Here is a 57,671-nt window from a genome sequence, read left to right as displayed (position 1 = left end):
CTCATGTCCAGCACGCTCACCGATCGTGGCGCACGCCTCAACGCCCTCCAGCAAGCCCTCAAGGAACGCATCCTGATCCTCGATGGCGGCATGGGCACCATGATCCAGAGCTACAAGCTGCAGGAGGAGGACTACCGCGGCGCGCGCTTCGCCGACTGGCCCAGCGACGTGAAGGGCAACAACGACCTGCTGCTGCTGAGCCAGCCGCAGGTGATCGCCGAGATCGAGCGCGCCTACCTGGATGCCGGCGCCGACATCCTCGAGACCAACACCTTCAACGCCACCCGCGTATCCCAGGCCGACTACGGCATGGAAGCGCTGGTGTACGAACTGAACGTCGCCGGCGCCCGCGTGGCCCGCCAGGTGGCCGATGCCAAGACCCTGGAAACCCCGGACCGCCCGCGCTTCGTCGCCGGCGTCCTCGGCCCCACCAGCCGCACCTGCTCCATCTCCCCGGACGTGAACAACCCCGGCTACCGCAACGTCACCTTCGACGAGCTGGTGGAGAACTACACCGAGGCGACCCGTGGCCTGATCGAAGGCGGCGCGGACCTGATCCTGATCGAGACCATCTTCGACACCCTCAACGCCAAGGCGGCGATCTTCGCCGTGCAACAGGTGTTCGAGGAGGACGGCGTCGAACTGCCGATCATGATCTCCGGCACCATCACCGACGCCTCCGGCCGCACCCTCTCCGGGCAGACCACCGAAGCGTTCTGGAACTCGGTGCGCCACGCCAGGCCGATCTCCGTGGGCCTGAACTGCGCCCTCGGCGCCAAGGAGCTGCGCCCCTACCTGGCGGAGCTGGCGGCCAAGGCCGAGACCCACGTCTCCGCCCACCCCAACGCCGGCCTGCCCAACGCCTTCGGCGAATACGACGAAACCCCGGCGGAAATGGCCGCCGTGGTGGAAGAGTTCGCCGCCAGCGGCCTGCTGAACATCGTCGGCGGCTGCTGCGGCACCACCCCGCCGCACATCCAGGCCATCGCCGAGGCCGTGGCCAAGCACAAGCCCCGCGCCCTGCCGGACATTCCCAAGGCCTGCCGCCTGTCGGGCCTGGAGCCCTTCACCATCGATCGCAACTCGCTGTTCGTGAACGTCGGCGAGCGCACCAACATCACCGGCAGCGCCAAGTTCGCCCGCCTGATCCGCGAGGAGAACTACACCGAAGCCCTCGAAGTCGCCCTGCAGCAGGTGGAAGCCGGCGCCCAGGTGATCGACATCAACATGGACGAGGGCATGCTCGACTCGAAGGCGGCCATGGTCACCTTCCTCAACCTGATCGCCGGCGAGCCCGATATCTCCCGCGTGCCGATCATGATCGACTCCTCCAAATGGGAGGTGATCGAAGCCGGCCTCAAGTGCATCCAGGGCAAGGGCATCGTCAACTCCATCTCCATGAAGGAAGGCGTCGAGCAGTTCAAGCACCACGCCCGCCTGTGCAAGCGCTACGGTGCCGCCGTGGTGGTGATGGCCTTCGACGAGGTCGGCCAGGCCGACACCGCCGCGCGCAAGAAAGAGATCTGCCAGCGCAGCTACGACATCCTGGTCAACGAGGTGGGCTTCCCGCCGGAAGACATCATCTTCGACCCGAACATCTTCGCCGTCGCCACCGGCATCGAAGAGCACAACAACTACGCCGTCGACTTCATCGAGGCCTGCGCCTACATCCGCGACGAGCTGCCCCATGCACTCTCCTCCGGCGGCGTCTCCAACGTCTCGTTCTCGTTCCGCGGCAACAACCCGGTGCGCGAGGCCATCCACTCGGTCTTCCTCTACCACGCCATCCGCAACGGCCTGACCATGGGCATCGTCAACGCCGGCCAGCTGGAGATCTACGACGAGATCCCCGCCGAGCTGCGCGAGAAGGTCGAGGACGTGGTGCTCAACCGCCACGAAGGCAGCACCGAGGCGCTGCTGGCCATCGCCGAAAACTACCGGGGCGGCGGCGCCGTCAAGGAAGCCGAAGACGAGGAATGGCGCAGCTACCCGGTGACCAAGCGCCTGGAGCACGCCCTGGTCAAGGGCATCACCGCCTTCATCGTCGAAGACACCGAGGAGTGCCGCCAGCAGTGCGCGCGCCCCATCGAAGTCATCGAAGGCCCGCTGATGGCCGGCATGAACGTGGTCGGCGACCTGTTCGGCGCCGGCAAGATGTTCCTGCCCCAGGTGGTCAAGTCCGCCCGCGTGATGAAGCAGGCCGTGGCCCACCTGATCCCCTTCATCGAAGAAGAGAAGGGCGACAAGCCCGAGGCCAAGGGCAAGATCCTCATGGCCACCGTGAAGGGCGACGTGCACGACATCGGCAAGAACATCGTCGGCGTCGTGCTTGGCTGCAACGGCTACGACATCGTCGACCTCGGCGTGATGGTGCCGGCGGAGAAGATCCTCCAGGTCGCCCGCGAGGAGAAGTGCGACATCATCGGCCTCTCCGGGCTGATCACCCCCTCCCTGGACGAGATGGTCCACGTCGCCCGCGAGATGCAGCGCCAGGGCTTCCAGCTGCCGCTGATGATCGGCGGCGCCACCACCTCCAAGGCCCACACAGCGGTGAAGATCGAGCCGCAGTACAGCAACGACGCCGTGGTCTACGTCACCGACGCCTCCCGCGCCGTGGGCGTGGCCACCAGCCTGCTGTCCAAGGAGCTCAAGCCCGAGTTCGTCGAGAAGACCCGCGTCGACTACGCCGAAGTCCGCGAACGCACCGCCAACCGCGCCGCCCGCACCGAGCGCCTGGCCTATGCCGACGCCATCGCCAACAAACCGGCCTTCGACTGGACCGGCTACCGCGCGCCCAAGCCCAGCTTCACCGGCGTGCGCGTGCTGGAAGACATCGACCTGGCGGTGCTGGCCGAGTACATCGACTGGACGCCCTTCTTCATCTCCTGGGACCTGGCCGGCAAGTACCCGCGCATCCTCACCGACGAAGTGGTGGGCGAAGCCGCCACCGCGCTGTTCGCCGACGCCCAGGCCATGCTGAAGTCGCTCATCGAGCAGAAACTGATCAAGGCCCGTGCAGTATTCGGCTTCTGGCCCGCCAGCCAGGTCAACCACGACGACATCGAAGTGCGCGACGAGCAGGGCAAGCCGCTGGCCGTCCTGCACCACCTGCGCCAGCAGACCATCAAGCCCGATGGCAAGCCGAACCTCAGCCTGGCCGACTTCGTCGCACCGAAGGAAAGCGGCGTCACCGACTACGTCGGCGGCTTCATCACCACCGCCGGCATCGGCGCCGAGGAGCTGGCCAAGCAGTACGAAGCCAAGGGCGACGACTACAGCGCCATCATGGTCAAGGCCCTGGCCGACCGCCTGGCCGAAGCCTGCGCCGAATGGCTGCACGAGCGCGTGCGCAAGGAATACTGGGGCTACGCAGCCGATGAGCAGCTGGACAACGAAGCCCTGATCAAGGAGCAGTACAAGGGCATCCGCCCCGCCCCCGGCTACCCGGCCTGCCCAGACCACACCGAGAAAGCCACCCTGTTCCACCTGCTGGACCCGACCGCTGACTTCGGCAAGCCCGGCCAGAGCGGCGTGTTCCTCACCGAGCACTTCGCCATGTTCCCGGCTGCCGCCGTCTCCGGCTGGTACTTCGCCCACCCCGAGGCGCAGTACTTTGCCGTCGGCAAGGTCGAGCGCGACCAGATCGAGCAGTACAGCAAGCGCAAGGGCCAGGAGCAGACGGTCAGCGAGCGCTGGCTGGCGCCCAACCTGGGCTACGACAACTGATCAGCGTCAGGACTCGAAGCAACAACACCCTTACTATCTCGCGCTTCGAGCACGTAAAAGGAACAGGACATGGAAGCCCCTATCGTCAGTATTATTGGTAGCGGCTTTTGCGGCACGGCACTTGCCATTCATTTGCTGCGCAATGCAAAAGCCCCCTTGCACATACAGCTCATCAACAGAACCGGCTGCCTTGCTCGTGGCCTAGCGTACGGAACGCGCTCTGAGAGTCACTTACTCAATGTCCCTGCCGGAAGAATGAGCCTGTTCGACGAGCACCCCGAGGACTTTCTCACGTTCGTCCACTCAGGTTTGCCTGAAGCGAGCGGAGGCGACTTTGTTCCACGCAGCCTATACGGCGACTACCTTGAAGCACGTCTTGCTCAGGCAATCACACGGCGACACCCGAGCGTCTCTTTTGAAGCTCTCAAAGAGCAGGTGGTTGATCTCATACAGCGTGATGCGCATGCAGAGCTTGAACTATCTAATGGCCATCGCATCAAGGCCTCGAAGGCAGTAGTAGCCACCGGGAATTTCCTTCCCGCGGTTCCAGTTGCACTTACCGCCGTTGCCGACAACCCACGCTTCATTCGCGACCCTTGGAAAGTTGGCGCTCTGGATGCAATCCAGCCAGATGAAAGCGTTCTCATGATCGGCACAGGCCTCACCATGTTCGACGTGGCGCTCTCGCTTCAAGATCAGGGCCACAGGGGAATGACGGAAGCGCTTTCACGTCGCGCGTTGCTGCCACAACCCCATCGAGCCAACTTGGACCCACCTTCCCTGCCCGAGCTTCCACGGTCACTAAGCACTCACTCGAGCATTCGAGCATTGCTGACTGACATTAGAAAATTCATAAAAATTTCCCAGCATGATGGTTTCGACTGGCGCGACTCCCTAGCAGCACTACGTCCCGTAACCCCCACGCTATGGCACAACCTAGAAGAAGCAGAACGCCTCCGATTTCTGAGACATCTACGCCCTTACTGGGACGTCCACAGACATAGAGCGGCTCCTGCTATTGCTCAGCGCGTTGAAGAACTTGTTCAAACACAACAGCTTCGAATTCTGGCGGGAAATATTGCCAACGCACGGGCCTTGAACGCAGGGCTGGAAGTAACTATCCGGGCACGCTCCAAGATAAATCTGCTCCCCAGGAAATATGACTACATCATCAATTGCACGGGACCGTGCAGCGATGTGACCAAACTCGAAGAGCCCCTGTTTCAAAATTTATTGGCAAGAGCGGCAATCAAGCGCGATGCAATCGGCCTTGGTTTGGAAAGCACGGCTGAGTACCGGTTGATATCTGAAGCGAATGAACCTCAGGAAAGTCTGTTCTTGCTCAGCCCTATGTTGAAAGCCAGCCATTGGGAGGCGATTGCTGTACCGGAATTACGTGTACATGCATCAAAGCTCGCCAGCATTCTCTTGCAAGACTGACCGGTGCTGCGTGCGATCCACATACAAGAATCCGAAATCACCGATAAGTATTTAGGAGAAAAGTCCAAGCAGGCACCCCTGTTGCATGCTGTGCTGAATCCCCCGCCAGGAGCCATTCCGCTCCCCTTCGAGACCGGGAAACGAGGAGTACCTGCATGTCGCTGCTGCCTGATCGTATTTCCACCCGCCTGACCCTGGGCGCCATCCTCCTGCTGCTGCTGACCGCCCTCGCGGTGTTCGCCGTGATGGTGCTGCGCGGCCAGCCCCGCGTCGTCGCCGAGAGCAACGCCCTGATCGAACAGACCGGCAGTGCCATCGTGCGCCAGCTCGGCCTGCAGCTCACCGGCATCCAGGGGCTGGCGGTGAGCATGGCCCACCTGGCCCAGACCCTGCCCCATGACGAGGCGCTCTACCGCACCACCTACCCGCCGCTGATCGACAACAGCGGCGACGCCGCCATCGCCGGCGGCGGCATCTGGCCGGAACCCAATGCCTTCACCAGCGGCACCGAGCGCCGCAGCTTCTTCTGGGCACGCAACACCAGCGGCGCCCTGGATTACTCCGACGACTACAACAAGCCCGACGGCCCCGGCTACCACAACGACGCCTGGTACACCGGCGCCCGCAGCGCCGCCGGCAATGCCTGCGTCTGGTCAGAGGCCTACCAGGACCCGGTCAGCAAGGTGCCCATGGTCACCTGCAGCGTGCCCTACCAATTGCAGGGCCGCTTCGCCGGCGTCAGCACCATCGACCTGCGCCTGGACGACCTGGCCCGTTTCCTCAAGGAACAGGGCACGGTTACCGGCGGCTACGCCTTCGCCCTGGACCAGGCCGGCAACGTCCTGTTCTTCCCCCTCGGCCAGGACGTGACCATGCAGAAGTTCGACGACCTGGCCAGCCGCGAGGCCTGGCTCGCGCCCTTGCAGGAGGCCCGCCGCAAGGCCGCCGCCGACGGCCACTCCAGCGTGCAGCTGGACGCCGACGCCGTACTCGACACCACCGTCCAGGCCAACCTGTTCCGCATGCCGCAAACCGGCTGGGTGGTCGGGCTGGTCACCCCCCAGGCTCGCGTCACCGGCCTGGCTCGCGCGCTGACCTATGAGCTGCTGGCCTTCCTGCTGCCGGTGCTGGGCCTGCTGCTGCTGTTCGTCTGGCTGGCCGGGCGCAAACTGCTGGAGCAGATCGGCGAGACCACCGCGCAGATCCAGGCCCTCGGCAATGGCCAGTCCGGCCAGGGCGGCGCCCTCAGCGAGCTACGCGACGACGAGATCGGCCAGCTGCGCCAGGCGGTCAACCAGTACGCCGGGCGCCTGCAGGGCATGCTGCAGAGCATCGCCAGCGAATCCCAGCGCCTGCGTGACGAGGCCGGCAGCCTCGGCCGCCTGAGCAGCGCCCTGCTGCAACGGGCCGAGCAGCAGCGCCAGGAGAACACCCAGTTGGCCACCGCCATCACCCAGATGTCCTCCAGCGCCCAGGAAGTGGCACAGAACACCAACGACTGCGCCGACACCGCCCAGCGCTCCCAGAGCGTGGTGCGCCAGGGCCAGGACAAGGTGGCCGCCAACAGCCGCGCCATCCAGGCCCTGGCCGGCGAGATGGCCAGCGCCGCCGCCGTGATCACCCAGCTGGAGCAGGACAGCCAGCAGGTCGGCGCCGTGCTGGACGTGATCAAGGCCATCTCCGAACAGACCAACCTGCTGGCCCTCAACGCCGCCATCGAGGCAGCCCGGGCCGGCGAACAGGGCCGGGGCTTCGCCGTGGTGGCCGACGAGGTGCGCTCCCTGGCCGGCAAGACCCAGAGCTCGGCCAACGAGATCAGCGGCATGATCGCCAACCTCCAGCAGGCCTCGCGCCAGGCGGTGCAGGCCATGCAGGCCGGCGAGGCGCGCACCCGCCACGCCGTGGAGGAAGCCGAAGGCGCCGCCAGCAGCCTGTCGGCCACGGTGCAGAGCTTCGACGACATCTCCCAGCGCGCCCAGCAGATCGCCGTCGCCGCCCAGCAGCAGAGCCACGTCACCCAGGAGATCAACGAACTGGCCGTGCGCATCCACTCCGCCAGCGAAGAGAACGCCCGCGACGCCGTGGACCTCGACGCCCTCGGCCACTCCGTGCAGGACGCCGCCAGCCGCCTGGCCGAGCTGAGCCGCGGTCGCTGAGACTGCGAACGGTGCCCACCGAAGCGAAGCGGGAGCTGCTAGGCTCCCGCTTTCTTCGCCGCCGAGACCCACCATGCCCTTCCCCACAGGCCGCCTTGCAGGCCTCGCCCTGGTCGCCGCCCTGCTCGGCGGCTGTGGCTCCATCCTCGCCCGCAGCCAGGACGTCCACCTGGTGGATGCCGACTACTTCCGCAGCACCCAGGGCGACGTGCAGTTGCTCACCGGCAACCTGGACGAAGGCTCCTTCCCCATGAGCACCGTCTGCTGGATGTCGCTGATCTGCCCGGTCGCCACCGTGGTCTCGGTGCCGGTGGACCTGGTGGTGGATGTCGCCCTGCTGCCCCACGACATCGCCGCCGAGCGCTGAAGCCCCCGGCGCCCCTACTTAAGCGCCCAAGCCGGTGGTAGGATGCGCGCCCCATGCGTATCCACGACCTCGACCAACAGCTCGCCGCCCTTGGCGCCAAGCCCATCCACCGGGATCGGATGCTGCGTGCCTGGCTGCAGGGCAAACCCCTGGACAGCGGCCGCCCTCGCCAGCAGGCCGACGATTTCCTGCCGCTGCGGGTGCGCGAAGCCCTGCCCGCCCTCACCGAAACCCTCGACGGCCTGGTGCGCCTGCGCTCCGAACACCCCGGTGGCGACGGCTCGGCCCGCCTGCTGGTGGGCCTGGGCGACGGGCAGATGGTGGAGAGCGTGCTGCTCCCGCGCGACGGCCTGTGCGTCTCCAGCCAGGTGGGGTGCGCCGTGGGTTGCGTGTTCTGCATGACCGGCAAGAGCGGCCTGCTGCGCCAGGTCTCCAGCCTGGAGATCGTCGCCCAGGTGGTGCTCGCGCGGCGCTACCGCAAGGTCAGGAAGGTGGTGTTCATGGGCATGGGCGAGCCCGCCCACAACCTGGACAACGTACTGGAAGCCATCGACCTGCTCGGCACCCTCGGCGACATCGGCCACAAGAACCTGGTGTTCTCCACCGTCGGTGATCCCCGCGTGTTCGAGCGCCTGCCACACCTGCGGGTCAAGCCTGCCCTCGCCTTGTCACTGCACAGCAGCAAGGCCGAGGTCCGCGAGCAACTGCTGCCGAAGGCCCCGCGCATCACCCCGGACGAACTGGTGGAACTGGGCGAGACCTACGCCCGCCAGGTCGGCTACCCCATCCAGTACCAGTGGACCCTGCTCGAAGGCATCAACGACAGCCTCGAAGAGGCCGAAGGCATCCTGCGCTTGCTCAAGGGCAAGTACGCGGTGATGAACCTGATCCCCTACAACAGCCTGGAAGTCGACGACTACAACCGCCCCAGCGGCGAACGCATCGTCGAGCTGGTGCACTACCTGCACCGCAACGGCGTGCTGACCAAGGTGCGCAACTCCGCCGGCCAGGACGTGGAAGGTGGCTGCGGCCAACTGCGCGCCCGCGCCGTAGAGCGGGTCAACACCCGCCGGCTGCATTCCCCCGCCTCCTGACCCGGCAATTCCATGGAAAGCACCTACGCTTGCAGCAGGAGGTGCCCCATGGACGACCCACAGCAAGACCGCCCACTGACCTTTCGCGAAATGCTCCACAGCGTCGCCGCTGCGGCGTTCGGGGTGCAGAGCGGCAAGAACCGCGCCCGTGATTTCAGCCGGGGCAAGCCCAGCCACTTCATCCTGCTGGGCGTGCTGTTCACCCTGGTGTTCGCGCTGATGCTGTTCGGCGTGGTGAAGCTGGTGCTGCACCTGGCCGGTCTGTAGCCGCCTCAGTCCAGCAGCGGTGCCAGGGAGAAGCGGTAGCCGGAGAACCCGGGATTGCCCCGAGCGCCGAAATCGCGGAAGCGAACCCCGTAGCCCGGCTGGCGGATGTGCGCCAGCAGCCGGCGCGCCTGCTGCACATCCAGCCGGGTGAACAGCCGGGCATGCTGGTCGACGCCACCGTAGCGGGCGAAATCCAGCCCGGCGTCGTAATCCGCCAGCATCACCAGCGCCCAGCCCCCCAGGGTGAAGTGCCCACCCACCAGCACGTCCACGCGCCCGTCGATGCGCGCCTGCAGCACCTCCTGTGAATTGTTCAACGCGGAAACATGCAGGCGCCCGCGCACCAGCGGGCCCAGCGCATCGGCGGCACGCATGGCGCCAAAGGCCATCTCATCGTTGGCGGCCCAGATCAGGCTGACCCGCGGATAACGCGGCAGCAGCTGGCTGGCCTGCTCGAAGGCGCGGCCCCGGTCCCACTCCGCGTACACCAGCTGGCGCAGTCGCACATCCGGGTTGGCGGCCAGTACCCGGCGCAGCCCGGCCTCGCGAAAGCGCGCAGCAGGCGTCTGCTTTACCCCGGAGAACGCCAGCATCTCGATGGTTCCCTGGGGCTGCAGGCGGCGCTGCTGGCGGATCAGCTCCTCGGCCATCAGCGCGCCAGCCTCCTCGTCATTGGGCACCAGGCTGCCGATCCAGTTGCTGTAGCGCTCGCGCGGGCCACCGGTCAGCTCACGCTGCTCATCGGTGAGGGTGCTGTTGACGGTGAACAGGCGAACGCCGCTGCCCTGCCCCAGGCGGAGGATCTCCGGCGCGGCGTATTGCTCGTTGACGAACACCAGGTAGTCGGGGCGCTGGGCTTCCGGCCCCTGCAGGATCGCCCGGGCCTGATCCAGCATGCGCGCCTTGTCGCGCTCGGCGAACTCGATGCGCAGGTCCATCCCCAGGTCATCGGCGGCAGCCAGCATGAAGTCGGCGTAGCTGCGCCAGAACGGCTCGTCGCTGCGACCGGGGTTGAGGAACACGACGGAGGCGGCCTGCGCCAGGCCACAACAGAGCAGGCCCACGCACAGGGCCAGGGAACGCAGGAAGGGCATCAAGGAGAACCTGTTCGTCGAATGCGCCGCAGTATACCCGCGCCACGTCTGCCCTGCCCCGCCGCCTCGCTGGGTCCGTCTACTGGTGGCTCACCCAGAACACCGCCGTGGAGACGACGATCAGGATCAGGCAGAAGATGGCGATGGCGTCCGCGCGGCTGTCCCCGCCCGGGTGCTGAATAGGTTCGTTCATGGCAACCCCTTCTTGTGGTTATGGATGGGCACGCTCCAGCAGTTAAGACCAGCCCCGGCAGGCCCTCAAGGCAGGCCGTCGGGAGGAAAACTTGCGCCAGCCAGCAAACCCTGCGTGCGAGCAGGCGAGCGACCGGCCCGATGTTTTAACATCGGCGCCTCGCATTCCAAGGACAGGCCCTCCCCATGCTGCAGACACTGCTGGAAAAGCTCGGCATCACCGCCCCCACCACCCCCTTCGCCAAGCACGTCGCCGAAAGCCTCGAGGTGCTGGACATCCTGGCGCCGGGCCTGGCCGCCCGTGCCGCCGCCTTCGTTCTCAGCGGGCGGGAGGAACAGGTCCTCGCCGAGCTGTCCCGGCTCAATGGCGAAGAGGCCGCCGTCCTCCTCGACCAGCCCGCCACCCTCGGCTGGTGGTACCCCTCGGGCAACCTGCGCAACGACGCCCAGAAGCACAAGAAGCGCATCAACGCCGCGACCAATGCACGCACCCGCCTCTACGTGATCGGCGCCGAACCCGATGTCGTCGCCCTGGCCCGTTTCGGCAAGGTGCTGGCCGCCGCCTGCCAGGGCGTCAACCTCACGCGCATCGCCCAGGTGCCCGACTGGTTCATCTACCTGGTGGTCGACGCCCTGCACACCACCCGCAAGGACTTCGGCAGCAAGATCAGCAGCGACCTGCGCCAGCACTGGACCCTCGACCTGCTCACGCGCCTGCTGGCGGTGGACGACCTGCCCGGCGACGACGCCCTGCTGCTGGTGCTGGACCGCCGCGACCTCGGCGACTACCACTGGCGCGACCTCAACGCCCTGCTGCGCCTGCCCGACCTGGCCGACCACCTGCTGCAGCACCCCGAGGCCACCCGCGCCCTGCCGGCCCGCCTCTCGGCCAGCGGCAACCTGTCCCTGGTGGGCCTGATCGGCCCCCACCCGCGCCTGGCCGCGGCCTACGCCGACGTCCTCGTGCGCCTCGCGGTGAACAGCGCCAAGACCGTGCGCGCCGCCGCCGGCCCGCACGTGGAGACCCTGCCCCAGGACGTCAAGCTGGAACAGCTCGGCCTCCTGCTGGCGACCGGCAGCAGCAGCGAACGCACCCTGGCCGCCGACCTCCTCGCCCGCAGCGGCGAGGGCGCGCGGGCGATCCTCCAGGCGCGCCTGGCCGAGGAAACCTCCAAGCCCGTGCAGCAGGCCCTGGCCAGCGCCATGGCCCGCCTGGACAGCCAGTCCAGCGCAGAGGAACAGGTGCTGCCGGAGGCCGGCGACTACGAGCGCTGCCCCGACGTGGAACTGGGGGCCGCCACCCTCGACCTGCTGCGCCGCAACCTCACCGAACTGCTGGAGGAGAGCCGTCTCTCCGCCGAGGAAGAGATCCGCAGCAACCTGGAACACAAGCGCAAGTGGGACTGGCAGCAGAAGGCCTACAAGAAGCTCAAGGCCCTGACCGACAAGGACCTGCAGGCCGCCCTCGACTTCCTCAACGGCAAGGGCCGCAAGCTCTCCGACGGCCTCGACGACGTGCTCGCCTACCGTGGCCGCCTGGCCGCCAGCCCCGACGTCAACCTGCTGCACGCCCTGCGGGTGACCCGCCGCCGCTACTTCAACGCCTACCAGCTCATGCAGTGGCTCAAGGGCGACGCCCTGCGCCGTCTCGACCTGCGCACCCTGGCCGACGCCCTGCGCCGCTGCGGCAGCGAAGAGCCTGAGCGTGAGACCGCCGGCCTGTGCTTCGGCTGGAACTCGCCGCTGGCCCAGCTCGACCCCGACCGCGTCTGGCCATTCTTCGCCGAACACCCGCAGTTCCTCGAAGAGGCCTTCGGCCTGCGCCCCAACCATGGCCGCACCGAGTTCGACGTGCCCACCGCCCTCAGCCTGCTGGAGCGCTTCCCGGTGCTGCCGAAACGGCTGATCCCGGTGCTGCTGGAACTGGCCCTGGGCGCCAGCAAGACCAACCGCAGCGAAGCACAGCGCCTGCTGGAAACCCTGCCCGACATCGCCGAGCGCGCCATCGAGGCCCTGGGCTCCAGCAAGCAGGAGATCCGCACCCTCGCCGCCGAATGGCTGCAACGCCTGGGCCGCCCCGAAGCCGTCCCCGCGCTCAAGGCCGCCCTGGCCAAGGAGAAGCGCGAGACCGTGCGCGCCGCCCTGCTCACCGCCTTGGAAGCCCTGGGCGACGACATCAGCGGACACCTCGCCCCCGCCGTACTGCTCGCCGAAGCGCGCAAGGGCCTGCAGGGCAAGGCCCCGGCCAGCCTGGCCTGGCTCGACCTGGACCGGCTGCCCGCCTGCCAGTGGCTGGACGGCAGCGCAGTGGAGCCGGAGATCGTGCGCTGGTGGGTGGTGCTCGCCTGCAAGCTCAAGGAGCCGGCCGGCAACGCCCTGCTCAACCGCTACCTGGAGCTGCTGGCCCCGGCCAGCCGGGCAGCGTTGGGCAAGGCCCTGCTGCTGGGCTTCATCGCCCAGGACACCCGCCACCCGAGCCAGGAGGAGGCCATCGCCCACGCCCAGGCCAACCTCGCCCAGCGCATGCAGAGCTACCAGGCCTGGGCCAAGTGGTCCCCCGAGTACGCCGACATCACCCAGGAGCAGGCCTTCGAGATCCTCAAGCGCGAGCACCTGTCCATCTACCTGGGCAGCGCCATCGCCGACAAGGGCATCCTCGCCCTTACCTGGGCCATGGCCGGCCACGAGCTGGTCAGCCTGCTGCAGGCCTACATGCGCGACCACTACCAGCGCCGCGCCCAGGTCGAGGCCCTGCTCAGCGCCGCCGCCAACAGCAACGACCCGCTGGTGATCCAGCTGCTGCTGGCCGTCGCCCGCCGCCACCGCACCGCCTCGGTCCAGGCCCTGGCCCGCGTACTGGTGGAGCAGATCGCCCAGCGCAACGGCTGGAGTGCCGATGAACTGGCCGACCGCACCATCCCCAGCGCCGGCTTCGACGAACAGGGCGTGCTCAACCTGCAGTACGGCGAGCGCCTGTTCACCGCACGCCTGGACGGTGCCCTCAAGCTGGAACTGCGCAACCCCGACGACAAGGTGGTCAAGGCCCTGCCCGAGCCGCGCAAGAGCGACGACCCGGCGCTGATCAAGGAAGCCAAGACCCAGCTCTCCACCAGCAAGAAGGAGCTCAAGCAGGTCATCGAACTGCAGACCCAGCGCCTCTACGAAGCCATGTGCGCCGAGCGCCTGTGGCCTGCCGGCGAGTGGCGCGAGTACCTGCAGCGCCACCCGGTGGTCACCCACCTGGTGCAGCGCCTGGTCTGGGCCGAAGTGGCCGAGGACGGCGCCCTGCGCCTGTTCCGCCCCACCGAGGACGGCAGCCTGATCGACCTCGACGACGACGAGGTCGAGCTGGACGAAACCCGCCGCGTACGCCTGGCCCACGCCGCCCTGGTGGACGCTGACACCGCCAAGGCCTGGACCGCCCACTTCAAGGACTACAAGGTCAAACCGCTGTTCGCCCAGATGAGCCGCATGCTGCCCGAGCCCACCGCCAGCGAAGCGTCGGAGCAGGACGAAGGCAGCGGCGAACGTATCGCCGACCGCCTCGGCTGGCTCAGCGACACCTTCACCCTGCGCGGCACCCTCACCAAGCTCGGCTACCAGCGCGCCGCCGCCGAGGACGGGGGCTTCTTCGACCACTACTTCAAGGAGTTTTCCAGCCTGGGCCTGCGGGTGTGCATCGGCTTCACCGGCAACTGCCTGCCCGAGGAGAACGTCCCCGCCGCGCTCACCCACCTCAGCTACGAACGCATGGCCCAGCGCTGGTCCACCGGCGAGAGCCTGCCCCTGGCGGAGATCCCGCCCGTGCTGCTGGCCGAGACCTACGCCGACTACCGCGCCGCCGCCGACGCCTGCGTCGGCTTCGATCCCCAGTGGAAGAAGAAGACACCATGGTAAGCACCGCCCTGCGCCACAGCGCCGAACACCTGCATGCCGACGAACTGGCGCGCCTGAGCGAAGCCGACCAGCAGGCCGGCGCCGACCTGCCCCCGGGCTGGCTGCGCTCGCCGCGTTCGGTGCGCCGCTTCATCCTCGGTGACGACGCCCTGGGCATCAGCCGCAAGTTCTACGGCGACGACGCCCTGGTGGACCGCGCCATCGTCACCCTGCTCGGCCGCCAGGGGCTGATGCTGGTGGGCGAGCCGGGCACCGCCAAGTCGATGCTCTCCGAGTTGCTGGCCGCCGCCATCAGCGGTGACTCCACCCTCACCATCCAGGGCACCGCCGGCACCACCGAGGACCACATCAAGTACTCCTGGAACTACGCCCTGCTGCTGGCCGAGGGGCCGACCCCACGCGCCCTGGTGCCCTCCCCGCTGCACCAGGGCATGCAGGCCGGCAAGCTGGTGCGCTTCGAGGAGATCACCCGTTGCCCGCCGGAGATCCAGGACGTGCTCGTCTCCCTGCTCTCCGAGAAGCAGATGATGATCCCCGAGCTGGGCGAAGGTGGCCGCCTGCTGGCCCGCCCCGGCTTCAACCTCATCGCCACCGCCAACCTGCGCGACCGCGGCGTGCACGAGATGTCCGCCGCCCTCAAGCGCCGCTTCAACTTCGAGACGGTGCGCCCCATCGCCGACAGCGAATTCGAAGTGGAGCTGGTGATGCGCCAGCTGCAGCGCGAACTGGGCGAGCAGGCCGGCAAGGTCGCCGTCGAGCGGGACGTCATCACCCTGCTGGTCACCGTGTTCCAGGAGCTGCGCCAGGGCAGCACCCGCGAAGGCACGGCGATCAAGGCCCCGGACGCGGTGATGTCCACCGCCGAAGCGGTCAGCGTCGCCTACGCCGCCGCCCTGGAGGCCCGCTACCTGGGCGACGGCCGCCTGACCGCCGCCGAGCTGGCGCGCCAGCTGCTCGGCGTGGTGTTCAAGGACAGCCAGGACGACGCCCGCCGCCTGCGCCACTACCTGGACAGCGTGGTGCGCGAGCGTGCCCGCCGCGACGACCACTGGAAGCGCTTCTTCGACGCCAGCAAGGGCCTCTGGGACTGAGCCATGGCAGAGGCCTTCGCCAGCGACCCGCGCCTGCCCGAACGGCTGCAGGCCGCCGCCCGTGAGCGCGCGGCCCTGGCCCGGGCGGGCATTCACCTGGTGCCGGTGCGTCACCACAGCCCGGCCTGCGCCTTCGCCCTGCGCCAGCAACTGCAGGCCCTGCAGCCGGCGGCCATCCTGATCGAGGGGCCGGCGGACTTCGACCGGCTCATCCCCGACCTGCTGGACTCCCGCAGCCGGCCGCCCCTGGCGATCCTCTCCCAGCACCGCCGGCCCGACGCCGAGGGCGAGCCGGCGCTGCGCTCGGCCTTCTTCCCCTTCTGCGACTACTCGCCGGAATGGCAGGCCCTGCAGGACGGCCAGCGCCTGGGGGCGCAGCTGGCCTTCATCGACCTGCCCTGGGCCCACCAGCATGACGAGGAGCAGGCCGCCGACCAGCAGCGCAGCCTCATGGCCGAGCGCTACCTGGCCCACAGCCGCTACCTCGCCGCCCTGGCCCGCGAGGCCCACTGCCGGGACCACGACGAACTCTGGGAGCACCTGTTCGAACTGCGCCCCCGCGCGGCGCTGGCCGACTGGCAGCGGCTGTTCGACGACGCCTTCGCCTGGTGCGCCATGGCCCGCCTGGACTACGAGGACGACGTGCTCGCCGCCGAGGGCTCCCTGGCCCGTGAAGCCCACATGCTCGGCTGCATCCGCGACTGGCGTGGCCGTGTGGACGGCCCGCTGGTGGTGGTCACCGGCGGCTTCCACACCCTGGCGCTGGTGGAGGCCCTGGCCGCCGGCACCCCGGCACCGGCAAGACCCGCCGCCCCGGAGGACAGCCAGGCCTGGCTGATCCGCTACAGCTTCGACCGCCTCGACGCCCTCAACGGCTATGCCTCCGGCATGCCCTCGCCGGCCTATTACCAGCAGGTCTGGGACGCGCTGCTGGGCGAGGAGGACGACACCCTCGCCCGCCAGCGCATCGCCACCCGCCTGCTCAGCGGCATCGCCGCCGAAACCCGCGAGCAGCGCCTGGCCGATGCCCTGACCTTCGCCAGCGTGAGCAACGCCGCCGAACAGGCCGCCGGCCTCGCCCGGCTGCGCCAGCACCCCGGCCCGGGGCGCTACGACCTGCTCGACGCGGTGCACGCCTGCTTCGTCAAGGGCAGCCTGGACGAAGGCCAGGACGGCCTGCTGCGGGCCGTGCAGCGCCACCTGGGCGGCAACCGCCTGGGCGACGTGCCGCCCTCGACCCAGGCCCCGCCCCTGGTGGAAGAAGCCCGGCGGCTGGCCCTCGCCCACCGCCTGGACCTCAGCGACAGCCTGGCCCGGCGCACCCGCCTGGACCTCTACCGCAAGCCCCGCCACCGTGCCCGCAGCCGCTTCCTGCACCTCATGGCCTACCTGGACAGCGGCCTGGCCCGGCACCAGGGCGGGCCGGACTTCGTCAACGGCAGCGGCCTCGACCTGCTCTTCGAGGAGTGGGAATACGCCTGGTCGCCGTTGGTGGAAGCCAACCTCATCGAACGGGCTGAACAAGGCAGCAACCTGCGCGACATCGCCCTGCGCCGCCTGCTGGACGAAGAGCGTGCGCTGCTCGGCCAGGGCCAGGGCCGCAGCGCCGGCCGCGTGGCACAGCTGGTGGCCCGCGCCGGACTGATCGGCCTGGGCGAGCAGCTGCCGAGGCTGTTCCAGCGCCTGGCCGAACACCTGGACGAAGACCCCGAGCTGGCCTCGGTGGTCGCCTGCGGCCAGCGCCTGCTGCACCTGTGGCGCGGCCGCGAACTGCTCGGGCTGGAGGAGCAACCGCAACTGCCGGCGCTGCTGCAGCGCATCGTGCCGGCGGCGCTGTTCCTGGTGCCGGGCCTGGCCCTCTGCGCCCCCGAGCAGGAAGGCGCCGCCGTGGATGCCCTGCTGGCCCTGCGCGAATTCATCCGCCTGGGCAGCGGCCTGGTGGGCCTGGATGGCCAGGACGAAGCCCTGCAGGGCGCCCTGGCCCGTCTCCGCGACGAGGCGCCGCCCACCCTGGCCGGCGCCCTGGACGCGCTGCGCTACCTGGACGATCTCGATGACGAGGCCCGCCTGGCCGAAGCCCTGGGCCGCCGCTTTGGCCCGGGCGCCGACAGCGAGGACGCCGTGCGCTACCTCGGCGGGCTGCTGCAGGCCGCACCGGAGCTGATCCTGCGGGTCGAACACCTGGGCCAGGCACTCAACGCCCTGGTGGCCGGCTGGGACGAGGCCACCTTCGTCCGCCACCTGCCCGACCTGCGCCTGACCTTCACCCGCCTCAAGCCCCAGGAGACCGGGCGCCTGGCCAGCCAATTGGCCGCGCTGAACGGCCTGGGCGACAGTGCCCTGGACAGCGCCCACCACGAACTGGACAGCCACGACCTGCTCGCCGGCGCCGCCCTGCACCTGGCGCTCGGGCGCTCGCTGGCGCGCGACGGCCTGCTCGACTGGGCCACGGAAGCCGACCATGACTGACCTGGAAACCGCCCGCCGCTGGCGCCTGATCCTCGGCCGCTACGCCGACCGCGCCCTCGACCAGGCCGCCCTGAACCCCACCGACGCGCGGCTGGAGAAGACCCTCGACTACCTCTACAACCGCGAGTACCAGCGCCGTGGTCATGTCCAGGGCGGGCGCGGCGGCTCCCTCGACGACAGCCAGCTGACCGCCCTCAACTGGCTGGAGCAGGCCCGCAACCTGTTCCCCCGTTCCACCTTCGAGCGCCTGCAGACCCAGGCCATCGAGCGCTACGCCATCAGCGCACTGCTCACCGACCCGGCCAGCCTCGCCAGCCTGGAACCCAGCCCGGCCCTGGCCAAGGCGCTGCTCAGCGTGCGCGGTCGCCTCAGCGCCGACACCCGCGACGCGGTGCGCCAGCTGATCGCCAAGGTGGTGGAAGAAATTCTCCAGCGCCTGCGCAGCCGCTTCACCAACGCCCTCAACGGCCGGCGCAACCGCTTCCGCCGCTCGCCGATCCGCCACGCGCAGAACTTCGACTGGCGCGCCACCATCGCCGCCAACCTCAAGCACTACGACCCGGAGCGCAAACAGCTGCTGATCGAATCGCCGCGCTTCAACGCCCGGGTCCGCCGGCAGCTGCCCTGGGACGTGATCCTCTGCGTCGACCAGAGCGGCTCGATGCTCGACTCGGTGATGTACAGCGCCATCTGCGCCAGCATCCTCGCCACCCTGCCCAGCGTGCGCGTGCGCCTGGTGCTGTTCGACACCCAGGTGGTGGACCTCAGCCACCTCGCCCACGACCCGGTGGAGGTGCTGCTGACCGTGCAGCTGGGCGGCGGCACCGACATCGGCAAGGCCCTGCGCTACTGCGAGCAATTGGTGGACACGCCCCAGCGCACCGTGCTGGCGCTGATCAGCGACTTCGAAGAAGGCGCCGCCATCGGCCCTCTGCTGGCCTGCGTCTCGCGGCTGAACGAGGCCCGCGTGCGCCTGCTGGGCCTGGCGGCCCTGGATGATGCCGCCCGGCCGGTCTACGACCCGTCCATGGGCCAGCGCCTGGCGGATCGGGGCATGCGGATCGCCGCGCTGACCCCGGAGCACTTCGCCGAATGGCTGGCGGAGGTGATGCAATGAGCGCCTGGCTGGCCCGCTACCGGGCCTACGACGACGCGGCCCTGGAAACCCTGGCCAACGCCGGCCTGCTGCGCCGCGCCGGCAAGGACGTGGAGGCCGGCAAGCTGGCCTGGGGCGAGCGCACCGAGGCACACGGGCTGATCGAGACCGACGGCCAGACCGTGCGCCTGGACGCCGGCGGCGTGGAGGCGGCGCGCTGCACCTGCCCGGCCAGCGGCTGCTGCAAGCACATACTCGCCGCCGTGCTGTGGCTGCGCAGCGAAGCGCCCGACGCGGCCACTGGCACGGAACAGCCCGAGCCCGATGCCGCCCAGGTGGAAGCCCTGGCGCTGGACCCGGCGCAGTTGCAGAAGCTCGCCGGCAAGGTGGCCACCCGCCGCGCCCGGCAATGGATCGAGACCCTCGGTACACCCCAGGTGAGCAACCACGGCCTGCGCCTGGCCATCGCCTTCGAGGGCCTGGAGGGCGAAGTCAGCTACCTGGCGGGTGCCGGCTTCGAGGGGATGCTCTCCGAAGCGCGGGACAGCGAACGCAAGGCCCTGCACCTGGCGGCCCTCGCCGGGCTCTTCCAGGCCCACGGCCAACCCTGGGCCTGGACCGCCGAAAGCGCCCCTGCCGACACCACGCGGGACGGCCTGGGCGAGGCCGAGCGCGAACTGCTGGCCTCGGTGCAGCAGCTGCTGCACGAGCTGCTGGGCCAGGGGCTGTCCCACGTCAGCCGGGCCAGCGCCCTGCAGCTGCGCCTGCTCAACCTCGGCGCCCGCACCGAAGGCCTGCCGCGCCTGGCCGGCCACCTGCGCACCCTGGGCGGGCAGATCACCCGCCTGGCCGAGCGCGACGACCACAGCAGCGAGCGGGAGGCACTGGTGCAGATGGCCCGCGTCCACGCCCTCTGCCAGGCCCTGCTGCGCGCCGACGGCGAGCGCCTGCCCCAGTTGCGCGGCCGCCTGCGGCGCGACTACCAGGCCGGTGAAACCCTCGACCTGCTGCCCCTGGGCGGCCACTGGTGGACCAGTGCCGGCGGCGCCCGCGGCCTGAGCCTGGCGTTCTGGGACCTCAACGACGGCCAGGTGCTGGAAACCACCCTGGCCCGCCCCGATGGCAGCGACCCCGGCTTCCGCCGGGACGCGGTCTGGGCCCAGCAGGCGCTGTGGCGCAGCACGCCCGAGCTGCTGTGCCGCGCGCCGTTGCAGCTGGAAGGGCCGCGCCTGGCCGAGGATGGCCGGCTGGCCCCCGGCGGCGGCATTGCCCGCCCCCAGGGCGGCTGGCCAGCGGATGACCCGCGCCTGCTCGACCTTGGCCTGGCGGACTGGGAACAGCTGGGCCTGGCCCTGGAAGACAGCGCCGCCCTCGCCAGCGAACCGCCGACCCGGCTGCTGCTGCGCCCCGCCCGCTGCCACGAAGCGAGCCTGGACGAAGCCCGGCAGGTGCTGACCTGGCCGCTGGAGGACAGCAACGGCCGCACCCTGCTGCTGGAGCTGCCCTGCACCGCCGAGCGCCGCGAACGCCTGGACAACCTGGAGCGGGCGCAGAAGGCCCTGGACGATATCCGTGCCGTGCTGGTGCGGCCCTGGCTGGACGGGCGCCGCCGCTGCCTGGAGCCCCTCGCGCTGCTGGTGGCCGATCACGACCGGCTGCGCTGCCTGTCGCTGGACTTCGAATCCCTGGTGCGCGGCGGGTTGAGCCGCAACCGCCGGCTGTTCGACCGCATCCAGCGCCTGCTCAGCCGCACCGACCGCCCCGTGCCGGCGGTGGAGCCGCCGAGCCTCGCCGGACGGCTGGTGGAGCCGGCCCTGGACGTGCTGGAAAGCCTGGCCAGCAGCGGTCGCCAGCAGCCCTCTGCCCATCACCGGGAAGTGCTGCGGGCCCAGCAGGCGCTGGCCGACGCAGCGGGGGTGGCGGTGCTGGCGCAAGCGCTGGGGCAATTGGCGGAGTCGCCCAGGGTCTCCTCCGGGACCCTGCTGCGGGGGACGCACCTGATGAGCCGCCTGCTGGCCCTGGGCTGACGCCGGGCCAGTCGAGAAGCATTCTCGACGCCCGCCGGCCGGGGCCTCCAGCCGCGCGGGGAAGGTTATGCTCGCACCCCTGCTTATGCGATCAGGTTCTTTACATATACTCAAACATCACTTTTGCGCATAAACCTGAGCTGGTATCTTCCACCGGCTCCGCAGGGGGTGCGCGGCCGTGCGCGCAGAAAAGCTGTAAGCAGCCTGACAACAGGACCATTCATGTACGTATACGACGAGTACGATCAACGCATCGTAGAGGACCGCGTCAAGCAGTTCCGCGATCAGACCCGCCGCTACCTGGCCGGGGAACTCTCGGGCGAGGAATTCCGTCCCCTGCGTCTGCAGAACGGCCTCTATATCCAGCGCTACGCCCCCATGCTGCGGGTCGCCGTGCCCTATGGCCTGCTGTCGTCCGCCCAGGTGCGCAAGCTGGCGCAGATCGCTCGCGACTACGACAAGGGCTACGCCCACATCAGCACCCGCCAGAACGTCCAGTTCAACTGGCCGGAGCTGGAGGACGTGCCGGAGATCCTCGCCGAGCTGGCCACCGTGCAGATGCACGCGATCCAGACCAGCGGCAACTGCATCCGCAACACCACCACCGACCAGTTCGCCGGCGTCGCCCGTGACGAGCTGGTGGACCCGCGCCCCTGGTGCGAGATCATCCGCCAGTGGTCCACCTTCCACCCCGAGTTCTCGCACCTGCCGCGCAAGTTCAAGATCGCCGTGAACGGCGCCGTGGGCGACCGCGCCGCCATCGAGGTGCACGACATCGGCCTGGAAGCGGTGAAGAACGAAGCCGGTGAACTGGGCTTCCGCGTCTCCGTCGGCGGCGGCCTGGGCCGTACCCCGATCGTCGGCAGCTTCATCAACGAATTCCTGCCCTGGCAGCACCTGCTGAGCTACCTGGACGCCATCCTGCGCGTCTACAACCGCTACGGCCGCCGGGACAACAAGTACAAGGCGCGCATCAAGATCCTGGTCAAGGCGCTGACCCCCGAGGTGTTCGCCGAGCGCGTCAACGCCGAATGGGTCCACCTGAAGGATGGCCCCACCACCCTGACCCAGGCGGAAGTCGATCGCGTCGCCAGGCATTTCGTCGACCCGGCCTACAAGGCCTTGGAGGACCAGGACGCCGCCCTCGCCGCCCTGGACGCCGAGCACCCGGGCTTCGCCCGCTGGCGCCAGCGCAACACCTTCGCCCACAAGAAGCCGGGCTACGTGGCCGTGACCCTGTCGCTGAAGCCCACCGGTGTGGCCCCGGGCGACGTGACCGACAAGCAACTGGACGCCATCGCCGACCTGGCCGACCGCTACGCCTTCGGTGAAGTGCGCAACAGCCACAACCAGAACGTGATCCTGGCGGACGTGGAGCAGGCGCAGCTGTTCACCCTGTGGAACGAACTGCGCGAGCAGGGCTTCGCCACGCCGAACGTGGGTCTGCTCACCGACATCATCTGCTGCCCGGGCGGTGACTACTGCTCCCTGGCCAACGCCAAGTCGATCCCGGTGGCCGAAGCCATCCAGCGTCGCTTCGATGACCTGGACTACCTGTTCGACATCGGCAACCTGGACCTGAACATCTCCGGCTGCATGAACGCCTGCGGCCACCACCACGTCGGCCACATCGGCATCCTCGGCGTGGACAAGAAGGGCCAGGAGTTCTACCAGGTGTCCCTGGGTGGCAGCGCCGGCCGCGACGCCAGCCTGGCGCAGATCCTCGGCCCGTCCTTCGCCCAGGAGGAAATGGCCGACGTGATCGAGAAGATCATCAAGGTCTACGTCGAGCGCCGCACCGAGGAGGAGCCTTTCCTCGACACCTTCCGCCGCATCGGCATCGACCCGTTCAAGGAGCGCGTATATGCAGCGAATCATTAAGAACGGCCAGGTCATCGACGAGACCTGGCACCTGCTGCCGAAGGACGCGACCCTCGATGGCCTGTCCAACTGCGACGACCTGATCGTGCCCCTGGCCCTCTGGGTCGAGCACAGCCACGCCCTCAAGGCCCGCGATGGCGGCCTGGGCGTGTGGCTGGATGCCGGCGAGGAGATCGAGGAGATCGCCGACGACCTCTCGCACTTCCAGGTCATTGCGCTGAACTTCCCGGCCTTCACCGATGGCCGCCACTCCTCCACCGCCTACCTGCTGCGCCAGCGCTACGGCTACCAGGGTGAGGTCCGCGCCATCGGCGACGTGCTGCGCGACCAGCTGTTCGCCCTCAAGCGCTGCGGTTTCGATGCCTTCGCCCTGCGCGAGGACAAGGACCCGTACGACGCGCTGAAGGCCTTCGAGGACTTCAGCGAGGTCTACCAGGCCTCCGCCGACCAGCCACTGCCGCTGTTCCGCCGCCGCGCCTGATTCCCCAGGCAACGGGCAAAAGAAAACCGGGACCTTCGCAGGTCCCGGTTTTTTTATGACGCTTGGATGGGGCGTTGTCCGCAACGCCCCGTCGGTCAGCTGTTATTCAGCCAGGCGCCAGGTGGTGCCGCCCTTGCCATCCTCCAGCACCACGCCCATGGCGGTGAGCTGGTCGCGGATGCGATCGGACTCGGCCCAGTTCTTCTCCGCACGCGCGGTCAGGCGCGCCTGGATCAGCCCTTCGACCTCGGCGGCGTCCACCTTGCCGGTGGCACCGGCCTGGAGGAACGCATCCGGCTCCAGCTGTAGCAGGCCGAGCAGGCCACCCAGGGCCTTCATGCGTGCCGCCAGGGCGGCTGCGGTGCTCGGCTCGCTGTCACGCAGGCGGTTCACCTCGCGGGCCATCTCGAACAGGGTGGCGACGGCTTCGGGGCTGTTGAAGTCATCGTCCATGGCTGCGCCGAAGCGCTCGACGAAGGCTTCGCCACCTGCCGCCTCGACGACCGGCAGGCCGCGCAGGGCGGTGTAGAAGCGCTCCAGGGCGCCCTTGGCTTCCTTGAGGTTGTCCTCGGAGTAGTTGATCGGGCTGCGGTAGTGGCTGGCCACCAGCAGGTAGCGCACCACCTCGGGGTGGTACTTCTCCAGCACCTCGCGAATGGTGAAGAAGTTGCCCAGGGACTTGGACATCTTCTCGCCATCCACACGGACCGCGCCTGCGTGCATCCAGGCCTTGGCGTAGAGCTTGCCGGTGGCGGCCTCGCTCTGGGCGATCTCGTTCTCGTGGTGGGGGAACACCAGGTCCGGGCCGCCGCCGTGGATGTCGAAGGTCTCGCCCAGGCAGCAGGTGGACATCACCGAGCACTCGATGTGCCAGCCGGGACGGCCAGGGCCCCAGGGGGATTCCCAGCTCGGCTCGCCGGGCTTGGCGCCCTTCCAGAGGACGAAGTCCAGCGGGTCTTCCTTGGATTCGTCGACCTCGATGCGCGCGCCGATCTTCAGCTCGTCGATGCGGCGGCGGGAGAGCTTGCCGTAGCCCTCGAACTTGCCGACGCGGTAGTAGACGTCGCCATTGCCGGGGGCGTAGGCGAAGCCCTTGTCGATGAGGGTCTGGATCATCTGGTGCATGCCGGCGATATGGCCGGTGGCACGGGGCTCGATGTCCGGGCGCAGCACGGAGAGGCGCGCCTCGTCCTCGTGCATGGCGGCGATCATGCGGTCCACCAGCGCTTCGAACGGCTCGCCGTTCTCCTGGGCGCGCTTGATGATCTTGTCGTCGATGTCGGTGATGTTGCGCACGTAGGTCACGTCATAGCCGCGCTCGCGCAGCCAGCGGGTGACCACGTCGAAGGCGACCATCACCCGGGCATGGCCGATGTGGCAGTAGTCGTACACGGTCATGCCGCACACGTACATGCGCACGCTGTTGCCTTCCAGGGGCTGGAAGGCTTCCTTGGCCTTGGTGAGGGTGTTGTAGATCGTCAGCGCCATCACTGCCCCCAGGAGTCACGCAGGGTGACGGTGCGGTTGAACACCGGCTGGCCGGGCCTGGAGTCCTTGAGGTCGGCAACGAAGTAGCCTTCGCGCTCGAACTGGAAGCGCTCCTCGGGCTGGGCCTGGGCCAGGGACGGCTCGGCACGGCAACCGGTGAGCACCACCAGCGAGCCGGGATTGATGTTGTCGAGGAAGCTGCCGCCCTCTTCCGACTTCTCGGGGTTGGCCGAGCGGAACAGGCGGTCGTACAGGCGCACTTCGCACTCCAGGCTGCCTTCCACCGGCACCCAGTGGATCACGCCCTTGACCTTGCGCCCTTCGGGGTTCTTGCCGAGGGTGTTCTCGTCGTAGGAGCAGCGCAGCTCGACGATGTTACCGTCGGCGTCCTTGATGGCTTCGTCGGCACGGATCACGTAGCTGCCGCGCAGGCGCACTTCGCCACCGGGTACCAGGCGCTTGAAGCCGGCAGGCGGGACTTCCTCGAAGTCGCTGGCGTCGATGTAGATCTCGCGGGCGAAGGGCAGCGTGCGCACGCCCATGTCTTCCTTCGGGTGGCGCGGCAGTTCGAGCTGCTCGACCTGGCCTTCCGGGTAGTTGGTGATGACCACCTTGAGCGGCTTGAGCACGCACATGGCGCGGGCGGCAGTGGCGTCCAGGTGGTCACGGATGCTGAATTCCAGCATGCCGATGTCCACTACGCCGCTGGCACGGTTGACGCCGATCATCTCGCAGAAATTGCGCAGCGACTCGGGGGTGTAGCCCCGGCGGCGGTAGCCGGACAGGGTGGACATGCGCGGGTCGTCCCAGCCGCTGACATGCCCTTCGTCCACCAGCTGCTTGAGCTTGCGCTTGCTGGTGATGGTGTAGTTCAGGTTCAGGCGCGAGAACTCGTACTGGCGCGGCTGCGCCGGTACCGGCAGGTTGGCCAGGAACCATTCGTAGAGCGGGCGATGGTCCTCGAACTCCAGGGTGCAGATGGAGTGGGTGATGCCCTCGATGGCGTCCGACTGGCCGTGGGTGAAGTCGTAGCTGGGGTAAATGCACCACTTGTCGCCGGTCTGGTGGTGATGGGCGTGGCGGATGCGGTAGAGGATCGGGTCGCGCAGGTTGATGTTCGGCGAGGCCATGTCGATCTTGGCGCGCAGGGAACGGGCGCCGTCCGGGAACTCGCCGGCTTTCATGCGGGCGAACAGGTCCAGGTTCTCCTCGACGGAGCGGTCGCGGAACGGGCTGTTCTTGCCCGGCTCATGCAGGCTGCCGCGGTACTCGCGCATCTCCTCGGGGGTGAGGTCGCAGACGAAGGCCTTGCCGGCCTTGATCAGCTCGACGGCCCAGTCGTGCAGCTGGTCGAAGTAGTCCGAGGCGTAGCGAACCTTGCCCGCCCACTGGAAGCCCAGCCACTTCACATCGCGCTCGATGGCGTCGATGTATTCCTGGTCTTCCTTGGCCGGGTTGGTGTCGTCGAAGCGCAGATGACAGTCGCCGCCGAATTCCTGGGCCAGGCCGAAGTTCAGGCAGATCGACTTGGCATGGCCGATGTGCAGGTAGCCGTTGGGTTCCGGGGGGAAGCGGGTGACGATCTTCGCGTGCTTGCCGGCATCCAGGTCGGCCTGGACGATGGGGCGAAGGAAGTTCGTGGCGACGACGGGGGTCTCTGGCTTGCTCATGGTGTCCTTAAGATCATGCTTTGCGGCTCAGGGTAGGCCGGCCAAATCAAAGCGCTTATCATACCGAAGCTGTCAACCCCCTGACAGGCCTTCGGATTTCACGTTCAGAGCGAATTGCCCATGATCAAGCTGCACACCAACCACGGCGTCATCACCCTGGAACTCTTCGAGGACAAAGCGCCTGAAACCACCGCCAACTTCAAGGAGTACGTAAAGGCCGGCCACTACGACGGCACCGTGTTCCACCGCGTCATCTCCAACTTCATGATCCAGGGTGGCGGCTTCGAGCCCGGCATGAAGCAGAAATCCACCCGCGCACCGATCAAGAACGAGGCCAACAACGGCCTGTCGAACAAGGTCGGCACCATCGCCATGGCCCGCACCATGGACCCGCACTCCGCCTCCGCGCAGTTCTTCATCAACGTTTCCGACAACGACTTCCTCGACCACAGCGCCCCCACCACCCAGGGCTGGGGCTACGCGGTGTTCGGCCAGGTGACCGAAGGCATGGACGTGGTCAACGCGATCAAGGGCGTGGCCACCACCATGAAGGCCGGCCACCAGGACGTCCCGGTCGAAGACGTGATCATCGAGAAGGCCGAGATCGTCGAGTGATCCTGCTGATCTCCGACCTGCATCTCGAAGAGGAACGCCCGGACATCACCCGGGCGTTTCTTCGTTTCCTCGACACCCGCGCCCGCCAGGCCGAAGCGCTGTACATCCTCGGCGACTTCTTCGAAGCCTGGATCGGCGACGACGCCATGACCCCCTACCAACACGCCATCGCCCGTGCCCTGCGGCAGGTGGCTGACGGCGGTACGCGGCTGTTCCTGATGCACGGCAACCGCGACTTCCTCGTCGGCGAGCGGTTCTGCCGCGAGGCCGGCTGCACCCTGCTGGGCGACCCGGCCCAGGCCGAACTGGCCGGCCACCCGGTGCTGCTGATGCACGGCGACAGCCTGTGCACCCGCGACGAGGCGTACATGCGCCTGCGCCGCATCCTGCGCCACCCGCTGACCCTCTTCATCCTGCGCCACCTGCCCCTGCGCGTGCGTCACCGCCTGGCCCGCAAGCTGCGCAGCGAGAGCCGCGCCCAGACCCGACAGAAGGCCTACGACATCGTCGATGTCACCCCCGAGGAAGTCACCCGGGTGATGATCGACGCCAAGGTGCCCACGCTCATCCACGGCCACACCCATCGACCGGCGGTGCACACCCTGGAAATCGGCGGGCAGCCGGCACAGCGCATCGTGCTGGGTGACTGGGACCGCCAGGGCTGGGCGCTGGAAGTGGACGCCGACGGCTTCCGCCAGGCGCCATTCGCCCTCGACTGACTGCCGCAGCGAGAACCTGCCCGCAGCCCGAGTGAGTGCTGCTTGACGAGGCGGCATGCGGCCTCCAGCATTCCGCATCCCCACACCGTCAAGGAGCGACCATGCAGTTTGCGAACGCCCCCTACATCAAGTACCTGGTCGGCGGCGCTGCCGCTGCCGGCCTCGGTTTCGCCCTGTTCAACGGCGTCTTCTTCTATAACGAAGCCGGCTTCGCCACCCACGTGCGAACCATCTTCGGCGAGGAGAAGGTGGTGGACGACGTCGGCTACGCCACCAAGTGGTTCGGCCGCGCCACCCCCTGGAAGAAGGCCCTGAGCGTGCAGTCGGTGCTCACCGAAGCGCTCAACCAGATCGACGAGAACAGCGACAACGACTCCCTCGGCGCCACCATCGAAGCCTTCCCCATCGTGTTCCTCGGCAACGTCGACGCCAAGGTGGAGTCCTCCGCGCGCTTCCGCCTGCCGGGCGGCGACCAGTTCCTGAAGATCGCCCAGGAATACCGCAACCCCGAGAACTTCATCCGCACCGCCCTGGTTCCGGCCATCAAGGAAACCCTGCAGGCCACTGCCTCCCTGATGACCGCCGACGACTTCTATGCCGGCGCCCGCAGCGAGTTCGCCGCCGAGTTCGAGAACCAGCTCAATGACGGCCTCTACCTGATCAAGCGCAAGGAAGTACGCGGCCCGCGCGGCGCCATGCCCCACCAGACCGCCATCCTCCAGGCCGGCACCGAGCAGGGCACCTTCGGCGACAACAATGCCAGCCAGTTCGTCACCGAGAAGGTGATCGACTCCAAGGGCATCCCGGTGCGCAAGCAACAGCAGTTCCGCAAGTACGGCGTGGAAGTGGTGGAGGCCCGCATCACCAACGTCGACCCCAACCCGCAGTACAAGCAGCGCATGGTCAAGGTCCAGCAGGCCCTGGCCGAACTGGCCGTGGCGCGGCAGAACCGCCTGAAGGAAGAGGAAGAGAAGCTGCTGGTCACCGCCCGCGGTGAAAAGGAAGTGGAGGCCCGCCGCCAGGAAACCCTGCGCGACCAGATCGAGCGCACCACCCAGGCCGAGACCGAGAAGCAGCTCGCGCGCATCAACGCCGAGCGCGAGAAAGGCCGCGCCGAGATCGAGAAGCAGACCGCCGAACTGCTGCGTGACAAGGCCAGCATCACCGCCCAGGCCACCAAGATCACCGCCGACGCCGAGGCCTATGCCCGCGAAGCGGTGATCAAGGCGGACGGCGCATTGCAGCCCAAGCTCGATGCACTGATCGCCATCAACAAGGTGTGGGCCGAGGCCGCGGCCCAGGCACCGGTACCCAGCGTGATGATGGCCGCCGGCCAGAACGGTGCCACCAGCCGCCAGGACGAGATCGGCCAGCTGATGGGGGTGCTCGCCACCAAGGCCGCCCGCGACCTGGCCCTGGACCTGAAAGTGAAGGACTGACCAGTCACCGCCCCAAAAAAAGCGCCCCTTGGGGCGCTTTTTCATTGCGGGCCGGATTCAGGCCGGAACACCGCTGTGGAAGCGGAACTCCTCGTCAGGGCTCTCGATCAGCTCCTGTTCCACGCCACGCACCCGCTCGATCGTCGCGTCCACGTCCGCCGCCTCACCGTACTGGTAGGCCAGCTTCAGGTAGCCCTGGTAATGCCGCGACTCGCTCTTCAGCAGGCCGAAATAGAACGCGCCCAGGTCCTCGTCCAGGTGAGGCACCAGTGACTCGAAGCGCTCGCACGAACGGGCCTCGATGAAGGCGCCCACCACCAGTGTGTCCACCAGCTTGGCCGGCTCGTGGTTGCGCACCGCCTTGCGCAGGCCCGAGGCGTAGCGCGCTGCCGATACCGGCCGCAGGGGAATGTGGCGCTTCTTCATGATCCGCAGCACCTGCTCGTGGTGGACCAGTTCCTCCCGGGCCAGGCGCGACATGAAATTGATCAGGTCGAGGTGCGTATTGTACTTGGCGATCAGCGCCATGGCGGTGGACGCCGCCTTGAACTCGTTGTTCTTGTGGTCGATCAGCAGGGTTTCCTGATCGGCCAGCGCCGCCTCTACCCAGGCCTGCGGGGTGCGGCAGGGGAGGAAATCGTGGATCTCCGGCAGGTTCATCGGGCGGGCACTCCAGTTCGGGCAGCAGACAGCCAGGGCACTCACGGCGAGGCCTCGGCAAAAAGGTGCGCATTATACGAATGCACCGGTCGCCGGCCAGCCATCCGCGATTGATATGCATCAAGCACGTTCGTGCAATCGCCGCTAGAGTGACTCCCAGCCATCTGTCTCACAGGGAGAGCATGACCATGCAAGCCATTCGCAGCATCCTGGTGGTAGTCGATCCGAGCCACCCCGAGAGCCTGGCGCTCAAGCGCGCCACGCTGATCGCCGGCGTGACCCAATCCCACCTGCACCTGCTGGTCTGCGATCGCAAGCAGGACCACAGCGCCTGGCTCGCCGACCTGGCCGGCACCCTGACCGGCGACGGCTACAGCGTCAGCACCCAGCAGGCCTGGCACGAGAACCTGCACCAGACGGTGATCACCGTGCAACAGGCCGAAGGCTGTGGCCTGGTGATCAAGCAGCACGTGCCGGAGAACCCGCTCAAGCGCGCCCTGCTCACGCCGGACGACTGGAAGCTGCTGCGCTACTGCCCCGGCCCGGTGCTGATGGTGAAGACCGATACGCCCTGGACCGGTGGCGTGATCCTCGCGGCCGTGGACGTGGGCAACAACGACGGCCCGCACCGTACCCTGCACGCCAGCATCATCAGCCACGGCTACGACATCGCCGGCCTGGCGCGGGGCAGCTTGCACGTGGTCAGCGCCCACCCCTCCCCCATGCTCTCGGCAGCGGACCCGACCTTCCAGCTCAAGGAGAGCATCGAGGCGCGCTACCGCAATGCCTGCAAGGAATTCCAGGAGGAGTTCGACGTCAGTGACGACAACCTGCACATCGCCGAAGGCCCGGCGGACGTGATCATCCCCTACGCGGCGAAGACCCTGAAGGCAGCTGTCACCGTAATCGGCACCGTCGCCCGTACCGGCCTCTCCGGCGCGCTGATCGGCAACACCGCCGAGGTGGTCCTGGATGCGCTGGAAAGCGACGTGCTGGTGCTGAAGCCGGACGAGATCATCGCCCACCTGGAGGAGCTGGTAGCCCAGCACTGAATCGAGCGATGAACGGAAAGCCGCCCGACGGGCGGCTTTCTCATGGGCGGGTCAAACGCGGAGTTCCATCCCCTCGCGCAGGAAGCGCGGGGCGATGTAGCGCTCGTAGTGCGCCTCGGAGAGCAGGAAGAACTCGCGGTCGATGGCCTCGCGCAGGTCCGGCAGCGGCCAGTCGCGGAACTCCGGCATCAACACCAGCCCATAGGCCTCCAGGCGGTTGATCACCCGCGAGCCCCGCGCGATCAACTGGTAAGCCCAGCAATACACCGACTGCTCCGGCACGAAGCGAATCTGCCGCTGCTCCAGCTGGCCCCGCAGCAGCGTCGGATCGAAGACCTCGAGCTTGGCCTCCACCACCTGCACCAGCAATTGCTCCAGGCGACGCCAGACCGCGCGCTTCTCTTCGTCGCTGTAGAGATTCCAGTTGATGATCTCGTGGTGGAAACGCTTGCAACCCCGGCACACGGTATCGCCGTAGACGGTGGAGCAGAGGCCGACGCAAGGCGTCTTGATGCGCTGGTTGGGCATGGCGGGGACATTGGGTAACGCAGGTACGGACGCGGCATCTTAGCCCTTTGTCTAAGCAGGGTCACCCCAAGATAGGCGGGGCTTTTGTCTTAACTTCGGTTCCGCTTTCCTTTAGAATCGTTCCGCCGTTTTAGGCGCCAAATCCGTTGGAAGCTGTTTTCAAAGCGTCACGAGCACAGTCGATCCGGCAGGAAATCTTGGCGCTGGGTTCTCCTCTCCCGATGAGACCCAACGCCAGCCCTCATCAGGCTCTTCCTTCCGGCGTAAAACTTTGAAAGCAGCTTCTGGATGGAACCATCGAAACACTGGCCAGGCGGCCCAAAAAGCCGCGCGGCGCATGTGTTCGGTGGAATCCTGGATGAGCGTCCCGAACCAAGACTAGGGACCACTGATGAGGGTAAAACTGTGCTTGAAGCCTATCGCAAACACGTAGAAGAGCGTGCCGCCCAGGGGGTCGTACCCCAGCCGCTGAACGCCGAACAGACCGCAGGCCTGGTCGAGCTGCTGAAGAACCCGCCCGCTGGCGAAGAAGAATTCCTCGTCGACCTGATCACCAATCGCGTTCCCCCGGGCGTTGACGAAGCCGCATACGTCAAGGCCGGCTTCCTGTCCGCCGTCGCCAAGGGCGAAGCCACCTCTCCGCTGATCTCCAAGGCTCGCGCCGTCGAGCTGCTGGGCACCATGCAGGGCGGCTACAACATCGCCACCCTGGTGGAGCTGCTGGACAGCGCCGAGCTGGCCGAAGTCGCCGCCGCGCAGCTGAAGCACACCCTGCTGATGTTCGACGCCTTCCACGACGTCGCCGAACGCGCCAAGAAAGGCAACGCCGCCGCCAAGGCCGTGCTGCAGTCCTGGGCCGATGGCGAGTGGTTCAAGGCCCGCCCGGCCGTTGCCGAGAAGCTGACCCTGACCGTGTTCAAGGTCCCAGGCGAAACCAACACCGACGACCTGTCCCCCGCTCCGGACGCCTGGTCACGCCCCGACATCCCGCTGCACGCCCTGGCCATGCTGAAGATGGCCCGCGACGGCATCGAGCCGGTACAACCCGGTTCCGTCGGCCCGCTGAAGCAGATCGAAGCCGTCAAGGCCAAGGGCTTCCCGGTTGCCTACGTCGGTGACGTGGTCGGTACCGGTTCCTCCCGCAAGTCCGCCACCAACTCGGTGCTGTGGTTCTTCGGCGACGACATCCCCTACGTACCGAACAAGCGCGCAGGCGGCTTCTGCTTCGGCACCAAGATCGCCCCGATCTTCTACAACACCATGGAAGACGCCGGCGCCCTGCCGATCGAATTCGACTGCACCAACCTGGCCATGGGCGACGTCATCGACGTGTACCCGTACGAAGGCAAGGTCGTGCGTCATGACAGCGGCGAAGTGGTCACCACCTTCGAACTGAAGACCCCGGTCCTGCTGGACGAAGTCCGCGCCGGCGGCCGTATCCCGCTGATCGTGGGCCGTGGCCTGACCGAGAAGGCACGCGCCGAACTGGGCCTGCCCGCGTCCGACCTGTTCAAGAAGCCGGAAGCCCCCGCCGACAGCGGCAAGGGCTTCACCCTGGCGCAGAAGATGGTCGGCCGCGCCTGTGGCCTGCCGGAAGGCAAGGGCGTCCGTCCGGGCACCTACTGCGAACCGAAGATGACCACCGTCGGCTCCCAGGACACCACTGGCCCGATGACCCGCGACGAGCTGAAGGACCTGGCCTGCCTGGGCTTCTCCGCCGACTTGGTGATGCAGTCCTTCTGCCACACCGCGGCCTATCCGAAGCCCATCGACGTCAAGACCCACCACACCCTGCCGGACTTCATCATGACCCGCGGCGGTGTTTCCCTGCGTCCGGGCGACGGCATCATCCACAGCTGGCTGAACCGCATGCTGCTGCCTGACACCGTCGGCACCGGTGGCGACTCCCACACCCGCTTCCCGATCGGCATCTCCTTCCCGGCCGGTTCCGGCCTGGTGGCCTTCGCCGCCGCCACCGGCGTCATGCCGCTGGACATGCCCGAATCCGTGCTGGTGCGCTTCAAGGGCAAGATGCAGCCCGGCATCACCCTGCGTGATCTGGTGCATGCCATCCCCTACTACGCCATCCAGGCTGGCCTGCTGACCGTCGAGAAGAAAGGCAAGAAGAACATCTTCTCCGGCCGCATCCTCGAGATCGAAGGCCTGAACGACCTGACCGTCGAGCAAGCCTTCGAGCTGTCCGACGCCTCCGCCGAGCGTTCCGCTGCGGGCTGCACCATCAAGCTGCCGGAGAAGGCCATCGCCGAATACCTGCAGTCCAACATCACCCTGCTGCGCTGGATGATCGGCGAAGGCTACGGTGATGCCCGTACCCTGGAGCGTCGCGCCCAGGCGATGGAAGCCTGGCTGGCCAAGCCGGAGCTGCTGGAAGCCGACAAGGATGCCGAATACGCCGCCGTCATCGAGATCGACCTGGCCGACGTCAAGGAGCCCGTGCTCTGCGCCCCGAACGACCCGGACGACGCTCGCCTGCTGTCCAGCGTCCAGGGCCGCAAGATCGATGAAGTGTTCATCGGTTCCTGCATGACCAACATCGGTCACTTCCGCGCTGCCGGCAAACTGCTGGACAAGGTCAAGGGTGGCATTCCGACCCGTCTGTGGCTGGCCCCGCCGACCAAGATGGACGCCCACCAGCTGACCGAAGAAGGCTACTACGGCATCTACGGCAAGGCTGGCGCGCGCATGGAAATGCCGGGCTGCTCGCTGTGCATGGGTAACCAGGCTCGCGTCCAGACCGGTTCGACCGTGGTCTCCACCTCGACCCGTAACTTCCCGAACCGTCTGGGCGATGCCACCGACGTGTTCCTGGCATCTGCCGAGCTGGCCGCTGTCGCTTCGATCATCGGCAAGCTGCCGACCGTAGAGGAGTACATGGCCTATGCGAAGGACATCGACAGCATGTCTGCCGATATCTACCGCTACCTGAGCTTCGACCAGATCGCCGAGTTCCGCGAAGCTGCAGCCAACGCCAAGATCCCGGTCATCCAGGCCTGATCCACGCGTTGTTGAAAGAGCCCCGCCCCGTGCGGGGCTTTTTCTTGGGCGCAGATTTTTCCTGAACTCACCGGCGCAGGCGACGGCCCAAATGCCTGAACGCCCGCACTGGCCATCGGCCATGGCGAAGCGACAACCACCGGAACAGGAGAATCCCCATGAAACGCTGGCCCCTCATCCTCGTCTGCCTGCTGGGCCTGGCAGGCTGCTCCAGCGAGTACCTCGTCCAGACCACCGACGGACAGATGCTCACCAGCGACGGCAAACCCGAGCTGGACGCCGACACCGGCATGCTCGAATTCGAAGACAGCGAAGGCCGTGAGCAGCGCATTCCCGAAAGCCAGGTGAAGCAGGTGATGCCCCGCTGATCAGGACGGCGAGGCAACTGTACGGGTCAGAACCCTCGCTGTTGCAGCGGCCTCGCCCTCCCCGCCCCAGCTGTACAGGCATCTCGGGCTCGAGCTGTACCTGCTGCGAACCCGCACCTCGCGCTAAGGTGGCCCTCTTTCCACGCCGAGGCCGCCATGGACACCGAACGCCAACTCCTCGAAGACGCCGACCGCCGCGCCCTCGCCTACCTCGACGGCATCCCCGGCCGGCGCGTCTTCCCCACGCCCGACGCCATCGCCGCCCTGGCCGGCTTCGAAGAACCACTGCCGCAGCAGGGGCGTTCGCCCGAAGGGGTGCTGCGGCAGCTGGACGAGCTGGGCTCCCCCGCTACCACGGCCTCCAATGGCGGTCGCTACTTCGGCTTCGTCATCGGCGCCACCCTGCCGGCCGCCGCCGCTGCCGAGCGCCTGGTGCTGGCCTGGGACCAGTGCGCGTCCTCCTTCGACAACTCCCCCGCCGCCGACCGCATCGAGAAGGCCGCCGCACGCTGGGTGCTGGAGAGCCTCGGCCTGCCGGCCGAGAGCGCCGTGGGCTTCGGCACCAGCGCCACCGCCTGCACCCTCGCCTGCCTCAGTGCCGCCCGGCGCGCCCTGCTCGCACGTAAGGGCTGGGACTTCGACGGCGACGGCCTGATGGGCGCGCCCGAGGTGCGCGTGGTGGTCTCCGCCAGCGTGCACATCACCGTTAAGAAAGCCCTGCGCATCCTCGGCTTCGGCATCAACCGTCTGCTAGTGGCGCCCGTCGACGAGCTGGGCCGGATCGACCCGGCGCAACTGCCGCCGCTGGACGACATGACCGTCCTCTGCCTGCAGGCCGGCGAGGTCAACACCGGCGAATTCGACCCCTTCGCCGCGCTCATCCCCCGCGCCCGTGCCGCTGGCGCCTGGGTGCACGTCGACGGTGCCTTCGGCCTCTGGGCGCGGGCCAGCTCCGCCGCCGCGCTGGCCGAAGGCGTCGAGCAGGCCGACAGCTGGACCACCGACGGCCACAAGTGGCTGAACACCCCCTACGACGGCGCCATGGCCATCTGCCGGGATGCCGAGGCCCTGGCCACGGCGATGAACAGCGACGCCGCCTACGCCAGCGCCTCCCGCGATGCGCAGAAGAACCTCAACCTGGAATTCTCCCGCCGCGCCCGTGGCGTGCCCATCTGGGCAGCCCTGGCCAGCCTCGGCCGCGACGGCCTGCGCGCGTTGATCGACCGCCACCTGCGCCAGGCCACATACCTTGCCGAACGCCTGCGCGACGCCGGCTACCAGGTACTCAACCGCGTGGTGCTGAACCAGGTGCTGGTGCGCGCCGACAGCGACCAGCAGACCCTGGCCATCCGCCTCGCCGCCCAGGCTACGGGCGAGGTGTGGTTCGGCCCCACGCTGTGGCAGGGGCGCCCGGCGTTTCGCCTCAGCGTCTCGTCCTGGCGCACCACAGACGCCGACATCGAACGGCTCGCCAACCTGCTGATCACCCTCAAGGACCAGCATCCGGGTTGAGCGCGGCGTCACAGCCTGAGGCAGCGGCATCGCGCTGCAAACGAACCTTCTCCGCCCTCGCCGGGTCTGTGAAAGGCCTGCCCATCGGCAGGCCCACGAAGCCCAGGGAAGGCACGCGCGTCGAAGCAGGCGGTCTCGAGCGGGGTGCAGCCCAACGACGAGGATGCAAGGCATGCCCAGGTTCCAACCGCCCCACACCCATCTCCTGCACAACCACCCTGCCCGCTGGCTCGGCCTGCTCGGCTGCCTGCTACTCGGCGAAGCCCAGGCCGAGCTCTACAAGGGCGTCGCCCCGGGCGGCAACTTCGCCCTGGAGAACTGGAACATCACCGTGCCCCAGGACGCCGACGGCAACACCACCGGCAAAGCGATCACCATACGCCCGGACCAGTTGTCCGGCCCCTATGGCTACCAGTCCCGCTGGTTCCGCACCGACCCGCAGGACGGCTCGATGACCTTCTGGACACCCATCAATGGCGCTACGGCCGGCGGCTCCAGCAGCCCACGCGCCGAACTGCGCGAAATGCTCGACCCGACCAACCTGGGCGTGACCTGGAGCGGGGCTGGCGAATCGGTGCAGGATGCACTGCTCAAGGTCATGCAAGTGCCCCGCGATGGCATCGTCATCGTCGGCCAGGTGCACGGCTACGGCAGCGCACCGCTGATCCTCCTCTACTACCGCTATGACTTCTCCAAGCAGACCGGCCGCGTCATCGCCAAGCTGCAGGGCCTGCCGGAACAGGGCCTGCCCTATACCAACCACGTGCTGGCCACGGACATCGCCCTGGGCGAGACCTTCAGCTACCAGATGAAGGTCAGCCACAACGTCGCCATGGCCTCGGCCAACGGCGGGCCGGTGGCGACCATGGCGATGGACCCGGCCTGGAACAGCGAGACCTTCTACTTCAAGGCCGGCGCCTACCTGCACATGCACGGCGACAGCGCCACCGAAGGCGCGCGGGTGAAGTTCTACCGCCTGGCCGCCAGCCACCCCAACGACGGTCTCCTGATCAACAGCCCCGCCGCCCTGCCCGAGGCCCGCGTCGGCCAGCCCTACCAGGCCCAGCTGTCCGCCACCGGCGGTCTCGGTGGCGCCACCTGGAAGCTGGTCAGCGGCCATCCGCCGGCCGGCCTGACGCTGGCCGCCGACGGCCTGGTCAGCGGCACCCCGGAAGCCGGGACCGCTTCTGCTACCGCACACTGGTTCGTGGCCCAGGCGCGTGATGCCAATGGCAACACCCACCACAAGAAGTTCTCCATCCTCATCCCGCAGTAACCCTGCACGCCTAGCTCTAGCGGGGTGGACCGCGCTTCACCGGTCCACCCCACCGGCGCCCAGGCCCGCACCGCGGGTGGATACAAAGAGCGGAATCCGCCCTGTGGGAGCGGATTCATCCGCGATGCGCAACACCATGTGGCACATACATTCGCCCCGAAGGACAGCGCCCCACAGCGCCTCGGATTTTTCTCGACAACGCCCCTCCGCTGCGCTTATCTTCGCCGCCAGGCCACCCATGTGGCCGACGTCGCTCGGACGGTTCCGGGCGCTTACGTATCCGAGGAAAGCATGGCTGACTCCCGTTCTCCGCGCCGTTTCGCGCGTATCGATCGTCTCCCCCCCTACGTCTTCAACATCACCGCCGAACTCAAGATGGCCGCGCGCCGTCGTGGCGAGGACATCATCGACCTGTCCATGGGCAACCCCGATGGGGCCACCCCGCCACACATCGTCGAGAAGCTGGTGCAGGTCGCCCAGCGTGAAGACACCCACGGATACTCCACCTCCCGCGGTATTCCCCGCCTGCGCCGCGCCATCTCGCGCTGGTACAAGGACCGCTACGACGTGGAGATCGACCCGGAAAGCGAAGCCATCGTCACCATCGGCTCCAAGGAAGGCCTCGCGCACCTGATGCTGGCCACCCTGGACCACGGTGACACGGTGCTGGTGCCCAACCCCAGCTACCCGATCCACATCTACGGCGCGGTGATCGCCGGCGCCCAGGTGCGCTCGGTGCCGCTGGTGCCCGGCGTAGACTTCTTCGCCGAGATGGAGCGCGCTATCCGCGAATCCATCCCCAAGCCGAAGATGATGATCATCGGCTTCCCCTCCAACCCCACTGCGCAGTGCGTAGAACTGGACTTCTTCGAACGCGTGGTGGCCCTGGCCAAGCAGTACGACGTGCTGGTGATCCACGACCTGGCCTACGCTGACATCGTCTACGACGGCTGGAAGGCCCCGTCGATCATGCAGGTGCCCGGCGCCAAGGACATCGCGGTGGAGTTCTTCACCTTGTCCAAGAGCTACAACATGGCCGGCTGGCGCATCGGCTTCATGGTCGGCAACCCGGAGCTGGTCAGCGCCCTGGCGCGGATCAAGAGCTACCACGACTACGGCACCTTCACCCCGCTGCAGGTGGCCGCCATCGCCGCGCTGGAAGGCGACCAGCAGTGCGTGCGCGACATCGCCGAGCAGTACCGCCAGCGCCGCAACATGCTGGTCAAGGGCCTGCACGAGGCCGGCTGGATGGTCGAGAACCCCAAGGCCTCGATGTACATCTGGGCGAAGATCCCCGAGCCCTACGCCCACCTCGGTTCCCTGGAGTTTGCCAAGAAGCTGCTGGCCGAGGCCAAGGTGTGCGTCTCCCCCGGCATCGGCTTCGGCGAATACGGTGACGACCACGTACGCTTCGCCCTGATCGAGAACCAGGACCGCATCCGCCAGGCCATCCGTGGCATCAAGGCGATGTTCAGGGCCGATGGGTTGATCGAGGCGAAGCCTCGCAAAGCCTCCTCCTGATCGCCACACAGCGCCCCTTCGGGGCGCTGTTTCGTTGGGGCGCGGAAAAACGCAGGGATGTTCGGCGAACGGCGTATCAGGTGCACGACACTCCACTTCGGAAGCCCACCATGTCCATGACTCGCTTGCTTTGCTGCCTTGCCCTGCTGCTCGCCCTCCCCCTGCAACCCGCCTGTGCCGGCCTGCTGCAGGACCGCCGGGAAGCCCGCCAGCTGGAGCAGGCGGGAATCCGCGTCCTGCGAGATATCGCCTACGGCAACGATGAGCGGCAGCGCCTCGATGTCTACCTGCCCGCCAATCCGGGACGCGGGCCGGCGCCGGTGATCTTCATGGTCCACGGCGGTGCATGGGTCACCGGCGACAAGGACAACGGCAGCGTCGCCCTGAACAAGGCACTGCGCTGGGTGCCCCAGGGTGTGGTGCTGGTCTCGGCCAACTACCGCATGCTGCCCGACACTCCGCCCCTGGCCCAGGCCGACGACGTGGCTCGCGCCCTGGCGCATGCCCAGCAACTGGCGAGCGGATGGCAGGCAAACCCGGCGCGCTTCGTCCTGATGGGGCATTCGGCAGGGGCGCATCTGGTCGCCCTGCTGGATGCCGCGCCGGAAATCGCCGCCCAGCAAGGTGCGCGTCCCTGGATCGGGACCGTTGCCCTGGACAGCGCGGCCTTCGATGTCGAAAGCATCATGCAGGCGCCCCACATGAAGCTGTACGACAAGGCGTTCGGGACCGATCCCGCCACCTGGCAGGCGGCCTCCCCGACCTTGCGACTGGAGCAACCTGGCACGCCGCTGCTGGCGGTCTGCTCCACCCGTCGCGACGATGCCTGCCCGCAAGCACGCGGTTTCGCCAGCAAGGGCCGCAGCCTGGGCAAGCGTGTCGAGGTGATGGGGGTGGACATGTCGCACCGGCAGATCAACCACGAGCTCGGCCAGGACAACGGCTACACCCGGGATGTCGAGCGCTTCCTGCGCAGCCTGGGCGTGCTGCGCCTCTGAGCAGCCGCAGTTCGTCGCAAAACCTGAACCTTGCTGAACTTCAGGCGTCACGCCGGTCCGATCTGGGGTTCCCATCCCGCATTAAGGACCGCGCGTGATCGATCTCAGCACCTGGCAACTGGACATTCCCACCCACACCTCCGCCACCGAAATCAGCACCCAGCGCCTGAACAACGGCTATGAGAGCCAGTACTTCCGACGCAACAGGGACGGCAGCGTCACCTTCTGGGTGCCCGTGACCGGGAGCCGGAGCGAAGACGCCCGGTATCCGCGCAGCGAACTGAGGGAAACCCAGGCAGATGGCACGCTGAGCTACTGGTATTACGCAAGCGCGGACAACTACCTCAGCGCCGTCCTGACCGTGCAACAGGTCCCCAACCGCAACAAGGTGATCATCGGGCAGATCCACAGCAAGGACGAAGCCGGCAGCGAGAACGATCCGCTGCTGAAGCTGCAGTACCACTTCAAGAACGGGAATGGCCGTATCGAGGCCCTGCTGCGCAAGCGACCCGGTGATGCGGAGGTGGAGAACATCGTCCTGGCCGAGCATGTCGATCTGGGCGAGCGCTTCGGCTACGACCTGCGGCTGACACCGACGGGCCGCCTGGGCATCACGGTCAGCAGCAAGGGCGATGACGGCGGGCTGTACCGACAACTGAGCGGCTACTGGAGCAAGCAACAGCTGTACTTCAAGGCCGGTGCCTACATCCAGGACAACTACGGCCCGAACAACGAAGGCGGCCGGGTCACGTTCCACTGGCTGAACAGCCTGCATCGCTGAGTCATTCACCTGGCGAATGACCAGGCGGGCCCAAGCCAGGGGCAGGTAGAATCCGCGCCTGCCCTATCCCTGAGATTTCAACGATGGCCCGCCTGACGCTGAGCTTTCCAGACGACCAGTTCTGCTACTCCACCCACCTCACCGTACGCGTCACCGACATCAACGGCGCGAACCACCTGGGCAACGACTCGATGATCTCGATGATTTCCGAGGCCCGCGCCCGCTTCCTGTACGACTACGGGATCACCGAGACGGGCGCCGACCGCGTCGGCATCATCGTCACCGACCTCGCCACCACCTACCGAGCCGAAGCCCACGCGCGGGACCAGCTGTGCTTCGAGGTGGGGGTGATGGACTTCAACCGCTACGGCGGCGACATCATCTTCCGTATCACCCGCCCCGCCGATGGAAAGCTGGTGGCCATGGCCAAGTCCGGCTTCGTCTTCTTCGACTACGCGCACTCACGGGTGGTGGAAATGCCGGAGTCCTTCCGCGCAACCTTTCCGCAGGCCAACTGGCTGGACTGACGACGCACCCTTTCGGACCACCGCGCACCTTTCAAGTGCAACAACATGCCCACCTGGGAAGCACTGGCCTCTCAAAGGCCTGCAGGGCGTGCTGATAAGCGAACTGGCACGGAGCGTGCCTAGAGCTCCATACAATCTACAAGAAGCGCCCATCCTCCGAGGTGGCACTTGCCTCAAGAGGGGCAGCTTGCGTGAAGGCGTTCCGCCCAGGCGGAACGCCTTTTTTATTTGACGCAGTTTTCCCCAGACAAAGAAAAACCCGGCCTAGGCCGGGTTTTCCTGAAGCTCAGACCAATTACTTGGCTTGGGCTTCTACTTCAGCTTCTACGCGACGGTTAACAGCGCGGCCAGCTTCGGTGGCGTTGTCGGCAACCGGGCGGGACTCACCGTAACCAACGGCGTTGACGCGGTCAGCACCTACACCGTACTGGTTGACCAGCACTTCACGAACGGCGTTGGCACGACGCTCAGACAGCTTCTGGTTGTAGGCGTCGGTACCAACGGAGTCGGTGTGGCCTTCAACGGTGGTGGTGGTGGCCGGGTACTGCTTCATGAAGTCAGCCAGGTTCTTGATGTCGCCGTAGCTTTCTTCCTTGACCTTGGACTTGTCGAAGTCGAACTTCACGTCCAGCTCAACACGGACCACTTCGGCAACGGCCGGGCAGCCATCGGCGTCAACGGTGACGTTGGCCGGGGTGTTCGGGCACTTGTCGACGTTGTCGCAGACGCCATCGTTGTCGCTGTCGGAGCAGACTTCGGCAACCGGAGCCGGAGCCGGCTGTGCAGCAGGCTTGGAGCCACCACCGAAGTTCACGCCAACACCTACGCCGGCAGCCCATTCGGCTTCGTTGGCGTCGATGTTGTACATGCCGTCCAGACCAGCCTTGGCGTAGAAGTTCTCGGTGAAGTAGTACTTCACGCCGGTGCCGATGTTGGCGAAGGTGCTGTGGTCACGACCGGTACGAGCCGGAACGTTGCTGATGTTCTGGTGGGCGAGACCAGCGGACACGTACGGGCGCAGACCTACACCGGGAGTACCGAAGTGGTAGATCGCATCCAGACCAGCCTGGTTGCCTTTGATGTTCTTGTTACCAGTGTCGTTTTCCGAACGAATGTCGTGAAACTCGCCGTAGGACAGAGCCAGTTCGACGTCGTCGGTCAGGTAGTAACCAACCGAGCCGCCCAGCAGGTTGCCGTTGGACAGATCACGCGAGCTATCGGTGAAGTAGCGCTTGCCGAAAGCCTCCACCTCGACAGCGCCTTGGCCTTGCGCCAGCGCGTTCAGAGAAAATGCGGCAACGAGAGAGCCAACGGCTACGCCTAAGGTGTTTTTCAGTTTCATCCGTAAATCCCCATCTTGGTTGTCAGTAAGTTGTCGAACAATCTCAATGGACAACTTGGTCCGCAAGTTTACCAGAACTCGCTGCTCTTAGAGATTGATTTTGCCCAACTAAGTTTCGGCCGATCCTGAAAATTTTTCGCGCAAGCGATCCAGAGCGCGCTTGTACCTCATCTTGGTCGCGCTCAGGCCCATATGCATGATGTCGGCGATTTCCTGGAACTCCAGTTCCGCAACAAAACGCAATACGAGGATTTCACGATCGATCGGGTTCACATGCACCAGCCAGCGCTCGAGCCCGCCACGCTCCTCGATCTTCGGAGCCTTCTCATCGGAAGCCTCCTCGAGCGGATCGAGACTCAGGGCATCGAGCAAGCGACGCTTGCGTCGCTCTTTGCGGTACTGGGTAATGCATTCGTTGTACGTGATGCTGTAGAGCCAGGTCTTGAACTTGGATTTACCCTCGAAGTTCTTGAGGCCATATAGCACTTTGAGCATCACCTCCTGACAGACATCGTCAGCGTCTCGTTCGTTCCCCAAATATCTTGCGCACACATTGAAGAGGGTCCGCTGGTAGCGGCGCATCAGCTCCTCGTAGGCGCGAGTGACATGGAACAGCTCGACATGCGCACGCTCCACCAGCTCTTCGTCGGAGAGTTCGTGAGGGTCATAGCGCAGGGACAGCGATTGGGGTTTGTTCAAAACAGGTCGGGCCGGCAATGATCGGGAGCCGCCGGAGTGCGTGGGCGCTGATCCGGCGGCCAATATTAGCAGGGATGGCGCTTCGTGTTAGCGGCTCGTTACCCGCTGGTCGAGAAGCGTCCGGTTGGCCACCGATACCAGATCCCCCTCATCGGTGAGCAGGATGGTCTTCACGGTGCCGATCTCCTCGATCTGCCCTTCGATGTCCCCGACCTTGACCTCCTGGCCGACCTGGTAAAGCTCGCGCACATAGATCCCGGCGATGATCTGCGCGGCGATGTCACGGCTGCCGAGGCCCAGGGCCAGAGCGGCCGCCAGGCCGATGGAGATCAGCGCAATGGCGATGACGTTGTTCAGCAGGTCGGTCTTGACCTCCAACTGGCCGATGGCCACGGAGATGCTGATGAGGATGACCAGGCCCTGGGCGATGCGCCCCAGGCCATGGGCGTAGTCCAGGCCCACACCTTCCGCCGCGCCACGGACGATCCCGCTGAGCAGTTGTGCCAGCAGCACACCGGCCAGCAGCACCAGGGCAGCGCCCAGCACTTTGGGCAGGTAGAGCGCGAGCATGTCCAGGGTCGCCGAGACGCGATCAAGGCCCAGGGACTCGGCAGCGGACACCAGGAAGATGAGCAGGACGAACCAGTAGACGATCTTGCCGATCAGCGACGAAACCGGCACCTGGATGCCGACACGGCCGAGCATCTTGGTCAGGCCGGTCCCGGCCATCAGGCGATCCAATCCCAGCTTGGCCAGCAGCTTGGAGAGCAGGGTATCCAGCAGCTTGGCGACGACGAAGCCAACCAGAACCACCACCAGCGCGCCGAAGAAGCGCGGAATGAAGCCGGCGACCGGTGTCCACACCGTGGTCATGGCGTTAACGATACCTTGGGTCCAGGGGTCGAATTCCATCTTCATTCAGCCTTGTCAGCAGAGCGTTTCGAGGAGGGGCGGCGAGATACGGGCGCCACATGCGCCGAGCCGTTGTTCAGGGCGATCATCAGGGCTTCGGCCCAGTGGCCGAGCAGGCAGAAGAGGTCGCCCACGCCAACTTGCCGGTTCGCGGTCTTGAGGACGCGACCGAGCGCCGCGCTGTCGTCATGGTCGGACGGCGCGTTGCGGAGCATGTCCCGCAGGGATTCTTCGAAGGGATCGTGCATTCGCACCTCTCGTGGGTATGTCGGCTAGACGCGGCAGGCTGGGGATGGGTCACATTCAAAGCCAGCGCAGCCGACGGAAGAGCCACCACTGGAAGGCGGCCACCCCGAGGAGGAGCAGGCACACGATGGGGAAGCCGTAGGACGCGTCGGCGCCCGGCAGCCCACCCACGTTGATGCCCAGGAGCCCGGTGATGAAGCTCATGGGAAGGAAGAAGCCGGTGATGATGCCCAGCAGGTACATGGTGCGCGTCATCCGCTCGCTCATCCGGCGGTTCTCGGACTCCAGCACCAGGGCGACCCGTTCGCGGATCATCTCCAGCTCTTCGAGGTAGCGGGTCAGGCGGTTGTTCAGCTCGTTCCAGTAGTCCGCATCGTCGGACGCGAACCAGCCGAGGCGATTGCGCACCAGCTGGCCATAGATGTCCCGCTGCGGGGAGAGGAAGCGGCGCAAGGCCGCCGCCCGCCGGCGAATCTGCAGCATCAGGTCATGATCGGGGTTGTAGCGCTCGTTGGCGTCGAGCTGCTCCTCCTGCTCATCGACCGCATCCCCCAGGTGGGCGATCAGCGCATCCACCTTGCTGGTCAGGTGCTCGGCAAGGTAGAGCAACACCTCGGATGCACTGCGCGGCCCGGTCCCGGCGCGCCACTGCTGGATCAGCTCATCGGTGGCGTGGAGGGGACGCAAGCGCAGGGAAATCACGCGACGCGCATCGGCAAAGATGCGCACCGCCACCATGTCTTCCGGCTGGGCTCCAGGATTGAGGTTGACTCCGCGAAGGAACAGCAGCAATTGCTCATCCGGCAGGGTTACCAGGCGCGGACGGGTGCTCTCTTCCAGCAACAGGTCACAGGCGAACTCCCCCAGCCCACTGCGCTCGCGCAGCCACAAGCGGGCCAGGGGATGTCCCCGATCCCAGTGCAGCCAGAGGCTTTCATGCGCGCCGAGCTGGAGCCCATCCAGCTCGGCGCGACTGATGGCGCGTGCACCACCCTGCCCGTCGAGCACGAATGCATGGACCAAGCCCGCGCCGGGGTTCTGCTCACCTGTCATCCTCGCGCCACCTGCCCGGTTACTCGGGCATCTTCAGCGGTTCGGGGGACACGATGATGCCGTTGTTGTCGGCATACAGATACTGCCCCGGGCGGAAGGTCACGCCACCGAAGGTGACCGCCACATTCAGGTCGCCGATGCCGCGCTTGTCGGTCTTCATCGGGTGGCTGGCCAGCGCCTGGACACCCAGGTCGGTCTGGGCGATCACGTCCACATCACGGATGCAGCCGTACACCACGATGCCTTCCCAGCCATTCTTCGCGGCCTTCTCGGCGAGCATGTCGCCCAGCAGCGCGCGGCGCAGGGAGCCACCACCGTCCACCACCAGGACCTTGCCCTGGCCGGGCTGGTCGACCTGCTCCTTGACCACTGAGTTGTCCTCGAAGCACTTGATGGTGACGATTTCGCCGCCGAAGGAATCGCGACCGCCGAAGTTGCTGAACATCGGCTCGACGACCTGTACCAGGTCAGGGTAGGCATCGCACAGATCAGGGGTGACGTATTGCATGGCGTGGCTCCTTGCGGGTCTAGAGATCGGGGCCGTCACGTTCACCGTCCTGGCAGCGGAGAGCGGTGCGCAGCGCATGCACCAGCGCATTCCAGGTCGAAGGCGATCCCGTGGCGGGAACAGCGCAGCACCCTACCGACGAGGCGAACGCCGCGCAAGGGCGCAGCACCGCCGTTACAGCGTCTTTCCGGGGCACTTGGCAGCGATTCAACGACAATCAATTGCAATCGGTTTCATATAACCGAAGAAACTCCACGCTCAGGCGGGCACAGCCTGACCTGGCAGCGCCGGTAGGCTGCGATGCAAGAGCCAGTGCTCGACGAGCGGCCAGACCTCCTGCTGCGCCGACTTGCTCACCAGCATCTCCACATGGCCGTAGTCCTCGGCGAAGCCGCCCTCGCGGGACAGGCAAAGGAACTCACGGACCTCGCTGCCGAACTGGTCGAGCAGCTTCCGGCAGGCCCACGCCGGGTCCTGGTGGTCCCCGGCCGAGCCCACGGCCAGCACCGGGATGCGGACATCCGCCAGCCCCTTCCACCAATCCCGCTCGGCATCACCGAAGCGGCCGAACAGGCCGTGCCAGCGGAGATTCTCCAGCCCGACGCCGATGGGCTCATCCTCGGGCCCGCGCTTGAGACCGGAACCGGAGAGCACCTCGAAGCGCTTGAGCAGGAAACGCCCCAGCCACTCCACCGGCGGAACCTTGAGGGGCCAGTAGACCCGGCTGATCTGGCTGCCGAACAGGGCAGCGGACGCCGCAGTCTCCTCGTCGAGGTAGCCACCTCCCAGCGCAGCAGCCAGGGTCACTCCGCCCAGGGAATGCCCCACCCAATGGGCGGGCGATCCGGACTGCTCGCGCACGAAGGCGCCAATGGCCGGCAAGTCGTAGCGAGCGTAGTCGGCCACCCGGTTGTGTCGGTAGGCCTGGTTGCGAGGGGAAAGACCGTGGCCGCGCATCTCGACGATCCACACATCGAAACCCGCCCTGGCCAGGAAAGGCCCAAGACCCAGGCCACGCGGTGAATACCAGAAGCGACGATTGGAGAAGCTGCCGTGCACCAGCACCACGGGGGCTCCGCGCTGCCCTTCACGCCCGTACAGGCCCAGGCGCGTGACCACCAGCTCGACGCTGGGATCAGGGCTGTTGCCGGGCTTGAGGCGATAGAGGTCTTCCGTGAGGTCCCCACGGAGTTCGGCGCCCACCAGGGCCACCGGGAAAAGAAGACTGCTGCTTTGCATGAAAACTACTTGCACGAAAAAGGGCGGGTGATGACCCGCCCTCTTTCCGGTTGCCGTTCGGGATCAGGCTTGGCCTTCGGCCAGGAAGAACCAGGTGTCGAGCACGGAGTCGGGGTTGAGGGAGACGCTCTCGATGCCCTGCTCCATAAGCCACTTGGCCAAGTCCGGGTGGTCCGAAGGGCCCTGGCCACAGATGCCGATGTACTTGCCCGCCTTGTTGCACGCGGCGATGGCGTTGGACAGGAGCTTCTTCACCGCCGGGTTACGTTCGTCGAACAGGTGGGCAATGATGCCGGAATCGCGGTCCAGGCCCAGGGTCAGCTGGGTCATGTCGTTGGAGCCGATGGAGAAGCCATCGAAGAACTCCAGGAACTCCTCGGCCAGCAGGGCATTGGACGGCAGCTCGCACATCATGATGATGCGCAGGCCGTTCTCACCGCGCTTGAGGCCATAGTGGGCCAGCAGGTCGATCACCTGGCTCGCCTCACCCAGGGTACGGACGAAGGGCACCATGATCTCGACGTTGGTCAGGCCCATCTCGTTGCGCACCTTCTTCAGCGCGCGGCATTCAAGCTCGAAGCAATCGCGGAACGACTCGCTGATGTAGCGGGAGGCGCCACGGAAGCCCAGCATGGGGTTCTCTTCCTCGGGCTCGTACAGCTTGCCGCCGATCAGGTTGGCGTATTCGTTGGACTTGAAGTCCGACAGGCGGACGATGACCTTCTTCGGCCAGAAGGCCGCAGCCAGGGTGCTGATGCCTTCGACCAGTTTCTCGACGTAGAAGCCGACAGGATCGTCGTAGCCGGCGATGCGCTTCTCGACGCTTTCCTTGATCTCCGCCGGCAGGCCGGCGAAGTTCAGCAGCGCCTTGGGGTGCACGCCGATCATGCGGTTGATGATGAATTCCAGGCGGGCCAGGCCCACACCCTCGTTCGGCAGTTGTGCGAAGTCGAAGGCACGGTCGGGGTTGCCGACGTTCATCATGATCTTGAACGGCAGCTCCGGCATGGCATCGACGGAGTTCTTGCGCACGTCGAAGCCCAGCTGGCCTTCGAAGATGAAGCCGGTGTCGCCCTCGGCACAGGAAACGGTCACGCCCTGGCCGTCCTTCAGCACCTGGGTGGCGTTGCCGCAGCCCACGACAGCCGGGATGCCCAGTTCACGGGCGATGATCGCGGCGTGGCAGGTACGGCCGCCACGGTTGGTGACGATGGCGCTGGCGCGCTTCATCACCGGTTCCCAGTCCGGGTCGGTCATGTCGGAGACCAGCACGTCGCCCGGCTGGACCTTGTCCATCTCGGAAACATCGTGGATCACCTTCACCGGGCCGGCGCCGATGCGCTGGCCGATGGCACGGCCTTCCACCAGGACGGTGCCCTTTTCCTTCAGCAGGTAGCGCTCCATCACGGTGGCGCTGGCGCGGCTCTTAACGGTCTCGGGGCGGGCCTGCACGATGTACAGCTTGCCGTCGTCACCGTCCTTGGCCCATTCGATGTCCATCGGACGGCCGTAGTGCTTCTCGATGATCATGGCCTGCTTGGCCAGCTCGGTGACTTCGGCATCGGTGATGCAGAAGCGGGCGCGGTCGGCACGGTCGACATCGACGGTCTTCACCGACTTGCCGGCCTTGGCTTCGTCGCCGTAGACCATCTTGATCGCCTTGCTGCCCAGGTTGCGGCGCAGGATCGCGGGGCGGCCGGCTTCCAGGGTGTGCTTGTGCACGTAGAACTCGTCGGGGTTCACCGCGCCCTGCACCACGGTCTCGCCGAGGCCGTAGGCGCCGGTGATGAACACCACGTCACGGAAGCCGGACTCGGTGTCCAGGGTGAACATCACGCCGGCAGTGCCGGTTTCCGAACGCACCATGCGCTGCACACCGGCAGACAGGGCGACCAGCTTGTGGTCGAAGCCCTGGTGCACGCGGTAGGCGATGGCACGGTCATTGAAGAGGGAGGCGAAGACTTCCTTGGCAGCACGGATCACGTTGTCCACGCCACGGATGTTGAGGAAGGTCTCCTGCTGGCCGGCGAAGGAGGCGTCCGGCAGGTCTTCGGCGGTGGCGGAGGAGCGCACGGCGACGGCCATGTTCTCGTTGCCAGCGGCCATTTCAGCGAACGCCGCACGGATTTCAGCGTCCAGGCGCGCCGGGAACTCGGCATCCATGACCCACTGGCGAATCTCGGCACCGGTCTTGGCCAGCGCGTTGACGTCGTCCACGTCGAGCTTGTCCAGCGCATCGTGGATGCGATCGTTCAGGCCGCTCTGCTCGAGGAAGTCACGGTAGGCCTGGGCAGTCGTGGCGAAACCACCGGGAACGGAAACCCCAGCACCCGCCAGATTGCTGATCATCTCGCCCAGGGATGCGTTCTTGCCCCCCACATGCTCAACATCGTGGACGCCGAGCTTATCGAGGGAAACTACGTACTCTACCAAGGTGATCTCTCCACTATCTGTTGGAATAGCTGGGCGGAGCGGTTCCGCCGCGTTCTGGCATGGTGCCGGAAAAATGAGTCACAATGCAGGCCGGCTTCAGGCCAGCAAAACGGACCTATGATAGCCAAGAATCGTTCCCGACTTAAGGCCTTTGGCGCATGAAACGAACCGCTTTTTTCATCTCCGACGGTACCGGTATTACCGCTGAAACCCTCGGACAGAGCCTGCTGGCGCAGTTCGAAACCATCACGTTCGCAAAGCTCACGCGGCCCTACATCGACAGCGTGGAAAAAGCGCGCGCCATGGTACAGCAAATCAACAAGGCTGCCGAGGCAGACGGGGCGCGACCGATTATCTTCGACACCATCGTGAACAAGGAGATCCGGGAAATTCTCGCGACCTCCAACGGCTTCATGATCGACATCTTCTCGACCTTCCTCGCGCCGCTGGAACAGGAGCTCACCTCCCATTCCTCGTACTCCGTGGGCAAGTCCCACTCCATCGCCCACAACTCCAACTACATGGAGCGCATCGAGGCGGTGAACTTCGCGCTGGACAACGACGACGGTGCCCGCACCCACTACTACGACAAGGCGGACCTGATCCTGGTCGGTGTGTCGCGCTGCGGCAAAACGCCCACCTGCCTGTACATGGCGATGCAGTACGGCATCCGCGCGGCCAACTACCCGCTGACCGAAGAGGACATGGAGCGCCTGCAGCTGCCCAATGCCCTGCGCCCCTACAAGCACAAGCTGTTCGGCCTGACCATCGACCCCGACCGCCTCACTGCCATCCGCAACGAGCGCAAGCCCAACAGCCGCTACGCGAGCTTCGCCCAGTGCGAGTTCGAGGTGCGCGAGGTGGAAAACCTGTTCCGCCGGGAAAACATCGCCTACATCAACTCCACCCATTTCTCGGTGGAGGAGATTTCCGCCAAGATCCTGGTGGAAAAAGGCGTTGAGCGCCGCCTCAAGTAATCTGTCACGAGCCCATCATGACCCTCAACGATGCCCTGCTGTTCGCCCCGATCGCGCTGCTGATCGCGATCACGCCGGGCCCCAACAACTTCTGCGCGATGAACAACGGTATCCGCCACGGCATGGCGACCGCCGTACTGGCCACCACGGGGCGAGTGATTGCGTTCGCCTTCTTCCTGCTCATTTCGGCGGTCGGCCTCGGCGCCATGCTGATGGCCTCCGAACAGCTGTTCAGCGCGGTCAAATGGGTCGGCGCTGCCTACCTGCTCTACCTGGGCGTCAGCGCCTGGCGTAGCCGCGCCTTCGCCCTGGACGAACAGCAAAGCCCGACGCAATCAAGACGCACCTTGTGGCTGGCGATGCGCCAGGAGTTTCTCATCGGCATCAGCAATCCCAAGGCCATCCTGCTGTTCGCAGCGATCTTCCCGCAATTCATCCGCCCCGATCAGCCGGCCGCCGAACAGTTTCTCTACCTGGGCACGACCTATCTGCTGGCCGAATATGCGGCTTCGTTGCTCTATGCACTGTTCGGCCTGCAGATTCGCCGCCTGATTCGCAGCGCCCGCGGCGTGCGCAACCTCAACCGCACCACCGGCGCCTTCTTTGTCGGCGCCGGCGGCCTGTTGCTGGGTACCAGCCAGCACTGAGCGACTCAGAAGCTGTCGCCCGGCACCCGCACCCAGCCTTCCATCAATATCCGCGCGCTGCGGCTCATGATCGCCTTGGTCACCTGCCACTGGCCGTCCACCTGCCGGGCTTCGGCGCCCACGCGCAGGGTGCCCGAAGGGTGTCCGAAACGCACCGCCGTGCGCTCGCCACCACCGGCCGCCAGGTTCACCAGGGTGCCGGGGATGGCCGCCGCAGTGCCGATGGCGACCGCCGCCGTGCCCATCATCGCGTGGTGCAGCTTGCCCATGGACAGCGCCCGCACCAGCAGGTCGATCTCGTCGGCCTTCACCGTCTTGCCGCTGGAGGCCTGATAGTCCCTGGGCGGTGCAACGAACGCCACCTTCGGCGTGTGCTGGCGGGTAAGCGCCTCTTCGGGGGACTTGATCAGCCCCATGCGCAGTGCGCCGGCGACGCGGATCTTCTCGAAGCGCGCCAGCGCCTCGGGGTCGCCGTTGATGGCCTCGCGCAGCTCGGTGCCGGTGTAGCCGATGTCCTCGGCGTTGACGAACACCGTGGGAATGCCGGCGGTGATCAGGGTCGCCTTGAAGGTGCCGACGTCCGGCACGTCCAGCTCATCCACCAGGTTGCCGGTGGGGAACATGGAACCGCCCTCCTCCCCGTCATCCGACGGATCGAGGAATTCCAGCACGATCTCCGCCGCCGGGAAGGTCACCCCGTCCAGCTCGAAATCGCCGGTTTCCTGCACCTGGCCATCGGTGACCGGCACGTGGGCGATGATGGTTTTCCGGATGTTGGCCTGCCAGATGCGCACAACGCAGGTGCCGTTGGCCGGAATGCGTGACGGGTCCACCAGCCCGGCATGAATGGCGAAGGCGCCCGCCGCGGTGGACAAATTGCCGCAGTTGCCGCTCCAGTCGACGAAGGCCTTGTCGATGGAGACCTGCCCGTAGAGGTAGTCGACATCGTGCCCGGGCTGGCTGCTCTTCGACAGGATCACGCACTTGCTGGTGCTGGAAGTCGCCCCCCCCATGCCGTCGATGTGCGCGGCGTAGGGATCGGGGCTGCCGATCACCCGCATGAACAGCCGGTCACGGGCCTCGCCCGGCACCTGGCAGGCCTCGGGCAGGTCCTGCAGGCGGAAGAACACGCCCTTGCTGGTGCCACCACGGATGTAGGTGGCGGGGATTTTCACTTGCGGCAGATAAGCCATGAGTGCAGTCCTGAGAAATGGCCCGGATGTCATCCGGGCTAAGCCTTCAATGAGCCGCAGGGTGGAGGGAAAAAGCGCCCTCCACCCTGCGCAGTCAGGCGACCTCGCCCTTGAGGAAGTCCTTGGCAAAGCGCTGCAGCACGCCACCGGCCTTGTACACGCTGACGTCGGCAGCGGTGTCCAGGCGGCAGGTCACCGGCACCCGCACCACCTCGCCGTTGCGGCGATTGACCACCAGGGTCAGGTCGCAGCGCGGCGAAATGTCGCCTTCGACGTCATAGGTCTCGGTGCCGTCCAGGCCCAGGGTCAGGCGCGTGGTGCCCGGCTTGAACTCCACCGGCAGCACGCCCATGCCCACCAGGTTGGTCCGGTGGATGCGCTCGAAGCCCTCGGCCACGATCACTTCCACACCCGCCAGGCGCACGCCCTTGGCCGCCCAGTCGCGGGACGAGCCCTGTCCGTAGTCGGCACCGGCGACGATGATCAGGTTCTGCTTGCGGTTCATGTAGGTCTCGATGGCTTCCCACATGCGCATCACCTGGCCTTCCGGCTCCACGCGGGCCAGCGACCCCTTCTTCACCTGCCCGTCGACCACAGCCATCTCGTTGACCAGCTGCGGGTTGGCGAAGGTGGCGCGCTGGGCCGTCAGGTGGTCGCCACGGTGGGTGGCGTAGGAGTTGAAGTCCTCCTCCGGCAGGCCCATTTTCGCCAGGTACTCGCCGGCGGCCGAGTCCGCGAGGATGGCGTTGGACGGCGACAGGTGGTCGGTGGTGATGTTGTCCGGCAGGATCGCCAGCGGCCGCATGCCCTTGAGCGTGCGCTCGCCGGCCAGCGCGCCTTCCCAGTACGGGGGACGGCGGATGTAGGTGGACATCGGACGCCAGTCGTACAGCGGGCTTTCCGCTTCCTGCACGCTGCCCAGGTCGAACATCGGGATGTAGATCTGCTTGAACTGCTCGGGCTTCACCGAGGCGGCGACGATGGCGTCGATCTCCTCGTCGCTCGGCCACAGGTCCTTCAGCGTGACCGGGTTGCCCTGGGCATCGGTGCCCAGCGGGTCCTGCTCGATGTCGAAACGCACGGTGCCGGCGATGGCATAGGCCACCACCAGCGGCGGCGAGGCGAGGAAGGCCTGCTTGGCGTAGGGATGGATGCGCCCGTCGAAGTTGCGGTTGCCCGAGAGCACGGCGGTGGCGTACAGGTCGCGGTCGATGATCTCCTTCTGGATCACCGGGTCCAGCGCGCCGGACATGCCGTTACAGGTGGTGCAGGCGTAGGCGACGATGCCGAAGCCGAGCTTCTCCAGCTCCGGCAGCAGCCCGGCTTCCTCCAGGTACAGCTTGGCGACCTTGGAGCCCGGCGCGAAGGAGGTCTTCACCCAGGGCTTGCGCACCAGGCCGAGGGCATTGGCCTTCTTCGCCACCAGGCCGGCGGCGATCACGTTGCGCGGGTTGGAGGTGTTGGTGCAGCTGGTGATGGCAGCGATGATCACCGCGCCATCGGGCATCAGGCCCTTCGCCTCTTCGTCACGACCGGCCTGCAGCTTGGCCTCGTCGGCGATGCCGCGCTCGGCCAGCGCCGAAGTGGGCAGGCGGCGGTGCGGGTTGGACGGGCCGGCCATGTTGCGCACCACGCTGCCCAGGTCGAAGCTCAGCACGCGCTCGTACTCGGCGGTCTTCAGCGCGCTGCCCCACAGCCCCAGGGTCTTGGCGTAGTGCTCCACCAGCGCCACCTGCTCGGGCTCGCGGCCGGTGAGCTTGAGGTAGTCGATGGTCTGCTCGTCGATGTAGAACATCGCGGCGGTGGCGCCGTATTCCGGGCACATGTTGGAGATGGTCGCGCGGTCGCCGATGGACAGGCTGTCCGCCCCCTCGCCGAAGAATTCGACGTAGGCGCCCACCACACGCTCCTTGCGCAGGAACTCGGTCAAGGCCAGGACGATGTCGGTGGCGGTGATGCCGGGCTGGCGCTTGCCGGTCAGCTCGACACCGACGATGTCGGGCAGGCGCATCATCGACGGGTGGCCGAGCATCACGGTCTCGGCTTCCAGGCCACCGACGCCGATGGCGATCACGCCCAGGGCGTCCACGTGCGGCGTGTGCGAGTCGGTGCCGACGCAGGTGTCGGGGAAGGCGATGCCGCCCCGCGCCTGGATCACCGGGCTCATTTTCTCCAGGTTGATCTGGTGCATGATCCCGTTCCCGGCGGGGATCACGTCGACGTTCTTGAACGCGGTCTTGGTCCACTCGATGAAGTGGAAGCGGTCCTCGTTGCGGCGGTCCTCGATGGCGCGGTTCTTCTCGAAGGCGTCCGGGTCGAAGCCCGGGGCCTCGACGGCCAGGGAGTGGTCGACGATCAACTGGGTCGGCACCACCGGATTCACCTTGGACGGGTCCCCGCCCTGCTCGGCGATGGCATCACGCAGGCCGGCCAGGTCCACCAGCGCGGTCTGCCCGAGGATGTCGTGGCAAACCACCCGCGCCGGGTACCAGGGGAAATCCAGGTCGCGCTTGCGGTAGACCAGCTGCTCCAGCGATGCGGTCAGGTCGGCGGGCTCGCAGCGGCGCACCAGCTGCTCGGCCAGCACGCGGGAGGTGTAGGGGAGCTTGTCCCAGGCGCCGGCCTGGATCGCCTCGACCGCCTCGCGGGCGTCAAAGTAATCCAGCGCGGTGCCGGGCAAGCGCTTGCGGTATTGGCTGTTCACGGTCGTGGTCATTGTTATTTACGGTCCTTGAGCGGCACGAACTTCAGGTCTTCGGGGCCTGTGTAGTTGGCGCTCGGGCGGATGATCTTGCCGTCGATGCGCTGTTCGATGACGTGGCTGGACCAGCCCGAGGTGCGGGCGATCACGAACAGCGGGGTGAACATGGCGGTGGGCACGCCCATCATGTGGTAGCTGACGGCGCTGAACCAATCGAGGTTGGGGAACATCTTCTTGATTTCCCACATGGTGCTTTCCAGGCGCTCGGCGATGTCGAACATCTTGGTGTTGCCCTGCTCCACGGAGAGCTCGCGGGCCACTTCCTTGATCACCTTGTTGCGCGGGTCGGAGACGGTGTAGACCGGGTGGCCGAAGCCGATGATCACTTCCTTCTTCTCGACACGGGCGCGGATGTCGGCCTCGGCCTCATCCGGGCTGTCGTAGCGCTTCTGCACTTCGAAGGCCACCTCGTTGGCGCCGCCATGCTTGGGCCCGCGCAGGGCGCCGATGGCGCCGGCGATGCAGGAGTACATGTCCGAGCCGGTGCCGGCGATCACCCGCGAAGTGAAGGTGGAGGCGTTGAACTCGTGCTCGGCGTACAGGTTCAGCGAGGTGTGCATGGCGCGCACCCAGGATTCGCGGGGCTTCTCGCCATGCAGCAGGTGCAGGAAGTGGCCGCCGATGGAGTCGTCGTCGGTCTCCACCTCGATGCGCTTGCCGTTGTGGCTGTAGTGGTACCAGTACAGCAGCGCGGAACCCAGGGAAGCCATCAGCTTGTCGGCGATGTCGCGGGCGCCGGGGTGGTTGTGGTCATCCTTTTCCGGCGACAGGCAGCCCAGCACGGAGACGGCGGTGCGCATCACGTCCATCGGGTGGGCGGAAGGCGGCAGCTGCTCCAGCGCGGCCTTGACGCCAGCGGGCAGGCCGCGCAGGGCCTTCAGCTTGGCCTTGTAGCCGGCCAGCTCCGCGACATTGGGCAGCTTGCCGTGGACCAGCAGGTGGGCGATCTCTTCGAATTCGCAGCGGTTGGCGAAATCCAGCACGTCGTAGCCCCGGTAGTGCAGGTCGTTGCCGGTACGGCCAACGGTGCACAGGGCGGTGTTGCCGGCGGCGGTGCCGGAAAGGGCCACGGATTTCTTCGGCTTGAAGCCCGGAGTGGTGGTTTCGGTGGTGCTCATCGGTATCTCCTCGAGTCTTTTTGTTCTGTTGCGCGCTGAGCAGGGTGGGCCGGGCGGCGATCCGCTTCAGCCCACCAACAGCGCTGACACGGTGGGCTGAAGCCCACCCTACGACCTTGCTGGTTCTACTTCTTGCCGGCGGCGAACAACGCGTCGAGCTTCTGCTCGAAGGCGTGGTAGCCGATGCGGTCGTAAAGCTCCGCGCGGGTCTGCATCAGCTCGATCACGTCCTTCTGGTGGCCACTCTGGCGAATGGCGGTGTACACGGCTTCCGCCGCCTTGTTGGCCGCGCGGAAGGCCGACAGCGGGTAGAGCTGGATGGCCACACCAACCGAGGCCAGCTCGTCACGGGTGAACAGCGGGGTGGCGCCGAACTCGGTGATGTTGGCCAGCACCGGCACGTTCAGTTCCTTGACGAAACGCGCGTAGGTGGGCAGGTCGTAGGCGGCCTCGGCGAAGATGCCGTCGGCGCCGGCCTCCACATAGCGCTTGCAGCGCTCGATGGCGGCGTCCACGCCCTCGGCCTGGATGGCATCGGTGCGGGCGATGAGGAAGAAGTCCGGATCAGTCCGGGCGTCAGCGGCGGCGCGCACGCGGTCGACCATCTCCTCGCAGGAGACGATTTCCTTGCCCGGGCGGTGGCCGCAGCGCTTGGCGCCCACCTGGTCCTCGATGTGCGCCGCGGCGGCACCGGCCTTGATCAGGCTCTTCACCGTGCGCTCGATGTTGAAGGCGCTCGGGCCGAAGCCGGTGTCGATGTCCACCAGCAGCGGCAGGTCGCAGACATCGGTGATGCGGCGCACGTCGGTGAGCACGTCGTCCAGGGTGTTGATGCCCAGGTCCGGCAGGCCCAGGGAGCCGGCTGCCACGCCACCACCGGAGAGGTAGATGGCACGGAAACCGGCACGCTTGGCCAGCAGCGCATGGTTGGCGTTGATCGCACCGATCACCTGCAGCGGGCTTTCTTCGGCAAGGGCCTGGCGGAAACGCTGGCCGGCGGAGAGCTGGGTCATGAATCACCTCGGGTGTGGGAGGGGTTGGCGAGCGCGTCCTGCCCATTCTGGGAGCCGTAGTGGCGCTCGATGTTTCGCTTGGA

At 66.7% G+C, this 57,671-nt stretch carries 45 protein-coding genes (1 of these 45 only partly in view); 27 read left to right on the top strand and 18 right to left on the bottom strand.

Going from position 1 to position 57,671, the window contains the following annotated elements; all coding sequences use genetic code 11:
* The first annotated feature begins 3 nt into the window (after positions 1 to 3).
* From metH to BM198_RS07035, 6 genes are all read left to right on the top strand, one after another.
* A complete protein-coding gene (metH, locus tag BM198_RS07060) occupies positions 4 to 3,726 on the top strand; it encodes a methionine synthase (protein ID WP_074968832.1) in 3,723 nt (1,240 codons plus the stop codon).
* A gap of 69 nt (positions 3,727 to 3,795) precedes the next feature.
* Positions 3,796 to 5,166: an FAD/NAD(P)-binding protein gene (locus BM198_RS07055; RefSeq protein WP_074968830.1), complete on the top strand. Its 1,371-nt coding sequence runs from the start codon at positions 3,796 to 3,798 to the stop codon at positions 5,164 to 5,166.
* 155 nt (positions 5,167 to 5,321) lie between these two features.
* Complete coding sequence (locus BM198_RS07050) at positions 5,322 to 7,322, top strand: methyl-accepting chemotaxis protein (RefSeq protein WP_074968828.1); 2,001 nt, start codon at positions 5,322 to 5,324, stop codon at positions 7,320 to 7,322.
* 73 nt (positions 7,323 to 7,395) lie between these two features.
* Positions 7,396 to 7,689, top strand: coding sequence for a YceK/YidQ family lipoprotein (locus BM198_RS07045; protein ID WP_074968826.1), 294 nt, complete (start codon positions 7,396 to 7,398; stop codon positions 7,687 to 7,689).
* Positions 7,690 to 7,742: 53 nt separating this feature from the next.
* Entirely contained in the window at positions 7,743 to 8,783 is a 1,041-nt protein-coding gene (locus BM198_RS07040; RefSeq protein WP_074968824.1) for an RNA methyltransferase, read from the top strand.
* Positions 8,784 to 8,831: 48 nt separating this feature from the next.
* Positions 8,832 to 9,050 (top strand): DUF2970 domain-containing protein, encoded by a 219-nt coding sequence (locus BM198_RS07035; protein WP_044401713.1) that lies wholly within the window; start codon positions 8,832 to 8,834, stop codon positions 9,048 to 9,050.
* A 5-nt stretch (positions 9,051 to 9,055) separates the two neighbouring features.
* On the opposite strand, the gene BM198_RS07030 is transcribed toward BM198_RS07035, so the two are convergent.
* Entirely contained in the window at positions 9,056 to 10,147 is a 1,092-nt protein-coding gene (locus tag BM198_RS07030) for an ABC transporter substrate-binding protein (protein WP_074968822.1), read from the bottom strand.
* Positions 10,148 to 10,522: 375 nt separating this feature from the next.
* On the opposite strand from BM198_RS07030, the gene BM198_RS30715 reads away from it, so the two are divergent.
* The 7 genes from BM198_RS30715 to BM198_RS06995 all read left to right on the top strand — a co-directional run bounded on the left by BM198_RS30715 (position 10,523) and on the right by BM198_RS06995 (position 23,278).
* The gene (locus BM198_RS30715; protein ID WP_074968820.1) at positions 10,523 to 14,233 is read left to right on the top strand and encodes a DUF4132 domain-containing protein; all 3,711 of its coding nucleotides are present in this window, start codon (positions 10,523 to 10,525) and stop codon (positions 14,231 to 14,233) included.
* On the top strand, positions 14,227 to 15,324 hold the full coding sequence (locus tag BM198_RS07020; RefSeq protein WP_044401704.1) for an ATP-binding protein: 1,098 nt from the start codon (positions 14,227 to 14,229) through the stop codon (positions 15,322 to 15,324). Before BM198_RS30715 ends, BM198_RS07020 begins: the two co-directional genes overlap by 7 nt.
* A gap of 3 nt (positions 15,325 to 15,327) precedes the next feature.
* The gene (locus BM198_RS30105) at positions 15,328 to 17,793 is read left to right on the top strand and encodes a DUF5682 family protein (RefSeq protein WP_083422348.1); all 2,466 of its coding nucleotides are present in this window, start codon (positions 15,328 to 15,330) and stop codon (positions 17,791 to 17,793) included.
* The gene (locus BM198_RS07010; RefSeq protein ID WP_069562357.1) at positions 17,786 to 18,910 is read left to right on the top strand and encodes a VWA domain-containing protein; all 1,125 of its coding nucleotides are present in this window, start codon (positions 17,786 to 17,788) and stop codon (positions 18,908 to 18,910) included. Before BM198_RS30105 ends, BM198_RS07010 begins: the two co-directional genes overlap by 8 nt.
* Complete coding sequence (locus tag BM198_RS07005) at positions 18,907 to 20,916, top strand: SWIM zinc finger family protein (protein ID WP_074968818.1); 2,010 nt, start codon at positions 18,907 to 18,909, stop codon at positions 20,914 to 20,916. Before BM198_RS07010 ends, BM198_RS07005 begins: the two co-directional genes overlap by 4 nt.
* A gap of 222 nt (positions 20,917 to 21,138) precedes the next feature.
* Positions 21,139 to 22,797, top strand: a complete 1,659-nt coding sequence (locus tag BM198_RS07000; protein WP_074968816.1) for a nitrite/sulfite reductase — start codon at positions 21,139 to 21,141, stop codon at positions 22,795 to 22,797.
* Entirely contained in the window at positions 22,781 to 23,278 is a 498-nt protein-coding gene (locus tag BM198_RS06995) for a DUF934 domain-containing protein (protein ID WP_074968815.1), read from the top strand. Before BM198_RS07000 ends, BM198_RS06995 begins: the two co-directional genes overlap by 17 nt.
* A 102-nt stretch (positions 23,279 to 23,380) precedes the next feature.
* Here the strand turns inward: BM198_RS06995 and cysS are convergent, their stop codons facing one another.
* A complete protein-coding gene (cysS, locus tag BM198_RS06990) occupies positions 23,381 to 24,766 on the bottom strand; it encodes a cysteine--tRNA ligase (protein WP_074968813.1) in 1,386 nt (461 codons plus the stop codon).
* Positions 24,766 to 26,436, bottom strand: coding sequence for a glutamine--tRNA ligase/YqeY domain fusion protein (locus BM198_RS06985; RefSeq protein WP_074968811.1), 1,671 nt, complete (start codon positions 26,434 to 26,436; stop codon positions 24,766 to 24,768). The genes cysS and BM198_RS06985 overlap by 1 nt, the downstream gene beginning before the upstream one ends.
* Positions 26,437 to 26,556: 120 nt before the next feature.
* Between BM198_RS06985 and BM198_RS06980 the strand changes: the two genes are divergently transcribed.
* The 3 genes from BM198_RS06980 (at position 26,557) to BM198_RS06970 (ending at position 29,209) form a co-directional block, all read left to right on the top strand.
* Complete coding sequence (locus BM198_RS06980) at positions 26,557 to 27,051, top strand: peptidylprolyl isomerase (RefSeq protein WP_044401686.1); 495 nt, start codon at positions 26,557 to 26,559, stop codon at positions 27,049 to 27,051.
* A complete protein-coding gene (gene lpxH, locus BM198_RS06975; protein ID WP_044401683.1) occupies positions 27,048 to 27,770 on the top strand; it encodes a UDP-2,3-diacylglucosamine diphosphatase in 723 nt (240 codons plus the stop codon). The genes BM198_RS06980 and lpxH overlap by 4 nt, the downstream gene beginning before the upstream one ends.
* A 101-nt stretch (positions 27,771 to 27,871) precedes the next feature.
* A complete protein-coding gene (locus BM198_RS06970; RefSeq protein WP_074968810.1) occupies positions 27,872 to 29,209 on the top strand; it encodes an SPFH domain-containing protein in 1,338 nt (445 codons plus the stop codon).
* A 57-nt stretch (positions 29,210 to 29,266) separates the two neighbouring features.
* On the opposite strand, the gene miaE is transcribed toward BM198_RS06970, so the two are convergent.
* Positions 29,267 to 29,869: a MiaE family protein gene (gene miaE / locus BM198_RS06965; protein ID WP_074968808.1), complete on the bottom strand. Its 603-nt coding sequence runs from the start codon at positions 29,867 to 29,869 to the stop codon at positions 29,267 to 29,269.
* Between the two features lie 188 nt (positions 29,870 to 30,057).
* Here miaE and BM198_RS06960 point away from each other — a divergent pair, with 188 nt between their 5' ends.
* Positions 30,058 to 30,921, top strand: a complete 864-nt coding sequence (locus tag BM198_RS06960; RefSeq protein ID WP_074968897.1) for a universal stress protein — start codon at positions 30,058 to 30,060, stop codon at positions 30,919 to 30,921.
* Between the two features lie 51 nt (positions 30,922 to 30,972).
* Here the strand turns inward: BM198_RS06960 and BM198_RS06955 are convergent, their stop codons facing one another.
* Positions 30,973 to 31,449 (bottom strand): DUF1289 domain-containing protein, encoded by a 477-nt coding sequence (locus BM198_RS06955; protein WP_074968806.1) that lies wholly within the window; start codon positions 31,447 to 31,449, stop codon positions 30,973 to 30,975.
* A gap of 405 nt (positions 31,450 to 31,854) precedes the next feature.
* Here BM198_RS06955 and acnB point away from each other — a divergent pair, with 405 nt between their 5' ends.
* The 8 genes from acnB to BM198_RS06915 all read left to right on the top strand — a co-directional run bounded on the left by acnB (position 31,855) and on the right by BM198_RS06915 (position 41,447).
* The gene (gene acnB, locus BM198_RS06950; protein WP_044401671.1) at positions 31,855 to 34,464 is read left to right on the top strand and encodes a bifunctional aconitate hydratase 2/2-methylisocitrate dehydratase; all 2,610 of its coding nucleotides are present in this window, start codon (positions 31,855 to 31,857) and stop codon (positions 34,462 to 34,464) included.
* Positions 34,465 to 34,622: 158 nt separating this feature from the next.
* A complete protein-coding gene (locus BM198_RS06945; protein WP_044401668.1) occupies positions 34,623 to 34,832 on the top strand; it encodes a YgdI/YgdR family lipoprotein in 210 nt (69 codons plus the stop codon).
* Between the two features lie 156 nt (positions 34,833 to 34,988).
* Complete coding sequence (locus BM198_RS06940; RefSeq protein ID WP_074968804.1) at positions 34,989 to 36,344, top strand: pyridoxal phosphate-dependent decarboxylase family protein; 1,356 nt, start codon at positions 34,989 to 34,991, stop codon at positions 36,342 to 36,344.
* A 172-nt stretch (positions 36,345 to 36,516) separates the two neighbouring features.
* The gene (locus tag BM198_RS06935) at positions 36,517 to 37,620 is read left to right on the top strand and encodes a polysaccharide lyase family 7 protein (protein WP_074968802.1); all 1,104 of its coding nucleotides are present in this window, start codon (positions 36,517 to 36,519) and stop codon (positions 37,618 to 37,620) included.
* Positions 37,621 to 37,911: 291 nt separating this feature from the next.
* Positions 37,912 to 39,141 (top strand): alanine transaminase, encoded by a 1,230-nt coding sequence (gene alaC, locus BM198_RS06930; RefSeq protein ID WP_074968800.1) that lies wholly within the window; start codon positions 37,912 to 37,914, stop codon positions 39,139 to 39,141.
* A gap of 110 nt (positions 39,142 to 39,251) precedes the next feature.
* Positions 39,252 to 40,139, top strand: coding sequence for an alpha/beta hydrolase fold domain-containing protein (locus tag BM198_RS06925; protein ID WP_074968798.1), 888 nt, complete (start codon positions 39,252 to 39,254; stop codon positions 40,137 to 40,139).
* 94 nt (positions 40,140 to 40,233) lie between these two features.
* The gene (locus tag BM198_RS06920) at positions 40,234 to 40,920 is read left to right on the top strand and encodes a polysaccharide lyase family 7 protein (RefSeq protein ID WP_074968796.1); all 687 of its coding nucleotides are present in this window, start codon (positions 40,234 to 40,236) and stop codon (positions 40,918 to 40,920) included.
* Positions 40,921 to 41,003: 83 nt separating this feature from the next.
* The gene (locus BM198_RS06915) at positions 41,004 to 41,447 is read left to right on the top strand and encodes a thioesterase family protein (protein WP_044401653.1); all 444 of its coding nucleotides are present in this window, start codon (positions 41,004 to 41,006) and stop codon (positions 41,445 to 41,447) included.
* Positions 41,448 to 41,742: 295 nt separating this feature from the next.
* Here BM198_RS06915 and BM198_RS06910 read toward each other — a convergent pair whose 3' ends face one another.
* From BM198_RS06910 to ppsA, 8 genes are all read right to left on the bottom strand, one after another.
* Entirely contained in the window at positions 41,743 to 42,789 is a 1,047-nt protein-coding gene (locus BM198_RS06910) for an OmpA family protein (RefSeq protein WP_044401650.1), read from the bottom strand.
* 108 nt (positions 42,790 to 42,897) lie between these two features.
* A complete protein-coding gene (gene sigX / locus BM198_RS06905) occupies positions 42,898 to 43,488 on the bottom strand; it encodes an RNA polymerase sigma factor SigX (protein ID WP_044401647.1) in 591 nt (196 codons plus the stop codon).
* An 87-nt stretch (positions 43,489 to 43,575) separates the two neighbouring features.
* Positions 43,576 to 44,400: a mechanosensitive ion channel family protein gene (locus BM198_RS06900; RefSeq protein WP_044401644.1), complete on the bottom strand. Its 825-nt coding sequence runs from the start codon at positions 44,398 to 44,400 to the stop codon at positions 43,576 to 43,578.
* Positions 44,401 to 44,402: 2 nt separating this feature from the next.
* Positions 44,403 to 44,648, bottom strand: a complete 246-nt coding sequence (locus BM198_RS06895) for a hypothetical protein (protein ID WP_044401640.1) — start codon at positions 44,646 to 44,648, stop codon at positions 44,403 to 44,405.
* Between the two features lie 55 nt (positions 44,649 to 44,703).
* On the bottom strand, positions 44,704 to 45,699 hold the full coding sequence (locus tag BM198_RS06890) for a zinc transporter ZntB (RefSeq protein WP_044401637.1): 996 nt from the start codon (positions 45,697 to 45,699) through the stop codon (positions 44,704 to 44,706).
* A gap of 19 nt (positions 45,700 to 45,718) precedes the next feature.
* Positions 45,719 to 46,207, bottom strand: a complete 489-nt coding sequence (rraA, locus tag BM198_RS06885; RefSeq protein ID WP_074968794.1) for a ribonuclease E activity regulator RraA — start codon at positions 46,205 to 46,207, stop codon at positions 45,719 to 45,721.
* Between the two features lie 258 nt (positions 46,208 to 46,465).
* A complete protein-coding gene (locus tag BM198_RS06880; RefSeq protein WP_074968792.1) occupies positions 46,466 to 47,446 on the bottom strand; it encodes an alpha/beta fold hydrolase in 981 nt (326 codons plus the stop codon).
* Between the two features lie 63 nt (positions 47,447 to 47,509).
* Positions 47,510 to 49,879: a phosphoenolpyruvate synthase gene (gene ppsA, locus BM198_RS06875; RefSeq protein WP_074968790.1), complete on the bottom strand. Its 2,370-nt coding sequence runs from the start codon at positions 49,877 to 49,879 to the stop codon at positions 47,510 to 47,512.
* Positions 49,880 to 50,037: 158 nt separating this feature from the next.
* On the opposite strand from ppsA, the gene ppsR reads away from it, so the two are divergent.
* Both ppsR and BM198_RS06865 read left to right on the top strand, forming a co-directional pair.
* Entirely contained in the window at positions 50,038 to 50,856 is an 819-nt protein-coding gene (gene ppsR, locus BM198_RS06870) for a posphoenolpyruvate synthetase regulatory kinase/phosphorylase PpsR (protein WP_044401624.1), read from the top strand.
* Positions 50,857 to 50,873: 17 nt separating this feature from the next.
* Complete coding sequence (locus tag BM198_RS06865) at positions 50,874 to 51,503, top strand: LysE family translocator (RefSeq protein ID WP_044401621.1); 630 nt, start codon at positions 50,874 to 50,876, stop codon at positions 51,501 to 51,503.
* Positions 51,504 to 51,508: 5 nt separating this feature from the next.
* Here the strand turns inward: BM198_RS06865 and prpF are convergent, their stop codons facing one another.
* The 5 genes from prpF to BM198_RS06840 all read right to left on the bottom strand — a co-directional run.
* Positions 51,509 to 52,696 (bottom strand): 2-methylaconitate cis-trans isomerase PrpF, encoded by a 1,188-nt coding sequence (gene prpF, locus BM198_RS06860; protein WP_074968788.1) that lies wholly within the window; start codon positions 52,694 to 52,696, stop codon positions 51,509 to 51,511.
* A gap of 94 nt (positions 52,697 to 52,790) precedes the next feature.
* Positions 52,791 to 55,400, bottom strand: coding sequence for a Fe/S-dependent 2-methylisocitrate dehydratase AcnD (gene acnD, locus BM198_RS06855; protein WP_167368455.1), 2,610 nt, complete (start codon positions 55,398 to 55,400; stop codon positions 52,791 to 52,793).
* Between the two features lie 14 nt (positions 55,401 to 55,414).
* On the bottom strand, positions 55,415 to 56,575 hold the full coding sequence (gene prpC, locus BM198_RS06850; protein ID WP_074968784.1) for a bifunctional 2-methylcitrate synthase/citrate synthase: 1,161 nt from the start codon (positions 56,573 to 56,575) through the stop codon (positions 55,415 to 55,417).
* A 125-nt stretch (positions 56,576 to 56,700) separates the two neighbouring features.
* A complete protein-coding gene (gene prpB / locus BM198_RS06845) occupies positions 56,701 to 57,588 on the bottom strand; it encodes a methylisocitrate lyase (RefSeq protein ID WP_074968782.1) in 888 nt (295 codons plus the stop codon).
* Positions 57,585 to 57,671: the end of a GntR family transcriptional regulator gene (locus BM198_RS06840; RefSeq protein WP_044401606.1), read on the bottom strand. It continues 651 nt past the right edge of the window; 87 of the gene's 738 nt are visible here — the last part of the coding sequence; the start codon falls outside the window, past its right edge; its stop codon occupies positions 57,585 to 57,587. The genes prpB and BM198_RS06840 overlap by 4 nt, the downstream gene beginning before the upstream one ends.

This window comes from Metapseudomonas otitidis (assembly GCF_900111835.1).
Classification (GTDB): Bacteria; Pseudomonadota; Gammaproteobacteria; order Pseudomonadales; family Pseudomonadaceae; genus Metapseudomonas; species Metapseudomonas otitidis.
This window is presented reverse-complemented; position numbering and strand designations above follow the sequence as displayed.

What these genes read in the sequence shown, in the direction of transcription:
- metH (WP_074968832.1), top strand. Translation starts at nt 4, where the DNA reads ATGTCCAGCACGCTCACCGATCGTGGCGCACGCCTCAACGCCCTCCAG.
- BM198_RS07055 (WP_074968830.1), top strand. Translation starts at nt 3,796, where the DNA reads ATGGAAGCCCCTATCGTCAGTATTATTGGTAGCGGCTTTTGCGGCACG.
- BM198_RS07050 (WP_074968828.1), top strand. Translation starts at nt 5,322, where the DNA reads ATGTCGCTGCTGCCTGATCGTATTTCCACCCGCCTGACCCTGGGCGCC.
- BM198_RS07045 (WP_074968826.1), top strand. Translation starts at nt 7,396, where the DNA reads ATGCCCTTCCCCACAGGCCGCCTTGCAGGCCTCGCCCTGGTCGCCGCC.
- BM198_RS07040 (WP_074968824.1), top strand. Translation starts at nt 7,743, where the DNA reads ATGCGTATCCACGACCTCGACCAACAGCTCGCCGCCCTTGGCGCCAAG.
- BM198_RS07035 (WP_044401713.1), top strand. Translation starts at nt 8,832, where the DNA reads ATGGACGACCCACAGCAAGACCGCCCACTGACCTTTCGCGAAATGCTC.
- BM198_RS30715 (WP_074968820.1), top strand. Translation starts at nt 10,523, where the DNA reads ATGCTGCAGACACTGCTGGAAAAGCTCGGCATCACCGCCCCCACCACC.
- BM198_RS07020 (WP_044401704.1), top strand. Translation starts at nt 14,227, where the DNA reads ATGGTAAGCACCGCCCTGCGCCACAGCGCCGAACACCTGCATGCCGAC.
- BM198_RS30105 (WP_083422348.1), top strand. Translation starts at nt 15,328, where the DNA reads ATGGCAGAGGCCTTCGCCAGCGACCCGCGCCTGCCCGAACGGCTGCAG.
- BM198_RS07010 (WP_069562357.1), top strand. Translation starts at nt 17,786, where the DNA reads ATGACTGACCTGGAAACCGCCCGCCGCTGGCGCCTGATCCTCGGCCGC.
- BM198_RS07005 (WP_074968818.1), top strand. Translation starts at nt 18,907, where the DNA reads ATGAGCGCCTGGCTGGCCCGCTACCGGGCCTACGACGACGCGGCCCTG.
- BM198_RS07000 (WP_074968816.1), top strand. Translation starts at nt 21,139, where the DNA reads ATGTACGTATACGACGAGTACGATCAACGCATCGTAGAGGACCGCGTC.
- BM198_RS06995 (WP_074968815.1), top strand. Translation starts at nt 22,781, where the DNA reads ATGCAGCGAATCATTAAGAACGGCCAGGTCATCGACGAGACCTGGCAC.
- cysS (WP_074968813.1), bottom strand. Translation starts at nt 24,766, where the DNA reads ATGGCGCTGACGATCTACAACACCCTCACCAAGGCCAAGGAAGCCTTC.
- BM198_RS06985 (WP_074968811.1), bottom strand. Translation starts at nt 26,436, where the DNA reads ATGAGCAAGCCAGAGACCCCCGTCGTCGCCACGAACTTCCTTCGCCCC.
- BM198_RS06980 (WP_044401686.1), top strand. Translation starts at nt 26,557, where the DNA reads ATGATCAAGCTGCACACCAACCACGGCGTCATCACCCTGGAACTCTTC.
- BM198_RS06970 (WP_074968810.1), top strand. Translation starts at nt 27,872, where the DNA reads ATGCAGTTTGCGAACGCCCCCTACATCAAGTACCTGGTCGGCGGCGCT.
- miaE (WP_074968808.1), bottom strand. Translation starts at nt 29,869, where the DNA reads ATGAACCTGCCGGAGATCCACGATTTCCTCCCCTGCCGCACCCCGCAG.
- BM198_RS06960 (WP_074968897.1), top strand. Translation starts at nt 30,058, where the DNA reads ATGCAAGCCATTCGCAGCATCCTGGTGGTAGTCGATCCGAGCCACCCC.
- BM198_RS06955 (WP_074968806.1), bottom strand. Translation starts at nt 31,449, where the DNA reads ATGCCCAACCAGCGCATCAAGACGCCTTGCGTCGGCCTCTGCTCCACC.
- BM198_RS06945 (WP_044401668.1), top strand. Translation starts at nt 34,623, where the DNA reads ATGAAACGCTGGCCCCTCATCCTCGTCTGCCTGCTGGGCCTGGCAGGC.
- BM198_RS06940 (WP_074968804.1), top strand. Translation starts at nt 34,989, where the DNA reads ATGGACACCGAACGCCAACTCCTCGAAGACGCCGACCGCCGCGCCCTC.
- BM198_RS06935 (WP_074968802.1), top strand. Translation starts at nt 36,517, where the DNA reads ATGCCCAGGTTCCAACCGCCCCACACCCATCTCCTGCACAACCACCCT.
- alaC (WP_074968800.1), top strand. Translation starts at nt 37,912, where the DNA reads ATGGCTGACTCCCGTTCTCCGCGCCGTTTCGCGCGTATCGATCGTCTC.
- BM198_RS06925 (WP_074968798.1), top strand. Translation starts at nt 39,252, where the DNA reads ATGTCCATGACTCGCTTGCTTTGCTGCCTTGCCCTGCTGCTCGCCCTC.
- BM198_RS06915 (WP_044401653.1), top strand. Translation starts at nt 41,004, where the DNA reads ATGGCCCGCCTGACGCTGAGCTTTCCAGACGACCAGTTCTGCTACTCC.
- BM198_RS06910 (WP_044401650.1), bottom strand. Translation starts at nt 42,789, where the DNA reads ATGAAACTGAAAAACACCTTAGGCGTAGCCGTTGGCTCTCTCGTTGCC.
- BM198_RS06900 (WP_044401644.1), bottom strand. Translation starts at nt 44,400, where the DNA reads ATGGAATTCGACCCCTGGACCCAAGGTATCGTTAACGCCATGACCACG.
- BM198_RS06895 (WP_044401640.1), bottom strand. Translation starts at nt 44,648, where the DNA reads ATGCACGATCCCTTCGAAGAATCCCTGCGGGACATGCTCCGCAACGCG.
- BM198_RS06890 (WP_044401637.1), bottom strand. Translation starts at nt 45,699, where the DNA reads ATGACAGGTGAGCAGAACCCCGGCGCGGGCTTGGTCCATGCATTCGTG.
- rraA (WP_074968794.1), bottom strand. Translation starts at nt 46,207, where the DNA reads ATGCAATACGTCACCCCTGATCTGTGCGATGCCTACCCTGACCTGGTA.
- BM198_RS06880 (WP_074968792.1), bottom strand. Translation starts at nt 47,446, where the DNA reads ATGCAAAGCAGCAGTCTTCTTTTCCCGGTGGCCCTGGTGGGCGCCGAA.
- ppsR (WP_044401624.1), top strand. Translation starts at nt 50,038, where the DNA reads ATGAAACGAACCGCTTTTTTCATCTCCGACGGTACCGGTATTACCGCT.
- BM198_RS06865 (WP_044401621.1), top strand. Translation starts at nt 50,874, where the DNA reads ATGACCCTCAACGATGCCCTGCTGTTCGCCCCGATCGCGCTGCTGATC.
- prpF (WP_074968788.1), bottom strand. Translation starts at nt 52,696, where the DNA reads ATGGCTTATCTGCCGCAAGTGAAAATCCCCGCCACCTACATCCGTGGT.
- prpC (WP_074968784.1), bottom strand. Translation starts at nt 56,575, where the DNA reads ATGAGCACCACCGAAACCACCACTCCGGGCTTCAAGCCGAAGAAATCC.
- prpB (WP_074968782.1), bottom strand. Translation starts at nt 57,588, where the DNA reads ATGACCCAGCTCTCCGCCGGCCAGCGTTTCCGCCAGGCCCTTGCCGAA.